Here is a 55,781-nt window from a genome sequence, read left to right as displayed (position 1 = left end):
CGCCGCACCGACCTGCACGGCGTGCTGCACCAGGCCGTCGCCGACGCGGGAGTGCCCGTACTGCCCCTGCGGGTACGAGAAGTCGAGCAGGAGGCCACGGGCGTGACCGTGCCGGGTACGGGTCTGCGCGCCCGCTGGCTGGTCGCCGCGGACGGCCTGCACTCACCGCTGCGCCGTTCACTCGGCCTGGAGGTGAGAACCCGCTGGGCCCCCCGCTACGGGCTGCGCCGGCACTACGCGGTGCCTCCCTGGTCGTCCTGCGTCGAGGTGCACTGGGGGCCGCAGGCGGAGGCGTACGTCACGCCGCTCGGCCCCGCGCTCGTCGGCGTCGCCCTGCTCACGGCCGTACGGGCCCCCTTCGACACGCAGCTGGCGAGCTTTCCCCGGCTGGCTGCCCGTCTCCCCCTGGAAGCGGCCGCCACCGCCGTACGCGGCGCGGGACCACTGCGCCAGCGGGCTCGCACCCGCCGCCACGGGCGGGTGCTGCTCGTCGGCGACGCCGCCGGATACATCGACGCACTGACCGGCGAGGGGCTCACCCTCGCGCTCAGCGGCGCTGCGGCCCTGGTCGACAACGTGCGCCGCGGGACACCGGGCCGCTACGAGGCCGACTGGAACCGCGCGACGCGTCGCCACCGGCTCCTGACGGAACTGCTGGTCAGAGCCCGTCAGTGGCCCACGCTCGCCCCCCGCATCGTGCCCACGGCCGAGCGCTTGCCCCGCCTCTTCGCAGCAGGGGTGAACGCGCTGGCATGAGGCCCCCGTTTCCATGTCCCCGGTACCTGGCCCGAGTGGTGGGCACATCCGGCACCGGCCTCGGTCGGCGGCCCGGGGTCGTGGGTGATCCGGCTGATGGACGCGGTCCGGCCGGGAGGCGGGCCGCGTCCGAGGGGCCTCGGCCGACCGGTCAGACGAAGTTCACGTCACTGCACAGGAAGTAGGTCTGGTCCATGTGCGACGCCTGCCAGATCGTGTAGACCACGTGGCGGCCGCTGTAACCGGACGTGGTCACCGGGATCGAGTAGTCCTGGCTGGGCGCGTACGTGCCGGTGCGGGTGACCAGCTGCAGATCGTTCCAGGTCAGCGGCTGGGTGGTGGGGTCGAAACCCTGCCGGGTGACGTAGACGAGGAAGTAGTCCGCTCCGTGGCTGGCCTGGTCGTGCAGCTGGACGGTGAAGTTGGCCGCGATGTTCGTCGCCTTCCACGCGCCGACAGCGTCGAGCGCGTTGTAGCGGCCGCTTTCGGTGTGGCCGCCGCTGCACAGTTGCCCGTTGGGGATCACGGCCGGGAAATCGCCGGCCGAGCCGTTGCGGTACAGGCCGTTCCAGTTCCACATGGCGTTGGGGTTGGCCTGCCACGCCTGCCAGCACATGGGATCCTGCTGGGCCATCGCCGGGTTCTGGAAGTCGCTGCCCCAGCGGAGCCAGCAGCCGTAGTTGCGCGAGGCGGGGTCGACGACCGAGCCGTGGGCGGAGTTGCCGGTTGCGGCACGGCACACCCCCGGGCCCGAATCCGGCCTGCGGTGGGCCGTCGGAGGCGTCGGCCTCGACGCCGACGTCCATCGCTGTTCGAGAAGGATTACCTTGGCGTCGAACGCCCAAAAATCTGTACTCGCCGGAGTAGACATTGTGCCGGGAGACAGCTAACGTTTCTTTCGTAGTCGAGATCGAGAGGGGCCCGGCAGACACGAACTGCCGGGCAGCAGTCCCGCAGTTGCAGTGAGCAGGACGGTGCGGTGGTGGAGCTTCGAAGCCAGGAGTGTTTGCAGGACGGCGACGAGGCTGGCGGCCGCACCGGGTGGCCCGAGGTGATCAGGGGCCGCCAATCGCAGGACCGCGGTCGACGCGGTGGCAGTACCAGCAAGTGAGGTCGCAGTACCCAGCAGCGAAGTCAGTGAGAAGTACCCCTGGTAAAGGCGTCGGCTGCGGACGCGCGTACCGGGAAGTTCGGCAGCGGGGTTCCAGCCGGAGCAATCGCAGGACGGGCGACGAGGCCGGCTGCCGAGGAGTGGCGCTGCCACAGGCCACTGAGCGGTTCGCATCACCAGCAGTTCGCAGTACCCGCTTGTCAGTAAGTGATCACCGAGGAAGAACGGAGGAGCCGAACGCCATCAGGATCGCCCGGGCGGACGACGTGAGCCCGGGTACCGCAGGACATCGATAGTGAGGTGGTCTCCGGTCAAGCAACCGCGATCCCCGCGCCCCCGACAGCATCCCGGTCGGGTCCGCGGAAACAGGAAGCCGACGCATTGCCAGGGTCGGCAGATGGTGTAGCAGTTCCTTCGGGGCCCTGGTGCCGTACTGGCACCAGGGCCCCTCGACATGATTGACAGAGAGGTGCAAGTGACCGCAGACGACTCGTACAGCCGTCTTGAAGACGATGACTATCCCGCATACACCATGGGCCGGGCCGCCGAAATGATCGGCACCACACAAGGCTTCCTCCGCGCCATCGGAGACGCCCGCCTCATCACCCCGCTCCGGTCCGAGGGCGGCCACCGCCGCTACTCCCGCTACCAGTTGCGCATCGCCGCCCGCGCCCGGGAACTCGTCGACCAAGGCACCCCCATCGAGGCCGCCTGCCGCATCATCATCCTCGAAGACCAACTCGAAGAAGCCCAGCGCATCAACGCCCAGTACCGCCACGCCGCCGCCCAGCACACGACCGGCACCACACCCGCCGTCCACGGCGAAGCGGCGATACCTCTCTCCCCCGCCCACGGCACGAAATGACACGCTGATCACCATCGCGGGCACGTCTCTCCAGGCAACTCCCTTGCGCAGGACGTACCGAATGCCCCCAGTGCTACTCGATCGGGAACGCGCACTCGTCCGGGGAGTCAGACGCCGGGAGGCGTGAGGTGCGGGCCTGCCGCGCGGCGGTGCGCAGCGCTGTGACGACAGCCGTGGTCGTCGGGTTCGCGGTCTCGGTGAGACGCGTCGCGGCGAACAGCAGGCGCAGGATCGGCCGGTCCTCGATGGGCGCCGTGCGGATTCCGGGTGTGGCCGGGTCGATGGCCGTTCGGGGGACGAGTGCGGTGGCGAGGCCGGCCCGTGCGAGGGAGAGCTGGGCGGCGATGTCGGCGGTGATGTAGCGCGCCGTGGGTGTGAAGCCGGCCTGGTGGCAGGCGTGCGGGATGGCCTGTCCGCAGTCCGTGGTCGGCGGTGGCACGGCGAGGCTGCGCGTGGCCAGTTCCCGCAGGGCGACGGGCCGCACCTCGCCTTGGCCGGCCGCGGTGACGACGAGGAGCGGATCGTCGAGCAGCGGCGAGATCTCGATGCCCCGGGGCGCGGCGTCGGGCAGGTCGTGATACCGCTGTCCCAGCACCACATCGACGGTGCCGAGCGTGAGTTCCCGCAGTTGCGCCCGGTCGGTGACGAGACAGGTCACGGTGAGGTGCGGGTGGTGTGAGCCCAGTGCGGTCAGCGCGGGGGCCACTATCTCGGCGACGGTCGAGGGCAACGCGGCGAGAGTGGCGGTGGCGCCGACCACGCCCTTGACCGCCGCGACGGCGCTCTCGGCCTCCTGCACGGCGGCGAGGATCCGGTCGGCGTGTTCGAGGAGTACCCGGCCCGCCTCCGTCAGTGTCACGGTTCGCCCGTCGGGGCGCAGCAGATCGACCCCCACGTCGCGGCGCAGCGCGGACAGTTGCTGGGAGACGGCACCGGCGGACAGTGCCAGTGACTGGGCGGCCGCCGTGATGGAGCCACGGGCGGCGACGGTCCTGAGCATGTGCAGACGGCGGATATCCAGCATGACTCGACAGATTATCTAAAGGGTCGCATCAGAAAGCCTCCCCTTGACCTATGGAGAGTGGTGAGCGAGCTTCAGCGCATGGAAATCCTCGACTGCATCTCCGCAGTTGCCCGGCCCATCCACGATTTCGGTGACGAGTTCATGTCCGACAAGGCGACCGCCGCCGTCGGCCTGCGTGCCGGGTTTCTTCCAGGGCGCGGCTTCTACTGCCGCGGACGGTTCGGGGTGCTCGGCGAGGCACCGGCCTCGGTGATCCAAGCGGTGCAGGGCTTCCTCGGGCCTCGTCTGGTCACCACGGGCTGGCTCGCGGGACGGGACGTGATGCCGGCCGAGGAAGCCGCTGCCTGCTATGCGCAGGCCGTCCGGACGTGGGGGCGCGCCCACATCCCCGCCGGCGTCGACGTGGAGCACTTCAACCGCCTGGCACAGCAGCTGATCGACGCCGCCGACGCCGACGCGCTGCCTCTGTTCGCCGGCTGGCGTGAACAGCCCTGCCCCGACGACGACTCGGTCGGCGCTGCCATGCAGCGCATCCACGTACTGCGGGAACACCGTGGCGCCTGCCACTTGGCGGCGGTGCGCCTGTGCGGACTGAGCGCCCGAGAGGCCATGGTCATCAACCTGGGCGCCACCCGGGCAACCCACTACGGCTGGCAAGAGCCACAGCCCGTTCCCGCACCCCTGATTCCCCGATGGCAGCGTGCCGAGCGACTCACCGATGAGCTGCAGGCGCCGCTCTACGCCGCACTCACCGATCGGCGACGTTCCGAATTCGCCCAGCTCGTCGACGCGTTGACCGCCTCCGTGACCCCGTGATCGACGTCGAGAACGCCCGGCGCGTGTCTTGCCTGGTGGAATGGTGTGCGCCGGCGCGCCGGGGCGCGGCACGATCGCGACCATGCTGATCGCTCATGAGGGTTGTTCGCCTACGGTCCACCCCACGGCCTATGTCGCTCCGACCGCCACGCTGTGCGGGGACGTGCACGTGGGGGCCGGGTGCCGGGTGCTGTTCGGTGCGGTGCTCACCGCCGAGGGCGGGCCGGTGGAGCTGGGCGAGGGCAGCATCGTGATGGAGAACGCGGTCCTGCGTGGCACCCGCCGGGATCCGCTGATCTTGGGACGGCAGGTCCTGGTCGGCCCCACCTCCTACCTGACCGGCTGCCGGGTCGAGGACGAGGTCTTCCTTGCCACCGGCAGCCGCGTCTTCAACGGAGCACGGATCGGAACCCGCTCCGAGGTGCGGATCAACGGCATCGTGCATGTGCGCACCGTGCTCCCCGCCGACTCGACGGTGCCGATCGGCTGGGTCGCCGTCGGCGACCCGGTGCGCATCCTCCCGCCGGAGGACCATGACGGGATCTGGGCGGTGCAGAAGAACCTGGACTTCCCCGGCTATGTCTTCGGCCTGGACCGCCCAGCCGACGGCGAGAGCCTGATGCCGGCCATCTCCGAGCGCTTCGGCCGCAGCCTCGGCCGCCACGACGACGACCGACAGATCTGAGCCCCACCGGCCTGTGACACCCCGGGCGGCTGCGGAAACATCATCGGGGAATTGGAGGGGCAGTGAGGGCAGGGCTCGCGGCAAGCCCCCGGGCGGGGCACGTCGAGGACCGGGCCGGGATCAGCGTCATCAGGGTGAGGGGCATTCCTGTCGAGGTCGGTCCGCGGGTGGGGGCTGCCGTCCGAAGAGGGCCAGCAGCCGGTCGGTGGGACGGTCGGGGCGGGGTGGCGGAAGGGGAGCGGCGAACAGGCCGGTGCGGTCGACGCCGTCGACGACCAGCGGGGCGAAGGCGAGGAGCGCCTCCACCAGCGTCGGCGGCAGGGAGCCGCGGCACCCGGTGGACTGGTTCACGTCCCAGGCGTGCAGGGTCAGTTCGTAGCTTCCCAGGAGAGCTCCCCAGCGCACCCGGGCCGTCTCGCGGGGCAGACCCGCGACAGCGGTCCGCAGTCGGCTCAGCTCGTGCCGTGCCCGCGCGCAGCCGGGCTCCGGCGGCCGGCCAGGGGGCAAGCCGGTCAGTATTTCGCGGGTCGAGGCTGTGGAGTCGGTGATGTGACGCACCAGCGTGGAGAGGTTCCAGCGGGTGCAGGGGGTGGGCGCCTGAGGGTCGGTGAGCGCGGCGCGGTGAAGGCTCATCCATGCCGCCTTGGAGGCCTGGTCCAGCAGGTTCAGCGGGTCCAGCCGGTGCGGCAGGCGAGGAGGGCTCATGCCGCCGCTCCCGACAGCGTGCGCGGGACGCCGAAGTGGGGAAACAGCTCGGGGTGCAGGAAGACCACGACTCGGGATATCAGACCACCCCGGGTCTCCAGCACCTCGATCGCGTGCGCGCGGAACGCTCCGTCGGGACCCTGCGTATAGGTGGCCGCGGCCGGGGCGCCGTTGGCCCACAGGGGCAGAGCACGCACGGGCTGTCGGAAGACGCGGCGCGTCCAGTGGTCGCGGACCGCGTCGCGGCCTCGGAACCAGGTGGCGATGGGCGGCATCTCGTAGGTCACGCCGTCGCGGAGCAGTTCGGCCAGGCGCTGGGTGTCGGCGGACTCGAAGGCGGCCAGATAGCGGCGCAGTAGCTCCTCGTCCGGTGCGGGATCCGCGGAGATCTCGTCCTCGTCGGGCGGGTCGTCGGCCAGCGCGGCCCGGGCACGCTGCAGCAGGCTGCGGCACGCGTTGACGGAGATGCCGAGGAACTCCGCGCTCTCGGCGATCCGGAAGCCGACCACGTCGACGAGAAGCAGCACGGCCCGCTGTCTGGCCGGCAGCCGCTGGAAGGCGGCCACCAGGGCCAGCCGGGTACCGGAGCGCAGAACCGCGATCGCCGCGGGGTCCTGCGCCTGGCGCACCGGCCCGGGGGTCGGCAGCGGGGTGAGCCAGGAGACCTCGTCCGCATGTACGAGATCCGTGTGCCCGTCGTCAGTCGCCGTGCCGAGGCCGGAGGGGAGGACCCTGCGGTGGGTGCTGGTGAGTGCGGACAGGCAGGCGTTGGTGGCGATCCGGTACAGCCAGGTACGCAGGGAGGAGCGCCCGTCGAAGCGGTCGTATCCGCGCCAGCCGCGGAGCAGCGTCTCCTGGACCAGATCCTCGGCGTCGTGCACCGAGCCGAGCATCCGGTAGCAGTGCGCGAGCAGTTCCTGCCGGTAGGAGGAGGCGAGGGCGGTGAAGTCGTCAGCGGGCACCGGCTTCCTCCCCCACGGGTCCCTCGGCCGCGCTGCCCGGCGAGGCGACCGACGTCGCGGTCCGGTGCCGCCCCGGGGCGAGCAGCCCGCACGCCGAGCCGGCGAAGGCCAGGGCTGCGGCGACGATGACGGCCGCGGAGAAACCGTCGGCGAAGGCGCCCGGAGACTGTTCACCACCGGCCGCGCCGAAGACCGCTGCCATGACCGCGATACCGAGAGCCCCGCCGAGTTGGCGCACGGTGTTGAAGGTGCCCGCCGCCTTGCCCATCAGGGCTGGGGATACCGCGGTCATGACGGCCGTCTGCTGGGCCGGCATGGCCATCGACGTGCCGACACCGGACAGGACGAGAGCGGCCACGGAGTCGGTGTAGCCCTGATGCTGGTGGGCGTTGACGCCGACCCACAGCAGTCCCGCCCCCTGGAGGAACAGCCCGGCGCAGATCAGAGCGCGCGGTCCGATCCGGTCCTGCATGCGGCCGGCTACCGGGGCGACGAAGAACAGGGTCGCCGTCCACGGCAGGAACCTCAGCCCGGCGTCCAACGGCGAGTATCCGAGGGCGATCTGAAGGTACTGGGCCAGGAAGAAGACGGTGCCGAAGAGCGAGGCTGTCAGCAGCAGCGTCGACAGGTTGCCCCCGGCGAAGGCCGGCTGCCGCAGCAGGCGGGTCGGCAGCATGGGGTGAGCGGCGGTTGCCTGCCGTGCGGCGAAGGCTGCCAGCGTCACGGCTCCGGCGGCCAGGGCGCCCAGCACCTCCGCGCTTCCCCAGCCCGCGGTGCCGGACCGCACCAGGGCCCACACCAGGGCGAACATCGAGGCCGCGGCGAGCACGATGCCGGCGAGGTCGGGAGCGGCCGACCGTCCCGTGTGCTCGGTGAGTACGAAGTGAGCGACGGGCACGACGACGGCGATGACCGGCACGTTGATCCAGAAGATCCACTGCCAGGCGAGTCCCTGGGCCACCGCCCCGCCGACCAGCGGGCCGCCGACGACGGCGAGCCCTGTGACGGCCGCGTAGATGCCCATGACGGCGCCCCGCTTGCGAACGGGGGTGGCTTCGGTGAGCAGGGCAAGCGCGGCCGGCGACAGCAGAGCGGCCGCGGCGCCCTGCACCGCGCGAGCGGCGACGAGGACACCCGTCGACGGGGCAAGGGCGCAGGCCGCCGAGGCCAGGGCGAACAGCACCAGGCCCGACAGGTATGCGCGCTTGCGTCCGATTCGGTCGCCGAATTCGGCTGCCGGGATGAGCAGTGCGGCGAAGCCGAGACCGAACGCGTAGACGGTCCACTCCAGGTCGGCCATGGAGGCGCCCAGGTCACGCCGGATGGTGTTCAGGGCGGTGGCGACGACGAGTTGGTCGAGGGCGACGATCAGTCCGGCTACCGCGGTCAGCGCCAGTACCCAGCGCAGCGCGGGCGGCCTGCCGGTGGCGGCGGATTCAGTCATGAGGGTGTCCTTACGGTCGTGTTGTCACCGGTACTGACTCGACGGCCGCGCCGAATGCATCGCTCGGGAGCGGCGCACGTTCGGACTGCCGGCACCGATGCATCGCGGGCCGGGCTGAAGTCCAACAGGTATGGACTCGATCGATGACAGCCCCAGGCGGCTTCTGCTGACCGCCCTCGTGTCCCTCAACGGAGTCGTCGGGGAGCCGCTGACCTGGGCCGGACCGTACTTCGGGCCCCGCAGCGCGGCGCATTCCCTGAAGGTTCTGCAGCGATGCGGTGCGATGCTGATGGGTCGCCGGACCTACGAGGTCTTCTCCCGCCAGTGGCCGGCCGCGTCCGGCCCCTATGCCGAGCACATCAACGCGATGAGCAAGTACGTGTTCTCCTCCACTCTCGAGGAGGCGGAATGGACGAACACGACCGTGATCTCGAAGCCTCCCGCCGAAGCCGTGGCCGAACTCAAGCGGGCCGAGGGCCGGGACCTGATCGTCTACGGGCACGGGCAGTTCGGGCAGACCCTCTGCGACGCCGGCCTCGTCGACGAGCTGAGCCTGACCGTCGTCCCCGTCTTCACGGAGGGCACCCCCTTCTACCGGCCCGGCTCCCATGCCCGGGCATGGGAGCTGGTCAGCGCCGGTCCAGGAAGGGATCCCGGGCTCGTATCGCTGACGTACCGCCCGGTGCGCCCGGAGTGATGCCGGGGAACCGGGCGCGACCGCCACGAGTGCGACGCGCTGCCGAAGGCGCGGTGGTGTCGGGGTGCAACGCCCCTCTGGCGGTACGCGGGCCGCGATCGGCCGGATGCCGGGCTCAGCTCTCCCCGGGCAGCGGGTTCTCCTTGACGAAGCGGCGGAGTTCCGCGGTGAGGCCGACCGGGTTGTCGAACTGGACGAGGGTGCGGGCGTCGGGTATCTCCACGTAGCGGGCGTTCGGCAGCAGTTCCGCGAGACGGCGCCCCGTGGCGGGCGGCATCATGCGGTCCTCGGCACCCCAGGCGACCAGCGCGGGCCGGCTGAAGGAAGGCAGGTTCGCGGCGGCCTTCAGATAGCAGTCCGGGTCCGCGCTGCGGCAGAACTTGGCGAAGTCGCGCCGGATGTCGCGGTTGCTCAGCAGCGGGCCGTACCAGCGGGCGATCAGCTCATTCGGGAGCCGCTTCTTCGCCATCCCGCCGAGTGACGTCCGCATCCGAGCCAGGGCCGGGAAGCGGAAGGACTGGAGGAGGAGGAAGAGGCCGCCGGGAATCCTGCCGGCCCGGTGGAGGGTTCTTCCCTGGATGCCCGGCGGGTAGTTGTCCAGGGCCTCGCAGGAGGTGAGGACGAGTCGGGCGATGCGATGGTCTCGTACGCCGACGAGGAGTTGAGCCGTTCCGGTGTCGTTCTGGACGAGGGTGACGTCGTGGAGGTCCAGGCGGTCCATGAACTCGGCCAGAATCGCGGCGATGCCGTGCGCGGACAGGTCGGCGTCCGGTCGCATCGGCCGCCGGTGGCTGCCGATCGGCAGGACGGGCACCAGCACACGGAAGTCGGGCCGGAGACCGGAGACGACCTCGCTCCACACCGACTCGTCGAAGCCGAGGCCATGGGCCAGGAGCACGACGGGGCCGTCACCGCTCGTGTCCTCGTAGTCGATCGTCCCCGCGCTCAGCTCGATCTCGGGCATGGCATTGCCTCCGGCTCGGTCGCACACTTCTGGATAGATCGTTCTAGTGAGAGAATAGCGTGCCCTCTGACACTGACAACGGCTGCCACCCAGGGATTCACTGTGAGCGACAACAAGGACACCGGCGCACGAGACACCAAGCAGCGCATCGTCACCGCCGGCACCGAGCTTTTCCGGCGCAGGGGCTACGCCGGGACGGGCATGAAGCAGATCGCCGAGGCCGCCGGCGCGCCGTTCGGGTCGATCTATCACTTCTTCCCCGGGGGCAAGGCGCAACTGGGCGAGGAGGTGATCCGCACCTCGGGAGCCGTCTATCTCGGCCTTGTGGCCGAACTCCTGGATCCGCACGAGGACAGGGCCGCCGCCACCGGCGACTTCTTCACCGCGGCGGCGGGCACCCTGAGCGACCTCGACTTCGCCGACCCCTGCCCGATCGCCACCGTCGCACTGGAGGTGGCCAGCACCAACGAGCAGCTGCGGCTGGCCACTTCGGAGATCTTCGACAGCTGGATCGACGGCCTCGCTGCCTACTACGCGGCAGGCGGCATCCCAGAGCCGGCCGCGCGTGAGACGGCGAGCTCAGTGATCGCACTGCTCGAGGGTGCTTTCATGCTCGGCCGTGCCGCGCGCAGCACCGCTCCGGTCCTCGCGGCGGGCAGAGCGGCCGCGGCGATCGTACGCGCGGTGCTGGCCGACGAGTGACTGCCGCTCCCGCCTGACGAGGTCACTACGGTGCTCGAGAAGCCGCGGGCGGATGGGCTTGAGTCTCCCATAGGGGGAGACGCCAAGGTGGGGGCATGGAAGGCGAAACGCTCTACTCGATCGGCGAACTGTCACGGCGGACCGGTCTGACGGTCAAGACCATCCGGTTCTACTCCGATCGCGGGATCGTGGCGCCCACGGACCGCAGCCCAGCCGGCTACCGCCTCTACACCATCGACGCCGTCGCGCGCCTGGACCTTGTACGAACCCTGCGGAGCCTGGGGCTGGACCTGCCCACGATCCACAAGGTCGTGGACCGGGAGCTCTCGCTTCCCGGGGTCGCTGCCACGCACGCCGAGGCCCTGGCCGTCCAGATCCGCGTCCTGCGGCTGCGTCATGCGGTGCTGACTGCGGTAGCCGAGCGCGGGCTCACCGCTGAGGAGACGGATCTCATGCACAGGCTGGCGCAGCTTTCCGAGGACGAACGCCGACACCTGATCGGGGGCTTTCTCGACGCGGCCTTCAGCGGTCTCGGCGCCGCCTCCGCGTTCGCGGGCATCAGGCGCTCGATGACGCCCGAAGCACCTGACAACGCCGACGCCGAGCAGATCCGGGCCTGGGTCGAGTGGGCCGAGCTGGCGCTGGACCCGGATTTCCGCGCCGGTCTGCGGCGGATGGCCGAGGACCTCGCGGCCGAACAGGCGCAGGCCGGCACCGGCCTGCGCCGCGACCTCGGTGCAGTCGTCCACGACCAGGCCGGCCCCGCCGTGAGGGCGGGCATCGACCCGGCCTCGGACCAGGCCGATCCGATCGTTGCGGCACTCACGGCTCACCACGCCCAAGCCCTCGGCCGCCCCGCCGACGCCGAGCTGCGCCGACTGCTGCTGGCCCGGCTGGAGAGGGTGAGCGACCCACGCCGGGACCGGCACCTGCAGCTGCTCGCGGTGATCAACGGCTGGCCCGCCCCGCAGAGTCTGGCACCGGCACTCAACTGGTCCGTCCAGGCCGTCCGCGTGCGAACGGGGCGGTAGTGGACCGGGATCGTCGGCGTGAGGGCGGGACCTGGCGCCTCTGAACATCCGGTGCACACACCATCGCGACGCATGCGTGTGCGACGCCATCCGCTCCTGCCGCGTTCTGCTCCCCCGGCCATGCAGTCGATCGCCGCACACATCAAAGTTCCGTTGACGTGAGGTCAGGCGGAGGCGGCACCGGTGACCTCGGCCACCTCGAACAGAACGTGGCCGCCGGCTCCCTTCGCCTGTCGGAGGAAGAACTCGCCGTCCTGGACTCCCTCCCTTCCGGAACAGCGTGAACAGGCCCCAGGTGTCGTGGCCACGCTCCAGCCTTGCAGGCGGTGGACCGAGGTGGCCCCCACCATCCACGGGGCGACGGCACGGTGGATGGTGGGAGCCCTGTCAGCGGACGACGTCGAAGACGTTCTTCTGCAGACCGTTGGCGTAGACCTCGTGCTCGACGAGCTTCAGCTTCTGGGCGTCTTTGTCCGTGGTGCTGAAGAGACGCTTGCCCGCGCCGAGCAGGAGCGGAAAGACGAGCAGGTGATAACGGTCGATCAGGCCGGCGTCGGAGAGGGACTGGTTCAGGGCAGCGCTGCCGTGGACGATGATCGGGCCGCCCTCGGTCTCCTTCAGCGCGGCGACGTCGTCGAGCGAGCGCAGGATCGTCGTCCTGCCCCAGTTCGGCACCAGCTCGTCCTCGGTGAGGGTGGTGGAGACGACGTACTTCGGCATCACCCTGTAGTCGGCGAAGTCCTCCATGTCCGGCCACACCGGGCTGAACGCCTCGTAGCTGGCCCGGCCCATCAGCATCGCGGTGGCTTCCTTCTGCTCCCGGCCTTTGATCTCGAACGCCTCTGGGAGGAATTCGATGTCCCTGAAGGTCCACCCCGAGTTCCGGTAGCCGGGCTCACCGCCCGGGGCCTCCACGACACCGTCGAGCGAGATGAAAGCGGTGCTGATCAAGGTACGCATCTGAGTTCCTCGGTGTCTCGTGTCCGGTTCTCATCGGATTCGGCCCGTGCTCGCTTCGACCACGCTCGCGGGAGCAGCGGCACCAACCATGATCTCTGACTGTGGATCACTGCGAAACTCATCGGTCGTCGCCGGGCCCACTCGGCCCATCTGTACATCGGGACCGACCCGGGGAGCCGTGCAGGTGCCCGTCGCGGTGGTCAGCGCCCTTCACGTCGGCCGCGGACGCCCAGAGCGATGGCGGAGACGAGGAACCAGAAGGCGCCGAAGGCCGAGTATCCGGCCACGGTGGACAGGCAGCTCGTCGCCGACGCGGACGTGGCGGCGATGGTGGCACCGGCGAGGACGGACTGTCCGCCGCTGATCGCCATGGGCCACTGGGCGCCCACGGTCCGCCGGCGCCGGATCGCCACGACGAGCTGGACGGCTCCGGAGAGGAGGGCCCAGACGCCGAACACGAGGAGGGCTGCCCCGATGGTGGAGAAGACGGCGCCGATCATTCCGGCGGTGGCGGCGAGGCCGAGACCCATGTTGATGGTGCTGACGCTGTTCGTGGAGCCGGTGCCAGTGCCGGCCGTACGGCGCTCGACGAGCGTGGCGAAGGCGTCCCACAGGGGGTAGACGACGAGCAGCACGGCCGCGGTCACCGTGGGTTCGTCCGCGGAGACGAGGGAGGCGGAGGTCGTGAAGACGAGCGCGACCCAGACAACGGAGAAGGCGACTCGCATCAGATGGAGTGATCGGAGCCCGGAGGACGTCGTCGTGGCCGGGGCCGACATGATCGAAGCGGTGGACGGGGTCGAGGTCGCGGTGGTCTGAGTCATCGGGTGTCCCCTTGTGATCGTGACGGTGCGAGATGGTCGCCTCGATGACGAGTCTCAGCCGCCTCGGGTGGGGCCGCGTACTTCGAACGAAGTACTTCTGCCGTCCGCCTGCGACGCAATGGGTTCCGCCGTCTCCGTCGACCGAGGCGGCTCGGCCGTCCCCATTGGTCATGCTCATCGGTCGTGCTCATCGGTCGTCTACATCGTTCGAAGTACACGGTCGCCGCGTGCGTGGACGAGAATCGGCTCATGGTCACGGCTCAGAACGGTCAGGACGGGCCCGCGGCGCCACTGTGGGTGCGCCGCCCCGAGGTGCTGCACCGGGTCGCCTATTCGGTGGCGGCGCTGGTGTTCACCGGGCAGATCGTGGCGGCGGCGGTGAGGGGGGCGGACTGGCCGACGGCCCTCTCCGTGCTCCTCGCCGGAGGCGGCGTCGCCCTGTCGTGGTGGAGACCGTGGGCAGGACTGGTCGTGACGGGTGCGGCGTCCTTCGCCGTCACGGCGGTGGGTGACGACCCCCTGTCGGTGTGGATGATGGCGGTGCTCGTACTGTTCTCGGTCACCCTCAGGGGAAAGCAGCCGCTGGTCGGGACCGGCATCGTGGCGGCGTTCTTCCTGGGGGCGTTCATGACGGTGGGAGGATTCCGTGGCGGCGCGGTCGTGGGAGCCGCCGCCCTCTTCTCGGCCATGGCGGGAGGTGCGACGGGGGCCGCGCTCCGTATCCATCGGGAGCACTGGTGGACCCTGGACGAACGGGCCGAGACCGCCATCGCCACCCGCGAGATCGAAGCCACCCGGCGAGTGACCGAGGAGCGTCTCCGTATCGCCCGGGACCTCCACGACGTCATCGGACATCAGGTCGCGATGCTGAGCCTGCACCTCGGGGCGGCGGAGATCGGGCTGCCCGAGGACGCCGACTCCTCCCGGCAGGCCCTCGTCTCGGCCAGGTCCAGTGCCCGTACCGTCGTCGTCGAGACGCAACGCATCCTCGCGCTTCTCCGCCTCGGGGACGACGTCTCGGGCGACGAGGCGCTCCGGCCGACCCCGGCGCTCAGCGGCCTGGAAGGGCTCGTCGCCTCCTTCGAGAGCATCGGTCTCGACGTCCGGTCCTCGATCGAGATCCCGGCCGGCTTCGTGGAGCCGAGCGTCGGCGTGACGGTCTACCGGGTCGTTCAGGAGGCGCTCACGAATGCCTACCGGCACGGAGAGGGGGCGGCGACGGTGGAGGTGCGGGAGCATAACGGCAGAATCAGCGTCACCGTGGAGAACCGCGTCGGTCACGCTGCCGGCGGGTCCGACGCGGGCGGCGGACTCGGCCTGGTCGGGATGCGCGAACGCGTCGAGTCCTCCAGCGGGCGGCTGACGATCGACGGGCACGACGGGCGATTCCGGGTCCACGCGGAGTTCAGCCCGCTGGGAGCGGCAGTCCGATGACACGCATTCTGATCGTCGACGACCAGGCCGAGATCAGGGCCGGAATCCGGACGATGCTGCGGCTCGACCCGGGTCTCGTCGTCACAGGGGATCTCTCCGACGGACTCCAGGTCGCCCCGTACCTCCGGGACCACCCCGTCGACCTGGTACTGATGGACATCCGGATGCCCGGCATCGACGGTGTCGAGGCCACCCGCCGGATCCGCGCCGAACATCCGCCGGAGAAGACGCGGGTGATCGTGCTGACCACGTTCGACCAGGACGACATCGTCCTCGCCGCCCTGCGCGCGGGCGCCAACGGCTTCCTGAGCAAGACCGTGAGCCCTGCCGAACTCGTCGCCGGAATCACCGAGGTCGTGAACGGTGGCGGTGCGCTGTCGGCCGCCGCGACGGCCGCGCTCATCGGTCACATGACCGACAGTCCGCCCCCGCTGATCGACAAGGAACTGCTACGACGCTTCGGTGCGCTGACGCCCAGGGAGCGGGATGTGGTCCTTCTGGTCGCGAGCGGTCTCGGCAACGACGAGATCGCGGCCCAGATGTCCGTGTCACCGTTCACCGTGAAGACGCACGCCGTACGAGCCATGACAAAGGTCGGCGCCCGCGACCGGGCCCAGCTGGTCTCCTTCGCCTTCCGGGCCGGCCTCTACCCCTGACCCTGCCGAGCGGAACCCCGGAACAGATTCCCGCCGTGGCGCCGAGCAGTCCGGCCGGTGGGACGGCTCAGTCGGCGGCTGCGGGCGCAGGCAGGTCGGCCGGGGTGTCGCGGACCCCCAGGCGCAGGTGCTCCACGTGGTAGAGGGCCTGGTCGAGGAGTTCGGCGACGTGGCTGTCGTAGAGGGTGTAGATGATCGAACGCCCCTGCCGTTCGCCGGTCACCAGTCCCAGGTTGCGCAGCAGGCGCAGTTGGTGGGAGCAGGCGGAGGCCTCCATGCCGACGGCCTCGGCGAGGTCACCCACGGAGCACGGCCCCTCCTGGAGCCGGGCCAGGATGTACAGGCGCGACGGGGTGGCGAGCGCCTGAAGGGTGGCGGCGACATCCGCGGTGCCCACCGCGTCCAGGCGCTCACGGGGGGTGGTGCTGCTGTCCGTGGTGACGCGTCCGTGGCCCATGGCCCCATCGTACCGACGACATGTGAAGAGCTGTTCAGATGTTCCTGTACGGTGAGGAGGTAGCCCTCGTCCAACCCATGAAGGGTTGATCTGTCATGTCTTCCGTCCTGGACCAGCGGCCCGCGCCGCCCGTCGGCGGCCCGCGCCCGGCCCCGCTCCGGCGCCGCACCCGCGTCCTGGCGCTGCCCGAGGCCCAGTGGGCACTCGCCGCGCTGGTGCTGTTCCTGCTCGGTCTGCCCGTCCATCTGCTGGGCGGTCCGGGCTGGCTGTGGGGAACACTGTTCGCCGCGACCTACGTCACCGGCGGGTGGGAGCCGGGCTGGGAGGGGCTGAAGGCCCTCAGAGGCAACACGCTGGATGTGGACCTGCTGATGGTCGTCGCCGCTCTCGGAGCCGCCGCGATCGGCCAGGTTCTCGACGGCGCCCTGCTGATCGTCATCTTCGCCACCTCCGGCGCTCTGGAGGCCCTCGCCACCGCCCGTACCGCGGACTCCGTACGTGGCCTGCTCGACCTTGCCCCGGCCACCGCCCTCCGGCTGCTGCCGGACGGCACCGAGGAGACCGTGGACACCGATCGGCTCGCGGCCGGTGACACGGTCCTGGTCCGGCCCGGAGAGCGGATCGGCGCCGACGGCCGGGTGGTCGAGGGGGCCAGTGACGTGGACCAGGCCACCATCACCGGCGAGCCGCTGCCGGTGGCCAGACGGGCCGGGGACGAGGTGTTCGCCGGCACCCTCAACGGCACCGGCGCCCTGCGCGTGCGCGTCGAACGGGACCCGTCGGACTCGGTGATCGCCCGGATCGTGAGGATGGTCGAGGAAGCCTCCGAGACCAAGGCCCCCACGCAACTGTTCGTCGAGAGGATCGAGCAGCGCTACTCGATCGGCATGGTCATCGCGACCCTCGCCGTCTTCGGTGTCCCGCTCGCCTTCGGCGACACGCTCGATGCGGCGCTGTTGCGGGCGATGACGTTCATGATCGTGGCCTCACCGTGTGCGGTGGTGCTGTCCACCATGCCACCGCTGCTGTCCGCCATCGCCAACGCCGGCCGCCATGGTGTCCTGGTCAAGTCCGCCGTGGTCATGGAGCGTCTCGGGCAGGTCGATGCGGTCGCCCTGGACAAGACCGGCACGCTGACCGAGGGCACCCCGCGCGTGACCGACATTCGCCCGGCGACCGCGTCCGGACTGAGCGATGACGAGCTGTTGCGGCTGGCCGCGGCCGCCGAGCACCCCAGCGAGCACCCGGTGGCCCGCGCGATCGTGGACGCCGCCCGCGCCCGGGGCCTGGACCTCCCGTCGGCGGAGGACTTCCTCTCCACTCCCGGCACCGGGGTGAGCGCGAAGGTGAAGGGCCGCACCGTGGCGGTCGGCAGCCCCGCCCGTCTCCTCGACGATCCTGCCGGGCACCCCTGCTCCAACGCGGCAGCGCTCCTGGAAGAAGAGGGCCGCACCGCCGTACTGGTCTGCGTCCACGGCATCCCCGTCGGAGTGCTCGGCATCGCCGACCGGCTGCGTGAGGATGCCGGTGCGGCGGTCTCCGCGCTGGGCGCGCTGACGTCGACCGCTCCCATCCTGGTCACCGGCGACAACCCCCGCGCGGCCGCCCGGCTCGCCGCCGAGGTCGGCATCACCGACGTCCGCGCCGGGCTGCTCCCCCAGGGCAAGGTGAGCGCGGTACGCGAGACGGAGAAGGCCGGACGGAAGGTGCTGGTGGTCGGTGACGGCGTCAACGACGCCCCCGCTCTGGCCGCCGCGCACGCTGGGATCGCCATGGGACGAGCCGGCTCCGACCTCGCGCTGGACACCGCCGACGCCGTCGTGGTCCGCGACGAGCTCGCCGCCATCCCTGCCGTGGTGCGGTTGTCGCGCACCGCCCGACGGCTCGTCGTCCAGAATCTGTCCATCGCCGGGGGGTTCATCACCGTCCTGGCCGCCTGGGACCTGATCGGTACGCTCCCCCTACCGCTCGGTGTCGCGGGCCACGAGGGTTCCACCGTCATCGTCGGTCTCAACGGCCTGCGCCTGCTGCGCGAGGCCGCCTGGCCCCGAACCACCAAGGACGCCACATGAGCAAACGCGCCCGGAAGTCCGTCCCCGCGACGGGGGCGGCACGGCCCACCGTCACCGTGTGCCGCGGTTGCTGCTGCGGCACCCCCAAGGCCCCCGGGCTCGACCACACCGCCCAACTCCGCGGGCTGCGCCAAGCCCTCGACGGCACGGCGAGCGTACGCGTCACCGACTGCCTCGATGCCTGCGCACACGCCAACGTCATCGTCGTCCAGCCCTCCGCCGACGGCCGCGCGAACGGCGGGCGCCCGGTGTGGCTCGGACTGGTCAACGACCTCGACGCCACCGCCGACATCACCGCCTGGGTCAAGGACGGAGGGCCGGGCCTGGCCGATCCGCCCGGCATCCTCGACCTCTACACCTTCCGCCCCTCACGACGCGTCCAGGCCGAACTCCACGACGAGTAGCGGCTGCTCGTCTGCCACGCACTCCCCCGCCTCAGGTCCAGCGGAAGTCAACGACACGCGGGGCACCGCTTGTTCGCGGCCAGAAGTACGAAAGCCCGCGCTCCTGCGACCTGGGCACGGTCTGAGGTCCGCGACTCCCAAGGCGGCCGCGGCCATGCGCAGTCTGCGGCACCCCTCAACCGGCCGGCCTGGCCGGGGGCCGCATGCCGAGCCACTGCTCGGCCCCCCATGCCTCGAACCGCTCCACCTCGGTGAACCCCAGCCTCGCCGCGAGGCGCATGGAGCCGACGTTGGCGGTCTGGGTGGCGAGCACCACCGGCTCGCCGGGCAGGACGCCGTCGAACCAGCCGAGTGCCGCCGTGCACGCCTCGGTGGCGTACCCGGCTCCCCACACGTGCGGCAGGAACAGGTAGCCGAGATCGGCCTTCCCCTCGGCAGCCGGGCGACGGTGCCCGGCGGCTCTCCTGAGCAGAATGTGGCCGATCATTGTCCCGGCGAGATCAACGACGAGACTCCCGGGCCACCGTTCGGGCACCTCAGGCGTCTCACGCTCCAGCTCGTCACGCGGGCGAGGGCCACCGAGGTACGTATGCACCTCGGACGAGGCGAGCAGTTCGATGAACGCCGGCCGGTCCCGCATCTCGGGTTCACGAAGCACGAGCCGCTCGGTGCGGAGCGGCTCAGGCGGCCAGGGCACGTGTCCCAGATCATCCATCCCCGCACGCTAGCAGCCGGTCAAACCCACTGCTCCGAAAAGGCTGAGGCCCTCTGACGTGGTCCGATCTCTCTGCTCAGCGCAGTTCCTCGGCCAGTCCGACGATGATGCCCTCCGGGCCGCGGATATAGCAGAGCAGATAGATGTCCTCGAACCGGGCGATCTCGCCGATGACTTCGGCGCCGTGAGGACGCAGGCGGGCAACGGTGTCCTCGATGTCGTCGACGGCGAACATGACGCGGTGCGTGCCCACGATGTTGTGCGGCCGGTTGCGCGGCCCGGAGCTGATCACCGCGGGGCTGCGGTACTTCGCCAGCTCCAGCCGGCTGTGACCGTCCGGGGTCCGGATCATCGCGATGTCGCAGTGGACGCCGTCGAGTCCGGTGCACTGGTCGGCGAAGGCGCCCTCGACCTCGCCCCTGCCCTCCAGCTCCAGACCGAGTTCCACGAAGAACGCGATGGCGGCATCCAAGTCCTCGACGACGATGCCGACATTGTCCATCCGCTTGATCGCCATGCTGGCTTCTCCTTGTTCCTCGTGCGGCCGGTAGGAGCCGCTGCCACTCCTGGGACGGATCCGGTGGCACGTTCTCGACATCCGCGGACCGCTGCATACGAAAGGCGGGGTCACCCGCCCGCAGACCTTCGAGTGGTGAGTGCCGACGGCCACGCCGGAGTGCGTGCCGGACGGCCCGCCGCTCGTACCCGCGGCGGGCATCCTGCCTTCGACATCGTCCTTCCTCGTTCAGTAGCTGTCGTAGCTGGGCTTACCGTTCGGCCGGTAGACGCCGACGACGGTGCCGCCCTTCGTCGTCGAGACGCTGACCGGCTCGAGTGCGGAGGGGATCGCTCCGTCGGCGAACAACCGCTTGCCGGTGCCGATGATCACCGGATGGACGGTCAGCCGGTACTCGTCGACGAGGCCGTGCCGCATGAGGGTCTGGGCGAGGTCTCCGCTGCCGACCACGTTGATGTTGCCGCCGTCCGACGACGCCTTGAGCTCGCGTACGGCATCGACGACGTCGCCCTCCAGCAGCGTGGAGTTCTGCCACTCGACGGACGTCAGGGTCCGAGACGCCACGTACTTCTGCATGCTGTTCATCCGTTCGGTGAACGGGTTGCCGGGATCGGCGGTCGGCCAGTACGACGCGAAGATCTCGTACGTCTTGCGGCCGAGCAGCATCGCGTCGGAGCGCTCGTACCAAGCAGCGATGGCGGTGCCGACCTCGTCGTCGTCCACCGGCTTCTGCCAGCCGCCGTGCTCGAAGCCGCTCTCAGCGTCCTCGTCCGGACCGCCCGGAGCCTGCATGACACCGTCCAGTGTCAGGAACGTGCAAACAATGATCTCGCGCATGGTGCGCTCCCTTCGTTCGAGAGGTAGACCGCACAGCCGCGGGAAACTCATCGGCGGCACCTCCGCGGCGCGGCAGTGGGCACTGTCCGGCGGATCATGCTCGGAGCCGTATGCGGATCGCTGGTCCGATGGCCGTGCCGTGGGAAACTCAGCCCGTTTGTCGTAGCGGGTGGCGACAGCGGCCGACCGGGCAGCGGCTCTCTGGAAGCGGCCGACGTGGTTGACGCGGACGATCAGGACGGATGGCTTGCCCGCCATGGTGATAAGGCCAGGGGCCGCCCCGCGGCGATGGATGCGGCAGCCCGCGAGCGATCACCCACTCCTGCCCTTCCTCCTCGGCCGCGACCAAGTCCGGCCCGCCCCGGTCTACTTGCTCACGCAGCCCGGCAGCCCGCCGGCGAGCGCCGAGCCCCTGCTGTTCCACGAGCACAACGACAGAAGGCGTCCGCGACTGCCCGGTGGTGACGACCTGGCATGCCACTACTCCCACGCGTCCCATGTGCCTACCCTTGACCCGCAGAGGCCGCGCATGAGGTTCGGCGGGGGACGTACGCCAAGGAGGCCATGCCCTCGCAAGGCAGGTCCGGCCGGCCCGAGGGCGACCGGATACAGTGCGCGGGACGGCAGCCTGGTTTGTGAGGGGAAGCGTGACCGACACCAGCGACACCCGGCCCGACGACACGGAAGCGCTCGCCCCGCGGCGGAGCAGACTGCACCGCCTGATGCGTTACATCCCCCTGATCGCTCCCGTTCTGCTGTGGGCCGTGCCCTGCTGGGTGCTCCTGTTCAGTGGCCAGCACTGGCCGCTGCCCGTCACGCTCGCCGGCACGGCCCTGTTCGCCCTCGGCCTCGTCGGTATGCCGCTCGCGATGACGCGCGGCCACGGCCGGCGCCAGCAGGATGGGGCGGCGATCATCGGTGACACCCTGCTGGGCGCCGGCTGGGTCCTGTTCACCTGGTCCGTCCTGCTCGGCGTCCTCCTGCGGCTCGCCCTGACCCTGACCGGCGTCGGCGAGGGCCAGGACCGGGCTCGCGTCGTCACGTGGGCCGTCCTCGGCACGACCGCCGTACTGCTCGCCTGGGGGTACGCCGAGGCCCGCCGCGTGCCACGCGTGCGCCGGCTCGACGTGCAACTCCCCCGGCTGGGTGCCGGGTTGGACGGCACTCGCGTCGTCCTCATCACCGACACCCACTACGGCCCCCTCGATCGCGCCCGCTGGTCGGCACGGGTGTGCGAGACCGTGAACACCCTGGAAGCCGACCTGGTCTGCCACACCGGCGACATCGCGGACGGCACGGCCGAACGCCGCCGCGCCCAGGCCGTCCCCCTCGGTACCGTGCGCGCCGGCCGGGCCCGTGTGTACGTCACCGGCAACCACGAGTACTACAGCGAGGCCCAGGGCTGGGTCGACCTGATGGACGAGCTGGGCTGGGAGCCGTTGCGCAACCGCCATCTACTGCTCGAACGCGGAGGCGACACCCTCGTGGTCGCCGGCGTGGACGACGTCACCGCCGAGTCCTCCGGCCTGGCGGGCCACGGCGCCCACCTCGCCGGAGCCCTGAACGGCGCCGATCCCGGCCTCCCCGTCCTCCTCCTGGCACACCAGCCCAAGTTCATCGACCGGGCGGTGGCCGGCGGCGTCGATCTCCAGCTCTCCGGCCACACCCACGGCGGCCAGATCTGGCCCTTCCACCACCTGGTCCGCATCGACCAGCCCGCCCTCGCCGGCCTCAGCCACCACGGCCCCCGTACCCTCCTCTACACCAGCCGCGGCACCGGCTTCTGGGGCCCGCCGTTCCGCGTCTTCGCCCCCAGCGAGATCACCCTGCTCGTCCTCCGCTCCCCGCACCCGCCCACCACGACGTAGCACTCGAGGGGCCGGCGCACGCGCTCGGAGCAGTCCACGAGTCCGAGCCCCGGATGCGGCATCGACGCATGACGGGGCCCGGGTACGCGCCTTGGATCTCGCACCGCTCGCCGTCCGAGCCGGGGGGTTCCGGATCGGTGTGAGGGGGTCAGGACGCCGGCGGGGCCAGGTAATCGCCGTGCTCCAGGTCCTCGAGAAGTGTCGGGTGGGCGGGAGACCACCCGAGCAGCTCCTGGGTGTGAGTGCTGGAGACGGGCCCGTCGAAGGCGTAGGCGGTCGCCATGAACGGACTCACGAAGTGCGTGGCGGCCTCGGCCTGAGTCAGCGAGACGGTGGGCAGCCCCAGGCCCCGGGCGATCGTCTCCGCGATGCTCATCATGGTGACGCCGCTCTCGGCCGCTCCGTGCAGCACACTGCCCGCGGGTGCCTTCTCCAGTGTGAGCCGGAACAGGACCGCCGCGTCGAGCCGATGTACGGCAGGCCATCGGTTGCTGCCGTCGCCGACGTAGGCAGAGACGCCGGTCTTCCGCGCGGTGGCGATGAGCATGGGGATGAAGCCGCGGTCTTCGGGGCCGTGCACGGTGGGAGACAGGCGGACCACGCTCGCGCGCACTCCTCTGGCGGCGAAGCCCAGGCATGCTCGCTCACCGGCGATGCGGAAGGCGGCGATCCCGGCCGTGTCGGGCTCGTCCTTCTCGGTGGTCTCCCGGCCGGCGGGCATGACCAGGGTGCCCGAGGTGATGACGAGCGGCCTGCCCGAGTGCTCCAGCGGCCGGCCGAGCGTCTCGATCGCGGTCCGGTCGCGCCGCATCATGTCGTCTAGGTCGGAGAAGTCGCCCCCGTAGGCCATGTGCAGGACACCGTCGGCGGCTGCCGCACCGCTGTGCAGACTGTCGAGGTCGTCCAGGGAGCCGCGGTGCGGTGCGGCCCCCAGCGACTCCAGCCGGGCAGCGGCGGCATCCGACCGCGCCAGACCGGTGACCGAGTGGCCGGCCGCGATGAGCTCAGTGACGACCGCCGGGCCGGTCTGGCCGGAACCACCGGTAACAAAGACGTGCATGACACTCTCCTGTTTAACGCCAGTGACTGACACTACGTGATGCCCTTGACTGTAGGTAGCGCCAGTGACTGACGTCAAGTAGCGCCAGTTACTGACACATCCGGTAGTGTGGAGGGATGCCACGGAGCGGAGCGGAGGCGCGCCGCCGCCTTCAGCGGGCGGCCTTGGAGCTGTACCAGGAACGAGGGTTCGACCAGACCACCACGGCTGAGATCGCAGCCCGGGCCGGCGTCAACGAGCGCACGTTCTTCCGGCACTTCCCGGACAAGCGCGAGGTGCTCTTCGACGGCGAAGCCGACCTCCGCGCCGCGCTGACGCGGGAAGTCGCCGACGCCCCCGACGGCCTGCGCCCGCTCGACGTACTGCTCCGTGCCTTCCGGAAAGCCGGACGGATCCTCGAGGACAACCGCCCGTTCGCCGAACCACGACTGAAGATCATCGCGGTGACCCCGGCACTCCGCGAACGCGAGGTGGCCAAGGCGGCGGCGCTCACCGACGCCGTAGCGGAGGCGCTGCGGCAGCGGGGAGTCCCCGGCCGGCTGGCAGGCCTGGCAGCCCACACCGGGTGGGCCGCCTTCCACCAAGCGGCTCAAGCCTGGATCGACGACCCCTCGCAGAGCCTGAACGCGCATCTCATCCGAGCCTTCGACGATCTGCGCGCCCTCTCCGCGGCCGCCCCGCCGGCACAGACACAGCCGGGAAGCCGATAGGGCCGCGCACGACCGCTGCATCACTGCGGACGAACGAACTGGGACACGCCCCCTCTGCCTTGGCATCGGGCGCCTCTTCGAACTGAACCAGGCAGGGAACCAGTGCTCACGGGGACGGCGTCCCTGATCTACAAGATCGCCGCCGAGTCCCGAGGAGCTTGAGATGGCCGGCACAGCCACCAGATACCTCTACCTCGTCCGGCACGGCGAGGCACTACCGGACGAGAGCGGGCTGACGGACGCCGGCCGACGCCAAGCCACCCTGCTCGGTCAACGCCTCCGGGACATCCCGCTCACGGCTGTCCACCACGGTCCCCTGCCGAGGGCAGAGCAGACCGCGCACCTGATCGGCGAACAACTCGACAGCGTCCCCCTGCACGCCTCGGAGGTCGCCGGTGACTACGTGCCTCACATTCCGGGAAGGGACGAGCTTCCGCCCGAAGCAGCGGACTTCTATCTCCGCTTCCTCGCTGACGCCACCGACGAGGAGCGGACACAGGGGCCCGCACTGGCCCGCCAGGCCCTGGATCTCTTCACCGGGGCGGTGGACGGCGAAGAGGACCGACATGAACTGGTCGTCACCCACAACTTCTTGGTCGCCTGGCTGGTCCGGGACGCCATGCACGCGCCGAGGTGGCGTTGGCTCGGCCTCAACCATTGCAACGCGGCACTCACCGTCCTCCGGTACGTACCCGGGCGAGCCGCCTCCGTCCTCCTCTGCAACGACATGCGCCACCTGCCCACCGAACTGCGCTGGACGGGCTTTCCCCCCGGGCTGGACATCTGAAGAACGGCCGCCCTCACGCCACCCTCACGGCGTCGGCTCCACCGCGGACCACGGCCCACCGCCGCTAGTAGCCGCACGCTCCAAGCCACTATGCCTCGGTGTGCTTCTCCGCCGCTTTGCCGTGCACGCAGTTGTCCTCAAACGCGCGTACGTCTTCCACGGAACGGTCACCGTGGCGGCTGTCCGCCTATGGCTCCGTTCGGAGTGACGGGCCCCGGCTCAGAGTTCCTTCGCACCCGGGTTGTGGTGACGGAGTTCGTTGAGTACGCGCTCGTCGGCAGCCCTGATGTCCCACGAGGAGCTGTCGAATTCAGTCAGGACGAGCACCAGCTCATTCCCGGCGAACCCACGCGCTTCGGCATCGATCAACTGGAGGAAGGGGGTCGTCAGCGACAACAACGTCAACGTGTCCATGCCGGCGTCGGCGGACCGTCTCTCCATCTCGGCACAGCGAGGATCGACGATCTCGTCGAATTCAACGCGCCACGTCAGGTCCAGGCCGAAGCTGCCGAGGCGAACCAGCAGCTCAGCCAGGGTCACGTAGTGCTCTCCCCGCCAGGCCGGAAACGTGATCCCCTTCATCCCCACCCGTTCTTCGGCTGTACCGCGAGCCATGCGCCCCTCCATCCAGCGAACACCAGCTCACAGCCCTGATCAGCCCACATGACCCATCGGACACGACCTGGCGCGAACCCGATTCGAGTCCTGCGGTCGTCACTCACACCGGGACCCTACAAGGCCCGCAAGACTCGATCCGGCGGCCCGCGCAGACGTCTCCAGTGAGCTGTGGCCGCCGTCACCGATCACCGTCCCCGCCGACCTGACAGCCAGGGGGCACGAAGCGTCAGGCCGCCGATCGCAGCCGGTCCAGTTCGCTGGCGATCGCATCTCGCAGCACGTCGTGCCGGGGACCGAGCCGGAACTCCTCGTCAGTCCACCGTTCACGCGGATGGAGCCACACAGGCCTGCCCACCACATCGGCCGGCTCCCACTCGTACCGCGGCCAGACATGGGCATGCAAGAACGGGTCCGTGTTCCCCAGAATCTCCAGGTTGACCCGCCGGAAGGCCGGATCCAGCCGCCGACAGGCCCGCTCGACCGCTTCGCCGAGCCGGTCCATGTCGGACAGGAACGACAGCCGCTTCGACCTCGGCAGGTCCGACAACCGCTGCACATGCGGTTCATCCACGAGCAGGACCGAGTAGCCGGGCAGGAACTGAACATCCCCGATCGCCGCGAACCCCGCCCTCAACCGCCGCAAGACGGTCGGGTTCTCGCCTGTGAGCGCAGTCCCGACCCGATCCATCCGCCAGTCACCGGTCATGGCCGAAACGTACATCGCGGCGATCAGGGATCACTCTTCGATCCCCACTCCCCTCACGCAGTTCAGAGGCGAGGCACGTGGGACGAGCGGGGCGAGGAGAGCGGCAGAGTGGGATACGCACGATCCAGTACGACGAACCCCCAGTCGGCGCATGCGCTCACCGGGGTCGCTCGACAACATGCAAACGCTCAACCGTCCGACGGCTGCGGGATGACCGGGGTTGCCGCGGACCAGCCGGGTCGTCCGGGCCGGTGGCGCAGTCCTCGCCTCGACGATAGGCAGGTGAATGCCTGCATAATGGAGTCGTGAGCCTCGAAGCAACAGCGATGGACTCGGCGTTCAAGGCGCTGGCCGACCCCACCCGGCGACTCCTGCTCGACCGGCTGCGCGAGCACAACGGGCAGACCCTGCGCGAGCTGTGCCAGCGCCTTGACATGACCCGCCAGTCCGCGACGCAGCACCTGGACGTCCTCGTGAAGGCCAACCTGGTCACCGTCGTACGGCGCGGCCGGGAGCGCCTGCACTACCTCAACCCTGCCCCGATCCACGAGATCGAGGAACGCTGGATCTCCGGCTTCGACAAGCCCCGCCTGCGAACGATCAGCGCCATCAAGCACCAGGCAGAGGAGTACGCCATGACCACAGCACCCACACCAGTACCGGACTACGTGTACGTCACGTACATCCGCGCCGACGCACAGCAGGTGTGGCAGGCCCTGACCGACGCCGACCTCACGGCCCGCTATTGGGGACACGCCAACGTTTCCGACTGGCAGCCGGGCTCGGCCTGGGAACACCGGCGGGTCGACGGCTCAGGCAAGACCGACGTGGTGGGCCGCGTCCTGGAGGCCGAGCCGCCGACGCGCCTGGTCATCACCTTCGACGACGCCCCCGAGGCCGAATCGCCGAGGGAGCCGTCGGTCGTCACCTTCCTCGTCGAACCGCACCAGGACATCGTCCGCCTCACCGTGACCCACGAGAAACTCCCCAACCAGGAGATGCTGGGCGGCATTTCGGCCGGCTGGCCGGCCGTGCTGGCCAACCTCAAGTCGATGCTGGAGACCGGCGAGGTCCTGCCGCAGGCTCCCTGGGAGATGACCCGCGCCCACTCCTGAGGCCACGCCCCGCCACACCGTGCCCCTTCCGCCTACGCCCGCACAGACAGGTGCAGCACATGCCGGACACGACCCCGCTCCAGGACGCCTACCGCGTACTTCTCGACGCCGCCGCCACCGTCGCCGAGGCCGGCGACCCGAGCCCCGCCCCACCGGACGGCGAGTGGGACGCGGACCAGATCCTCGCGCACGTCTCCCTCGTCGGCGCCGCCACCATCGCCGCCCTCGCGGACATCACAGCGGGCGCCGACACCACCTACGACAACCGGACCGCTCTCGACACCTGGACCATCCGGCAGGCCATCACGCATGCCGGCGGCCACGCCGGACTCCGGGACCGCATCCGCGCCCAGGCAGCCGCCCTGTGCGCACTCACCGCGGACACGGCGCTCAGCGACACCGAACTGGGCACCGTGGTGCCGGCCCGCCTCCTGTCCAACGGCACCCTGCTGACCGATCAGCCCATGCCGCTGCGTGACATCATCACCGGGCTGGCCGAAGCGGAGCTGCCCGGTCACACGAAGCAGCTTCTCGCCCTTCTCCCCGGCCGGCCCGCGGCCGAGGCGACGACGTGATCACGCCACAGCGAGCCAGGGCGCAGGGGGAACCCCGCGACGCCGCGGCGACACACACCCTCCTCACCGTCGCGAACCACTGATCACCGGGCGCGTGGGCGGGGCCCCGTTCGCGGAGCTCCCGCCCACCCGGTCAGCTCCAGACCATGTTGATCTCGCGTTCGAAGTTGGCGTATCCCGCGCGCCTGAACGCCTTCGCCATCGGGACGTTGCCCAGGTCGGTGGACGCACGGACGCGGGGAACGTCCTGCTCGGCGAGGACGCGGGTGCCCTCGGCGAGAAGGTCGTCGATGTACCCGTTGCCGCGGTGCCCGGGAAGGACCGCGATGTAGGCGATGATCGGGTTGTAGCCGTTGTGGGCCGGGATGACGAACCCGACCGGTTCGCCCTGCGGCAGCGTCGCGATCCGCCACCAGTCTTGCGGGCTGGCGTAGCACGCGAGTTCGTCCTCGTAGTGCTTGACGGCCGCTTCCCGCGCAGACATCCGGGTCAGGTCGTCACGGCCATGTGCGTCCAGCGTCCCTTCCAGGGCCGAGGCCATCAGCACCAGGAGTTCCCGGGCATCGCGGATGGGCCGGAACGCAAGGCGCCCGGTGGGCTCACCGACCGGCGCTTCGGGACGCCACTCCAGGCGCAGCCGTTCGACGAACAGCCGGCCGCCGGTCCGCTCCACGACCGCCGTGCGATCCTCGATGGCTTGCCTGGTCACCGCGTTCTCACGCCAGTCCGGCGGGACGAAACGGCTGTACTCAGGTGGACGTGATCCGTTCGGGAGGGTGGCGGTCATGGCGGTGCGCAGAAGTCGCGCCCCGATATCCACGCGATCGGGAGCCGAGGTGCTGTCCTCGATGTCGAGGACGTCCAGGATGAGCGGTGTATCGCTGCCCGGTCGGCACCACCAGGCCACCCTGGCCAGCGGGCGGTCATCGCGCAGGGCGACCCACATCCATTCCGGACGTCGGCGGGCGGCGGCAAGGTCGTCGGCCAGTTCCCCGTTGAGGCCGTAGGGCAGTCGGGAGAAGAGGTCGAGTTCTTCGCGTCCGGTGATCGGACGCATGGTCAGGTCGTTCGCTTTCACGGTCAAGGCACGCTCCGGTGAAGGCGCCCGTCCCGCACCGGGGTCAGACGTCGTCCGCACCCCGGGAGGGCACAAGCGCGGTGATCATGGGGATCATGGGCCTATCCCTCCTCTCGCTGTCGTGGTCCCTCGCCCTGGTGGTGGGACCTTCGCCGTAACGTCTATCCAAGCGCGGGCCCGTCCGCAAATCCTTTTCGGCAGGGAAGGACGAGGCGAAGGCGTGCCCGTTGCCGTTGCCTGCCGCCCGTTCGATCGTCAGGACTTCCCGACCCGCACCGCACCGCACCGCACAGCAGGCGACGGCGCGCCCCCGCGGCTCGGTCACCCGTTCACGCGCTCGTGCGGCGGTACGGGCACGGACAGTCGTACGGGTACGGAATCGCCGTCGGTCCGCGCCTCCAGCGCCCGCAGGACCGCCACCATGTCCTGATCGCCATGCCCCTGCGCCACGGTCTCCTGGAAGAGACTGTGGCAGACGTCGAGGAGCGGTGAGGCCAGACCGGCCTTGCGGGCGGCCTCGGCGATCAGCCGGTTGTTCTCCAGCACGTTGGTGGCGGCCGCCTGGACGCCGAAGTCGCGGGCCAGCAGTTTGGGTCCTTTGACGCGGGAGACGGCGCTCGCCATCGGGCCCGCGTCCAGCACGTCGCGGAGCAGGCCCTGGTCGAGTCCGTTCCGGTCGGCGAAGTGGAACGCCTCGGCCAGCCCGGTCACCAGAGTGATCAGGAACAGGTTGACGGAGAACTTCATCAACAGCGCTCCCGGTACCGGACCGCAGCCGAACGTCTCCCGGCACATGGGCGCGAGCAGGGGCCGTACGGCTGCCACGGCGTCCTCGTCGCCCGCGAGCATGCCCACCAGTTCGCCCTGCTCGGCCGGGACGCGGGAGCCGGAGACCGGGGCCTCCACGTACCTCCCGCCCGCCGCCCGGACGTCGTCCTGCAGGCTGCCCGAGTACTCGGCCGAGGTTGTGCCCATGTGGACGACGGTGCGGCCGGTGACGCGGGCGGCGAAGTCCGGGGTGCCTCGCCCCAGCACCGTGTCGGTCGCGGCTTCGTCGGCCAGCATGAGGAACACGGTGGCGGCCCGGCCGAAGACCTCAGCGGGGCTCGACGCGACCTCGGCTCCGGCGGCGCGCAGAGGCGCGCACCGACCGGGGGTGCGGTTCCACACGACGAGGGGCGTCCCGGCGCGTGCCAGGTTGAGCGCCATGGGCTGTCCCATGACTCCCAGGCCGACGAAACCCACGTTCATGAGGTATCACCACCGCTTCCGAGTCCGCGCCGTCACCGGCTATGACAGTGGGCATAGTAGCCGTCACTATGACAGCGGTCATAGGGTGGATTCCGCAAGACGCACGGCAGGGTGAGGTCGAGGGGATCGGAGAGGGCAGTGTCCGAACGCGGGCCGCGTGAGCGGATGGTCTTCAGCGCGGCCCAGCTCATCCGGCGTGACGGGGTCGCCTCCACCGGTATGCGCGAGGTCGCCGCCCACGCCGGCGCCCCACGCGGTTCACTCCAGCACTACTTCCCCGGCGGCAAGGAACAGCTGGTCAACGAGGCCGTGGGCTGGGCGGGGCGCTACGCGGGCAACCGTGTCGCACGTTTCCTCGCCGCGCTGTCCGAACCGACGCCCAGCGGCCTGTTCGCCGAGATGGTGTGCCAGTGGACCGACGAGTACGAGGCCACCGGGTTCTCGGGTGGCTGCCCCGTGGCCGCCGCCACGGTGGACTGGGGGCAGTCCACCGCGTCCACGCGGGAGGCCGCGGCGGCGGCGTTCGCCGCCTGGACCGGTCCGGTGGCGCGCGCTCTGGCCGACATGGGGGTGCCCGAGGAACGGGCAGGTGCGCTGGCCACGCTCATGATCAGCACCTTGGAGGGGGCCATCCTGATCGCCCGAGCCGAGCGGAACGTCCGTGCCCTGACGACCGCGGCCCGGGAACTCGGGCCGCTTCTCGACGCCGCGGTGGCGAAGGCCGGATGAGCCGGGCCCGATGAGCCGGACGGCCGGTCCGGCCGTCGCGTCGCCGCTGTCGCCATCGGCATCGCCATCGGCGTTGGCGTTGGCGTTGGCGTTGGCGTTGGCGTTGTCATCGATGGGCAGACGGCGTGGTGATGCGGCCGAGAGCGTGAGTATCGCTCCAGCTGTAGCCGGTACCGGGGCTCACGCCTGGGAGACGTCCGGTTCCAGGGAAACCGCGACGAGCCGGTCGCTGAAGGAACGGGCACCGCTTTCGCCGGTCGTCTCGGCCCGGTACGCACGGATCGCCGGGTCGGCGAGGGTGAGAGTCACCACCGGGCAGTCCGTTGCGTCGTTGGTGCCCTCGGGCGAGCACTTGCCGGTGTCGAGCAGACTGTGGCCGGGACACACGGCTCCGGCGGGCAGATTCACGTCCAGGAGCAGTTCCTTTCCTGGATCCACGCGGAATTCTCCGGAGGCCGGGATTTCGACAGGCTTCCCCTCGTAACCGCTGTTCACGACAGTCGCGGTGAGCCCGCGGGCGGACGCTCGGACGCCCTCACCGTGCGGGCCGTGAAAATCGAGCGTGACCCCGCCCTTGGCCAGTGGTGCGTCGAGCAGCAGAGGGCGGTCGCCCGTACGGATGGCCGCGTGGACGGTGAAGCGCGGTTGGCCCGGCACCTTCGGCCCCGGGTCGTAGACGTCCCAGCCGGTGAGCACCAGCTTCGGGTCGTTGCCCCGCTCGCCCTTCCCCCGTGGTTCCGGCCGCGGCCACTCCTTCACCCCGCACTTTGAGAGCCGGGCCGTGCCCCCGGCGGGGATCGGGCGGTCGGGCAACGGCTCGGCGGGGGCCTGAACCTGCCACTGCGCGGATACGCGAGCCTCGGGCCCCGTAGCGAAATACGTCAGTACCAACAGACCCAGGACGGGCACGGCGAGGCCCAGCCATGAACGAGGAGAAACACGGAACACTCAGCCGCGCCCCTGCGCACGGCCGACGGTTCGGGCACCGCCTCCGGATCGTCCGCGGGTGACAACGAGCGGCGACGGACAACAGCCCCCATCAGATGGACGGCTGGAGACCAGACCGCGCTGACCGGCCCGGTGAGTCAGTTCCATGGCGCTCATGATTCTTACTGCGCGCTGGACGGCGAGAGTGTCACTGCCCCGTACGTCGATCCCGTCCCGGGCGCGGAAACCACAGCTGACGCTGCCGAAGCCGGCGTCGTCTCCGCCGCTACCGGCGAGTGGGAGGCCGACCACCGAGCCCGGAGACGTGGGCTGCCGGTGCGCACCGCGATGGACGATGTGCACGATGCCTTGCGCGAAATCGACGCTGCGTACGGACGCCCACGCGCTGTGCGGACGCTGCGTCAGGGAATGCCCCGCTCTCGCCTGCGGGAAGCCATCGATAGCCTTCGTCCTCATGACACGCGCTTGGATCCTGCCCCTCACTCTGTTCCTCTGCGGCTCACTCCTCGCGGTCGGCCCTGTCGCCAGAGGGGACCTCGGCACGGCAGCGGCCCTCCTGCTGGGTTTCACGCTGCTCGCGGGCGTGAGCTCGCCTTTGATCTTCCCGAAGTCGATCAGCACCCCGGAGGCACACCGCCGCAGCGCCGCCGACGGTCGGCCTGTCGTCTTCTGGCGCCCCGGCTGCACGTACTGCATGCGACTGCGCATCCGACTGGGACGCAGCGCCCGCCGGGCGCACTGGGTCAACATCTGGCGTGACCCGGCTGGGGCTGCTGAGGTGAGGGCGGCCAACGACGGCAACGAGACCGTACCGACCGTCGTCGTGGCAGGCCGGCCGCACACCAACCCCGACCCCGCGTGGGTGCGTGAGCAGTTGTCCCGTTCCGCGTGACCGGGCTGAAGGCCGCGGTGGCAGGACCTGAGCGCAGTCCCGCTCGACTCGCCGACGCGGCTCGGGTTCCGTCGCAGTACCCGTTCAGGAGCCGGGACAACTGCTGACCGGCACCATGACCGCTTTCACACCGACACAGACAGGCAGAGCTGAAGTGAGCCTGCCCAGGCCGCTTTGGCTCTGCCCGCGTTGACTCTGACCGCTCTGACTCTGACCGCTCAGACTTTGCCCCTTGCTCTGACCTCGGGACGTGGCCGGTGTGGCCGTCCGGGACTCGTCGCCCTGCGAGGCTGACGGTTCCGGTGTCCGGTCGGCCGCCTGGGACGCCTGCCGCACCGACTGGGGCGCCGTGCTCAACGCGCTCCGGTCCGGGTCGTCGTCGGCGTGCGCGGTGACGGCGGGAAGGGACAGGGAAGCAAGTGCGGCGGCGACAACCGTAGCCCGCATCATGATCATCATGGGCAGCGTTATAGCCGCTCACGCGCCACGACAGCGCGCTTCACACGCGCGATTCACCCTCCTGGAACAGCCGGATTCACCATTGGGCAACGGTGCCCAGAGCTTCGTCGAGCACCGTTCGGATCACGTGCCGGGCATTGAGCGCCATCGCCGGGTTCGTCTCCCGGTAGTACGGCAGCGCGATCAGCGCCTGCGAGAGAGTCCGTCCCCGGCCACGGGTCCAGGTCGCGTCGTCCACGCCCAGCGCCTCGCGGAAGGCTTCCCTCGCATCGGCAGGCAGCAGGTTCCAGGCCGGGAACAGATCGCACGCCGGATCGCCCACTCCCAGGCATCCGAAGTCGATGACCGAGGTCAGCCTGCCGCCGTCCACCAGCAGGTTGCCCGGCATGAGGTCGGCGTGCAGCCACACCGGCGGCCCTCCCCAGCCGGGGGCCCGCAGCGCCTCGTCCCACACGGCCGCGGCGGCATCACAGTCGACGCCCTCCTGCGGGATCCCGCGCAGTTCCTCGATAGCTGCCCGGGTCTCCGCGTCGAGCCGGGCGACTGGCCCGCCCCGGTGCGCTCGAGGCGCCCCGGGCAGGGTGACGCTCCGCATAGCCGCCACGAACGCCGCAAGGTCCTCACCAAGCGGTACAGGTGCGCTCAAGGCCCCCTCCTGTGGGTTCTCTCCCGTGAGCCACAGGTACACCGACCAGGGCCACGGATACCCCTCGGCGGGCCGCCCGGCGCCGAGCACCTCGGGGATGGGGGTCGGCAGGCAGCGCGCGAGGCGTGGCAGCCACGTGCGCTCCCTGGATACGTCGTCGGCTCCGCCCTTCACCAGCGGGAGCCGTACGACCATGTCGTCGCCCAGCTTGTACATGGCGTTGACCGTGCCGCCGGACGGGATCCGTTCCACTGGCATCCCTGCCCACTGAGGGAACTGTCCGGCGATCAGCCGCAGTACAAGGTCCTCGTCGATGGGATGCATGCCGGGATGCATTCGCCCTGTGCTCATGGCACGCCATCCGACCGCCGGACGCCGACGAGCGTCAACCGCTTTTCGCAGGGCGTCGTCGCGGGTGAGCGCGGCTCTCCCGTGAGGGCTTGCCACTGAGCGACTGATCCGCTCGCCACCCAGTAGCGTTGCCAGTGTGGCGAGTTGATGAGCCTCCCGAAGGTGCTTTACCGGAAGCCAAGCAGTCCGGAGCGAGGAAGGCGACGAGGCGTCAGAACACACAGGGTTCTCTTCCGTGCGCGCAGTTGATGGCCGAAGACCCGACCGGGCCGAGCGCCTTGAGTGCCCGGCGCGCGGTTCCCTCGACGGCTCGCGTGTCCGCGGGTCCAGCGCGGCGGGGAACATGGGCCCGGTCTCGCGGCGAGCGTGCGGTAGCCGCCGAAGCGGTGGCGACGGTCGCTTGAGCGGTGGCGACGGTGACCCGAGCGGTAGCGGTCCGTCGCCCGAGCGGTGGCGACCGTGGCGGCAGCGGGCGCACGCCCACACGGCGCGGGGTCACTCGCCCGGGCCCGCCCCGCACGGCTGGGCGGCACCGGTGCCACAGGCGGCGCACCTCTAGGATCCAGCCATGCTGCCCTACCCAGCCATGCTGCCCTACTCGAACAGGCCATCCACCGAGGCGATACATGCCGCTGTGCCCGGCCTCGCGCCCTATGGCAGGCCGGCGGTCGTCCTCCATCCCACGCCCGGGGCGCCCGGGCACCACGACAGTTCCATCGCCGGTCCGATGCTCTGGCCGGCGGACGAGCCCTGGCCCCACTGCTCCGTGCCGGACGAGTCGGAGCCGTCCGGGCTGCCGCCTGTGGCGATGCTGCCAGTGGTACAGGTCTTCCGACGGGACGCCCCGGGTGACTGGTGGCCGGAGGACGCCGACGTGTTTCAGCTGCTGTGGTGCCCGAACACGCACTGGGACCCACCCGCGCCCCAGGCGGACGTCAGCCCGGTCGTGGAGATCCGCTGGCGCCGGGCGGCAGACCTGCCGCAGGAGCCGCACCCGCATCCGGCGCCTGTGCGGCAGGAAGACGAGGACTACGGCTTCTCACCGGTGCCGTGCACTCTGACGCCGGTGCCGCACGGCTACGAGTTCGACGTGCACTGACGGCCGCCGTGGCAGGCTGCGTCCCGCGCCGCGCCCGGGCGGGAGCCTGGCCACTCCGGGGCCGGGAGGCTTTCGGCATGCGGCCACCGGGGGAGCCTCAAGGGGCTCCCCCGCGGAAGAGGCGCTCTTCTCTGAGCTCTTCGTCCACATCCACCAGGAGAGCCCCGTCAGGCTTGAGTTGGCCACGTCGGCTCAGACGGGTGTGGCCTCCATGTGCGGTGGGCTTGAGGACGTTCTTTACGGCTTCAGCACTGGCGCAGGCCCGGGGCGGGGTCCACGCCGGTGTGCACGGAGACAGCGGGGACGTTGCCCCACTGTCCGTTGTCGAGCTGCGTCCAGTACCAGATGTCGTTCTGTCCCTGGTGAGGGTCGCCGTGGCCCCAGCAGGCGAACCAGCTGAACCCGGAGTTGAGCGTGCCGCGGGTCGCTGAACGATACGAGCGGTCCGCATACCCCTTCGCCCCGACATCGTTGCCGCAGTACAGCCGGCCGTCGGAGCGGACCCCGCACTCGGCGGCGTGGGCGGTAGTGGCGGGCATGGAGAGGGCGAGCAGGGCGGTAGCAGCGAAGGCGCCCAGCGCAGCGGTCATGCGTCGAGTATTCATGATCTGCTCAACGGTCGAGCCAGGTCGAAGTAACGCCCAACCCCTGGCCCAACCCCCTGGCCCTGGACGAGACTCACAACTCCCGCACGAAGAAGTCGGCCTGTCCTCCTGGGTTCTCACCGGGCGATATCGACCTGAAGAGCCTCCTGCACGTTGAAAATGGGCATGGCGAGACCACCGCTGCCCAAGCCCGCGCCGAGGTCCTCTCGCGGTATCGCGAAGAGGAGCCCTATGGCCTGGTTGTTTGCGTTGAGCACCACCGATCCCGAGTCGCCCGCACCCGCGAACAGGGTCACGAAGGGCACCGCGCCACTGATCTCGATCTGATCGATGGCCGGCACGAAGCCCGATGAGCTGAGCCGAACCACGAAACCGAACGTCAGCAAGGTGCGCTTGCCGCGCTTCTTGACCACTTCTCCGAGTGGCGGAAGATCCACCAGGGCACCCTGCACCGCGCCGATCCCCTCGACCAGCGGCTTCGCGCCGCGGGAACCGTTGAGAGCGATGGTCGCGCAGTCCAGGAACATCGGGTTGAACTCGCGGCGCACAGTGTCAACGGTGCCGACAACGTCGCCGAACGGTGATATGGACACCAGTCCGGGCTGATAGACGTTGATGCCACTCTGTTGCACCACATGGGCACAGGTGAGCAATCGGGCCTCACCGCCGTGGACGCGGCTGGTGGCAACGGCTCCCAGAGTCCCTGTGGGCGGGGCGAAGATGCCATCCTGGATGAGTCGTTCTCTCGAGATCTCGATGCCCCCGCACAGAGGGTCGTACCTCGCGGTGTCGTCGATGTGAACCGGCTGAACCTCGACGACGTCCGTGGGGTAGCCGTTGAACTCGGCTGGTATCAGCTCGCCCTCCAGCACCTCCTCGGAAGGCCGCTTCTGGGGGACGTAGACGAACAAGGCGATCTGCGGGGTGAACTCCCCGCCTGTCTGCTTCAGCCCCACACCGGTCGTGTACTTCCCCGCCTCTCGGGCATTCAGCAGGTCACGAAGCGCTGCTGATGCCTCAACGGCGTCGGAGGGCACCGAGATCGGCTGGTCAGGAAGCATGCGACTCACCCTTTGCAGGCTGGGGAGATTCCGCCCTGCGGGACAGTGACGAGATGAAAGGGACGTGGCGCCGGTCTGCGAGCTGCCGGCTGTCGTGCAACCCGGGGGCGCCCGAAATGGCTGTGCAGAGCGCTACGTCGGCCTCATTACCAGGGTCTCGCTGCGGTTTTCCTTCCGCAAGCGGCGGCCTCCTCGCGCTCCGGTTCGGCGGCCAGCGGTGCCCACATACTCGACGGGTTGCCGCCTGCGTCCGCCAGTACTGGCTCTGGCCGGGGACCGGAGCCGCCCCATGACGTCGGGCAGGCCTCGCCCCGCGCCCCCTCTCACCGAGCGATCAACCGTGGCGGAATCCACCGCCATGATCGCCGGGTCCGCCGTGACTGCCGGGTCCGCCATGCTCGCCATGCCCTTGGTGCTCGCCGTGCCCGTCATGGATATCGCGCCCGTCACGCCCGTCGCCTCCGTCACGCCCGTCGCGCCCGTCGTGCCCGTCGCGCCCGTCGCGCCCGTCGTGCCCGTCGTGCCCGTCCGAGTCTCCTTGCCCCGGTGAGAGGTCGACGGTGTCGCAGTAGACGACCGGCCCCGGGGTCGTGGGCGGTGCGGGGCCGTCGGCTCGAATGCCCTCGGTCTCCATGACCACCAGGCGCAGCGGCCCTCCGCGTCGCCCTGGCGGCGTCGGGACCTGGCCTGTGTAGAAGGGCGTCCGGGAGGACTCCGCGTCGATCGAGGTGAGTACCGTGGCCGTGTCCTCGAGTGTCACCCAGCCGAGGTACTCGTCGGCGATGACGCTGTTCCGGCGCTGCAATGTGGCCGTGATCTGCGGTGGCGGCGAGCCGGTGGGGTCCCAGGAGGGACCGGTGACGCTGACCGACAGCGACTCGCCGGGCGTGACCATCAGTTGCCGGTCGGGCAGGGTGCGTACCAGGTCGGCGAGGACGACCTGCGAGATCTCGGCTCCGGGGATCGAGTCCGGCTGGTAGCGGACCAGAGCGAGCCGGACGAAGGGCAGGCAGGCGTCCCCGGTGTCGATGTCAAGGTCGCAGAACCAGCGGCCGCCCTTCCCCGTCTCGTCCATCCCCTCCGGGTCGAACACCGGGGCGAAGCCGACGACCGTGACGTCGAGCGAGCCGGAGGGTGTGTGCAGAGACAGTGTCCCGGACTGCCGCACCGCATTGGTGAACATGTCCGCGGTCGGGGCGACGACGGGCGCGGAACGGTGGATGGGGTCACGGCCCATCAAGGTGACCCAGGCGTCCCGTACGGAGGCCGGGTCTCCTCCCGGAGGCTCGCCGAGGACCACTCCGAGCAGCTCTCCGTCTCCGGACGAGAACCAGGGACGGTCGAGGAACACCCGGATGCCGCCGCCTCGGCGGCGGTGGACGATGGCGCCGGGCGGTCCGTCGGCATGGTTCAGGCGCTCCAGGGCGAGGGTGGGCATGCAGTAGAGCAGTTTCGGTGCGGTGGGTGGCGCGCTGCTCGGCACCGAGTACTCCTTCGCCTCTCCCCGTACGGTCAGCGCGTTCTCGCCGGGCGCGGCGAACTGCGGAGGGAAATAGTCTCCGAAGCTGCTGCCGGCCACCGGGCGGTAGCTCACCTTCCGGTGTCTGGTGTCGCCGAACTCGTGCTTGTGGAGTTCGAGAGGGATCCTGAGCGCGTCCGCCTTCGCCTTGTCGTCGTCCGTCACGGCCGCTTCCTTGAGCGCCTTCGCCTCGTCCGCGGCCGCCTTCGCCCGGTCCTCGGCCGCCTTGGTGCTGAAGGTCAGGATGCCGTTCTGGAGGACGGCGGGTTCGGTGCCCGGGACGCCTTCCCGGCTCACCCTCGCCGTCAGCAGGTCGAACACCGGGGCGGTCATGTCGCGGGTGTCACGGCCCCTGGGCCCGGCGTCCGTCACGTCGGTCCACTCCGCGACCAGATCGATCCGGTCCGTGCTCCGCTCGTCCAGCGTGATGCTGCCGGCGAGGTGCTCGGCCGTCGCGTCGGGGGCGCGCGGCGCCGCCAGGGGCGACAGGTTGAGAACCGGTGTTTTCAGGGGCCGTTGCACGGCGTGGACGAGCGTCAGTTCCTGGGAGGGGGTGAACATCCAGTGCCGACCGGCCGCGGCCAGTTCCAGCGCGTGGTCGGCTCTCCGCAGCTCCGTCGCCTTCCTCGCCGCCGCGTCCGCCTCCGTCTCCGGCGCGAGTCCCGGTGCGGGGGCCGGCACCTCCCGGCACCAGGAGGCCATGCCCATGGTCTTCTCGTCGAAGTCGATCTTGGAGCACAGGCGGACGGTCGCCACGGCACCCTTGGGCAACGACACCGTCAGCACCCTGGACGCCTCGTCGAAGCTGGGCGGCGCGGTCCCTTCGGCCAGCCTCAGCCGGAAGGACCTGGGGTGGTGCCAATCATCGCCGTTCCAGGGCACCGTGAAGGGAGTCCCGGCGGGCATGCCCGGCAGGTCGAGCAGGACGGCTCCCGTGCTGAACGGGTCGGGGAGATAGGGCACGTCCACCCGCACGCCCGTGTGCAGGGCGGTCACCGCCGGGTTCTCGGGGTCCGCCGCCCGGGACGGGATCGGCTCCAGTCGCACGTCCGGAAGGGTCGGATCGCTGAGTGAGCCGCTCTCCCGTCCGGCCAGTTCGTAGACCGCGTCCTGGGCCCGCTGATCGGTGGAGCCGATGGCCTCGTCCAGCAGTCCGTGCCACTCGACACACCGCAGTGACGCCTTGGGGGCCACGACGTGCCGTTCGTCCGCCCCCTGGTACGAGGGGTGCTCCTCCTCGGTGACGAGTCGCGACCGGTTGAAGTCCGCGGCGTACTGCTCGGCTGTCGCGCCCGCGTCCTGGTCTTCGGCCGTCTCGTGGTGACCGGCTTCTCCGGGGCCGGTGGCGCAGTCGACGGCGAAGCCACCGTTGCGGCCGAGTTCGGTGAGGGTCTGACAGCCCGGTTTCCCGTCGGCGTCGCCTCCCTCGAACCCCTGTGCACGCTGCTCGGCTGCGTAGGCGGCCCGGGTCTCGTCGCCGAAGACACCGTCCGCTCCGCCCAGGAGGCTGTGCCCTCGGGCGATGAGGGCCTGCTGGACGATGCGGACATCGCCATTGGTCCTGCCGGGCTGGACGTCGGCCAGGACGACCGTCACCTGGTCCCCCGGGGGGCTGGGAGGGGCGGCCGGGGGCGGCTCGGACCCCGGGCTGCTCCGGATCACCATCCGGAAGGCCGAGGCGCCCTCCGCGAGCGGCAGTCTGGGGGCCACGGCGGGCGCCGGAACAGCCTCGTACCTCCGGAACACCAGCAGCCCGTGGCCGGGGAGCGCCAGGTCCGGCTGGTCCATCAGGGCATCGGCCTCCGCCAGGGTGGGGCCGTTGCCCGCCAGATCGACGGTGCGCAGCCGTACCCGGTACTCGTGGCCGAACCGGAGCCTGGGCAGCGAGCCGGGCCGCACCTTGGACGTGATCTCCAGCGGCAGTGCCGTCATCGCCTTGTTGCTGACTTCCACGGGCTGGTTGGGGGGCCGGTGCGCCTCGGCCGATCCCTCGTCGATGTCCAGCACCAGGCCCGGGCGGGGCGCTGACAGCGACCATCCGTCCCAGGTGATCAGCTGCTCGGGTACGTAGGGCTGGTCGTCGCCCATCCCGGCCGGCAGTGAGACCAGGTTCGCCTGGAAGAACCCTTCGTCGGAGACGGTGAGCAGGAGTGCTCCGCCGTCCGGCCGGCGGTACTCCACGTCACGCTCGTGCAGCGAGAACCAGCGCTGCCGTTCTTCGTCCCAGATGTCCATCCGGTGGCCGCGGACCAGGTCCTCGGCGACCAGCTTGGGGGCCGGCGGGAGAGGCGGTGCGGCTCCTGCCGCCTGCGGGGCGTCCGCCGCTGCCTTCGCGCCCGTGAGCACCTGGGTGAAGGCCTTGTCGTGGTCGGCCGCCCGGTCGCACTCCTCCTTGAGGACCTCCCGGCGCCTGTCCCTGATCAGCGAGATCCCATGGGTCCGCACCGGGGACAGTCCCGTGGCGTCCGTGGGGGCCGATGTCCCGATGTGCGCGGCGATCTTCATCGCGGCGCCGTCGATGTCGGCCTGCTCGACGGAGAAGTCCTCCTCGGGCAGCGCCACCACGCCGCGTGACGGCGACGCCAGCGGGTCGGCGGCCGTGCGGGCCGTGGCGCCGGGGACGAGGACGTGACGGTCGGGGAGGAAGACATAGAAGGTGTGAGGGGAGATGTCGTGCGAGTCCGCGTGCGGGTCGGTCCAGTGGGGAGTGACGGTCAGGAACCGCTCGCCCGAGGACACGGGCAGCCCGTCGGCCGGCAGGAGGAAGTCCAGGACCAGTCCGAGGCGCCGCAGCAGCTCGGGGTGATCGCCGAGCGAAGTGAGCATCTGATGGAAGTCGGGATGCGACAACTCCGTGGGCGGCATGGGGGGCGCCTCGCCGTCGGCGAGGGTGGCGGGCCTCCTGGGGAGCGTGTGGAAGGCGCACAGTGCGGCCAGTGCGTCGGGCATGGCACCCGAGTCCGCGGCCACGCCCTCGGCGTCCGGTGGGACCACTCGGAGCGAGCGCATCACATCCCGGGTCACGGGTGCTGCCTCGGGCGACATCTTGGCCGCCTCGGCGTAGGTGCGCCTGGTGAACCGGCTGACTTCGTTCGCCGGGTAGGTGTGGCCGTCGTTCACGTTCGTGCCGGTGAAGGTGAACAGCTCCAGCGGGGTCTCCTCGGTGAAGAGCTTTGTCCACAAGTCGCCATCAGGGGACGGACCTTGGGGGGTGAGCCGGCCGGTGAAGGACGTGGACGACGCGGAAGCGTCCTCCCCGGTGGCGAATTCGAACGTTGCCTCCTGCACCCTTTCCGGCCAGGTGACGAAGTCGGGAAAGTGCCCGAGGGTGCTGAGGATCCGCTGGTCGGGCGCCCCTGCCTGGGGCTGGTCGGTCGTCGTCAGCCGGGGGGCGACGAACACCGACACGCGGGCCTGGGTGCCGTCGTCCGAGAACCCGGCGGGAAGAACGGTCCAGTTGATGTGCTGTTCGAAGGGCATCGTCGTCTCCCACGGGGCTCACGGGGTCGGCGGGGCTCACGGGGTCGCTGGGGCTCACCGGGTCGGCAAGGCTCACGGGGCGAACGCCGGGCAGTACTCGTGCCAGTGGCGTGGCAGGACGCAGTCGGTGAAGGCGGGGTCGCCGGGCGCGCCGGAGAAGCTGCGCTCGAGCTCCAGCGAAACGGATTTGCTGAAGAAGGCGATGCGCACGCTGACCGTGAGGGTGCCTTTGCCACGGACCACCGACTCGTGACCGTGCTTCTCGTAGGTGAGCTCGAGATAGAACTCGACGGACACCGTGATGATGCCGAGCACACACAGGAAGCCGTTGCACCGCAGGTATCCGCTCAGGGAGACGCTGTCGGCGGGGCCGTCGAACTCGAAGCGGATACCCGCCATGACGGACACGCCACCACTGGCCACCCCGAGGTTCAGTGCCGCGCTGCCGCCGAACTCTATGGCGCCCTCGATCTGTTGAACTCCTGTGGCGTCGACCAGCATGGAGAAGTAGCCGCCGCCACCGAACAGGGAGACGCTGACGTTGAAGGGGTGGGTCCGTTCGGAGACGGAGAAGCGGAACGAGACCGGTGCGCCGTCGAACGGGATCACCAGCTCGGCACCGAGCGAGACGTTCGACAGACTGAAGACGCCTATGCCGATGGCCGGGAGCGCGAGTCTGTAGCCGGCGTGGATTCCGCTGGGCTGTACGTCGATGTGCGCACCGCCGCCGAAGCTGTCGGCGGGCAGGGCGCTGCGCAGGCTGTTGATGAACTCGAGCTCGTTCCGGAACGTCAGTTCCAGACCGGCGGCCGCCACATCGGGCTTCTTTCCCGGCCCGGTCCTGAACTTCAGGTCGGCGATGTCCACCCGGGCCATGTCGGCGAACTGCAGCCCGAAGTTCGTCAGCCGTCCCTCGACCGTGGCCTTGTCGACGGCGTCCTTCGAGCGGACGGTCCGGGCGTCGAGGGTCAACACGGCGTGGGACACATCGAGGATGTCCTTCGTGTCGTCCCCCGGCTTCACGTCCCGCTCCCCCAAGGCGGTCTTCCACACGTAGCGCAGTTCCTTGCCCTCTCCGCCCGCCAGGTCACGGATACGGAGCACGGGCGCCGGAAGCAGGCCGTCGGGGGCCCGCAGGACGGCCTCGATCTGGTCGTCCCCGAGCTGCCGCAGGGTGCCGAGGCTGTCCTTGGCGATGCCCTGCAGATATCGGCTGAGGTCGATGAATCCGAGCAGCTTGGCCCCGCCGAACGCTCGCTTGATGTCGTCCAGGGGAAGCGCGTCGACGACTTCCCCGCCGGCCCCCGTACGGAACACGTCCGGGACGACGCCCGCCTGGCTGGTGATCAGCTTGACGGAGGCGTTGGGGCTGGCGACTCCGCCTGCCTTCTCCGCCCCGAAGGTGAGACTGACAGCCTGGTCCAGACTCAGGTACGCGCCCGCCGGATGCTTCTCCATGCTCTGCTGGAGAAAGGTGTCGTTGAACGTGACCGCGAGATATCCGGTTCTCGGGGCGAACTGCTCGACGGCGGGGACGCGGACCTCCGCGGCCGATACATGGGGCACGCCGACCACGGGGCGGCCTGCCGGACCGGTGGTCCCCAGCCCGAAGGTCAGTGTGCCGACCGCGTGGCTCGTGCTGCCCGGAGCACCGGCGGGCGGCTGCGCCATGGCCATCACCTGACCGCCCATCGACCGCTTGACGCGGCCCATCAGCTTCTCGTCGCTCGCGTACAGCTGGCGCAGCCGCGTCTCCTGTTCGGCCTCTTCCATGCCGTCGGGCACGAACACCAGCGGCATGGTGAAACTGACGGTCCGGTTCTCGTGGTCCGTGCCGATCAGCGTGAACTCGTGGTCGGCGGCGGAGCTTTGAAGGACGACCCAGAAAGGATCATTGTCAGGCACCGGCTGGAGCAGCGGTGGGGTGACACGGTCGGTGATGCGCAGGGCGCGGAAGGGCATTTCGCGTCCTCCGTGCGTGAAACGCGTTTCCGGTCCGTACCGGACTTCCGGCTCCTTGACGACGATGCGGTCTTCTCGTTGGAGGTAGGCGACGATTCCGTCGTTGGGACGGGCGACGAACTGCCGCCTGACTTCGGCCACGTGCAGGGCTGCATGCCCGGTGGACAGTCGGCCGCGGCTGACGGCGCGTACGTACTGGTCTCGCCCCAGGCCTGTGATGTGGTCGTACACGGCTAGGTTCGGGACACGCTTCCCGAGATCCTTGAACCGGTCCTCGGCGGTCTGCGACAGCTTTTCCCAGGCGCCGTGCAGGTGGGCTGACGTGCCCAGAGGCGTGATGATGAACTGCTCGGCCCGCAACGGCGCGCTGGGGACTTCGATGGGCGGGCCGCCCGGGCCGGACAGCTCGGCCCGGCTGGTGAGGGTGACGATGTCCTCCAGCTTCTCGGCTGTCAGCGGGTTGTTCGCGGTCGGGCCACTGCCGTCCGTGACCGTCGCGAAGGCCCGTAGCAGCACCTCGTCGTCCCGTGGACCCTGCAGCCGCGTGTGCCACAACGCGGTGCGGCCGTCGACCAGTTGCGGTTCGAGCCGGCCCACCCAGTCCACGGGTTCGTCGTAGGTGATCAGCAGTCGGGTCGGGTATTCGATGACACTTCTGGGGATGCCCTGGAAGACCGTCGATCCTGCCGTGTCCGGACTCCTCAGGCCCGTCGGCACCGTCATCGGCACCAGCCGCGCCCAGTTGAGCATCGAGGTCAGTGACAGCTCCAGGCCGTCGATGTCGGCGGGCACCGAGAAGGCCAGTTGGGTGGAGCCCGCGGTCGCGGCCTGCATGGGGCCGAGCGCGGTGGCGACGGTGCCCAGCGGTGGGGGGATCTCTTCCAGCACATGCTGCGGCGGCAGCCCGACGAGCACGAGCGTCGGCGCTCCCGGGTCACGCCGTACGAGGCGGCGTCCGTCGAAGCGCAGGTTGACCAGCCCGATGTCGGCGACGAGCATGTCCGCCGGCCGCACCACCCGGAACGGCCCCTCCGCGACGTCACCGTCGTGCGGACCGGTGTCAGGGGGCCTGCCGGGGCGGGGATCCTGCCCGGGCTGATGGGGCCGCCTCCCGCCGCTTCCCCCGCCTCGGCCGCCACCGAACCCCCCGCCGGGGTGACCGCCGTGGTCTCCGCCGGGATGGTTCCGCACCTCTTGCCACAGCCGCAGGGAGAAGGACCGAGAGGGGTTGCAAGACATGACGAGCGCCTCAAGGGAGGTCGTGGGAGGCAGATAACGCGGCGACGCCGCTCGCCTCTCCTCCATGCTCACTCCGATGGCGGTTCCCCGCGACCGGGCGGCCGCGTGACGACCGTTGCGGCGTCGAATCGCTGTGAAACCGGCGGGACGGACGCGTCTTAGGCGCACACCCGGTCCCGGAAGACGAAGCCGACCCCGGCTCAGTGGCCGGGTGCCCCTGCCTCGCCGACAGCCGGCCGGCAGTCCACCCATGCCACGGAAGCAAGAGGGTTTCGCGGCCAAGCACATGCCAGACGGCGGTGTGGCCGCACTGCCGGACATCGACGGCGCGTGGGACGAGCCGGCGGCGCACGAATTGGGCGACGGACCGGCCGTATTCCTAGCCAATGCCGACGGAGAGCGAGTTGGTGACGGGTCGTCCGAAGCGATGGACGTCCTGCGGATGCCGGTCATCGCGGCGTGAGACAAGGTGGAAAGATGCCACTGACGTCGAAACTCTTCCGTGATGACCCGGCGCTGCAGCAGTGCCTGGTCGCGGACGCCGGTCATGTCACGCCCGGCACACAAGGCGATCACGTCACCAAGATCCAGGCACTCTACGGTCCGACAACGGTGCGGGCCGTACTGGCCTTCAAGAGACCGCCACGGGCTCGGCTACCAGATCATGGTCGTCGTACTCCCGGTCAAGTTCTGAGGCGGCGCTACCAGACGTTCAGGACACGTCGGAGTCGGCGGGCGGACGAACCGTGGGTCGTTCACCACAGCGCTCCGCTCGGCCTAGGTGCACGAGGCCTCGGACGGCATCTGGCCGGCCGAGCGGCGTGGACATTCCCGTTGCGGGATACGCCGGAAAGGTGAAGAGTAGATTCATGTCGGCTCTGCGGTATTCCAGCTCCGCATTTCTGCAGCCGCGGACCATGGGCAGCATTCACGACGACTGAGCAGTACGGCGCACATCGTATCTGGAGCCCTCATGGCCAAAATCTCTCGGCGACACATCCTTCATGCGGCCGGCGCATCCGTTCTGGCCGCGGCGCTCGCGTTGCCCACAGGTATCACGATTGCCGCGGCGGATTCCCGGAGCCTGAATGTGGGCCATGCCGGGACATCGGCTCGGAGTACAGAGCCTCCGTCGCCTCCTCCTTCTACGCCGAGTGGACCGACGGACCCCACAGTGCCGCCGGATTCCACGCCTTCTGCTGATACAGAACCCACGACGCCTTCACCCGCTACACCCTCCACCCCGGACGGGACACCCGACGCCACTGAACCGTCGGGCCCGGGCGACACGGGCGATCAGACGCCCGAACCACCGCCGGAACAAAATGAAGAAATCGACCAGGCGATGACGACCCTGGACAAGGAGAAGGACCGAGTCCCCGCGGAACTCACGGCGAGTGTGGAAGTGCTGATCACCATTATCAGCATGGTCGAGAATCCAAGAGCGTTGCCGCAGGACAGGCAGGGGGTCACCAAGAGTGCGAAGAATCTGTCCACCGCACTCGCAGCCATCAGTGACCCGAATACGCCTCCCGGACTGCGGAAGGAGCTGACCACGGTCGTGAAGCAGGTGACGACGACGCTCAAGGTGGTCAGTGGACCTCGGGTACCGAGCGAACAACGGTCCCTGCTCATTCTCGTCGTCGCACGGACCACCTCCACCCTCGAAATGATCTGCGACGACAAGACACCACGGAATGTGCGGGACTGGATGATCGCCATCACGAAAGATACTGCTTACGCCGCAGAGAGGAGTCAGAGCGGAGCACATGGCGGTGCGGCAGACGACAGTCGAACCGCGGCTGGGAGTGAGAGTGCGAAGCAGATCACTTTGAACACGTTGCTCCCGGTGAGCTCCTCTTCCGACATCATGCACGACCGGAGGACACCGTCGAAAAACCGAGAACAACTGGCGGAAGTCACGCAAGAGGTCAGCGCGCTACTGAAAAAGATAAGCGATCCCCAGACGTCGGAGAAGGAGCGATCCGAAGCCACAGAGGAACTGGAGAAGAAGGTCTCTCGCATGAAGGGCCAGCAGGAGCAGGCCGCAGCTGCCCAGGAGCGCCCGGAGGAGTCGCTCGGCAGGGCTGCCGCGCTCTGCACCAGCGCCGTCTTCGAGTCCACTCCCGAGTCTGCACTCAGGAAAGGACTGAAGAAACTGGTTCCCGCGCAGTGGCAGGACGAAGGGATCAAGGACTTCTGGAAAGCGAAGGAGAAGAGCAACGAGACGCTCGACGTCCTTGCCCAACTGAGGAACAACGAACGGACTCAGGGTCCGTTCGAAGTCGTACCGCTCATCACCGAACTCGCCGATCTCGTGCCGCACGACAAACTGTTCGGGAGTCTGGGAGCATCGGCTCTGTACTGCGAGCAGACCGCGACGTATCTTGACGAGGAGTTCGGGGTCACAGCGGGCACCTGGCTCACGGAGAGCGGCTAGTGATGGATCAAACGCCGGCAGATCTCAACAGTTCGGCCACCGAGATCTCTGAATCCGCTCGGGCCCTCGCAGCTCCATACCTCTCCAGCTCCCTCCTTTCTTCGCCGTAGTCACCCACTCCGGAGAAGTTGTAGGGCAGGGAAGAGATCGAGGAGATGAACCGGCCCCCCGGGGACCAGACAGCGGTGACAGAGCGCGGTTTGCGGGTCACGTTGATGAGATTGTTGTTGTGCTTCACCCTTCCGCGGTATACGAGCTGCCCTCCGCAAATCGCTGGTTCGCAGTAGTAGTTCCGATCGTTTTCGTTCCACGATGCATGGGGGGACCTGAAGTGCTCCACGTCGAGCCTCCCCCGGTCCTTCCTCATGTATGAAATCTGCAGTTCAACACTCACCGTGTCGTACTCGACGTCCTTGGGAAGCTGGAATACACGCTTCAGAGCATATTCCTGTCCGACCTCGAGCGAATTACCTACGTCATAGAATCTTCCACTGCTGATTGTGGTGTATTTGAGCTGGTCGACGTAGAGCTCCGCCTCTCCCTCACGCGCCCCCTGCTTGCCGATACTATTTCTCCACTGCGTCACCAGGCCCCCCTCCCCCAGCGAATATGAAGCGACCCTGCCACGAACCGTGTAGATGTCATTGATGATGTACACCGGGATCCCTCCGGTGTTTTTCATGTAAAGCGTCAGCGGCACGTGCACGAAGGGAAGATGATGATTGTCCTCCCACGCCTTCCCAAATTTCGCCTTCAAAGAGAAGTACATGGGGGCCGCAGCAGGTTGGTACATGGTTGAGTACGCAAGGCTCACAGCGGTCAGGAGTGCCGTGGCGACCACCCCGGCCGCGAATCTTTTGGGTTGCGGTACACCCTTCCACGATTTCTGTCCCACAAGAAGCGACAGCGCCCATACGGACCAGCACAATGTCGGCACATAAATGAACAGATAACGCGTATATTCCATTTCTTCGAACCAGAGGAGAAAAAGGAGGGCGTCCGTGGCCAGCACGATGATCGCCCCCACCAGTACAAGCGCTCCGGAGGCCTTGTACTGGCGCCTCCCCCAGTAGTCGAGTGCCGCGATCGCCGACACACCCAGCAGCGCACCCGAGAGGACGAACAACACTCCGGTGATTCGTTGCGCGAAAGTCAGGGCCCCCGAGGCATCCGGCCATCCGATGACCGCGTTGAACAGCATGGACACGAGCAGGCCGGCCATCATGAGTGCCATGATCGCGCGTCTTTTCCAGGGTCGGTCGGGCCACGTCCTGCTGTCGCCCCCGCGCCAGCATACGGATGCCGGATCATTCAGATCCATGTGCTCGGGGTAACCGCGACGGCCGAGCATCTTCCGCAGCTGAGCCGGTGACCAGGCCATGCCGACCGTCTCGCCGCCGATGATGACACGGCGAAGGCCACGGCTGTCCGGCGGCTCAACGATGACCCAGGGTCGGATACTCATGACCACAGACTCGAACCAGGGCCGGCATCGTGCACACGGAGCTGACCCGTTTGCCGTGAAGCGGGACACCCCGAGGCGTCAGGCGTTGAGCGAACGGCAGTAGGCGTGCGACGGGCCCTTCACGACGCAGACGCCTCCACGAGGCCGTCCGGGCCCGGTCGCAGGAAGTCGATGAGTGCGGATGCCAGTGCTTCGGGAGCCTGTTCGGCGACGTGATGCCCGGAGTCGATGCCACGGCCCCGGACAGCGTCCTCGAACACCCCCTCCTCCCTCACGCTCGGTTCACGCAGTGCGCCTTCCCCCGATCGGTACGGGCATCCCCGTCAGGCGGTCACGCGCGGAGGCGCGGGACGCGCCCACCAGTGGGCCGCGGGTCCATGTGGACGGACGAGGCGAGCGCCCGCGGGGACGGAGCTCTCGCCTACTTGCCGGTAGCCTGACGGCGCACCATTTCGGTGATCCACACGGGCGCGAACGGGGACGTACAGCCCGGAGGCGTCGGGTAGTCCTTGAGCACCTCCAGGCGCTCACCGATGGCGATGGCGCGGGCACGGTGTTCGGCGTGCGTGATGCCGATCTGGGCCAGGCAGTGATTCATCGCCCACTGGAGGCGGTCCGGGGCGCCCTTCATCTCCCGCTCGACGACATCGAGCAGCTCGGAGAGGTCGAGTCCCCCGGGACTCCTCGCCACGCGTTCGGTGGTCAGCGCCCAGCCTGCACTCGCGACGACCGGATCGGGATCGGCGAGCCAGGCCAGACGCAGCTCTTCGGAGTGCGGGTTCTTCTTCGCCACGTAGTTCACAAGCCAGTCATGCACCTTGGGGGTGGACGCCTGCCGCATCATGCCGTCCAGTTCGTCACGCCCGAAAGCCTTCGGACGGCAGATCAGGGTCGCCAGCAGCCTGGCCGCCGTGTCGCCCGACTCCCAGAGCCGGCAGGCGAGATCGTGCTGCGTCTTCAGCCGTTTCGCGAGAGCGCGCAGCTTGCCGAGGTTCACCCCGTGGTCGTCGCCGTGCCGCTCGTTCACCGCGCGCAGCTTCGGGTCCTCGAGCGCGGCCAGCTCGGCCCTCACCTCGCTGACTGTCACGTCTGCCACCCGAGCCTCCGCAGGTCCTGCCACTCCGACATCCGTGCGTCGAACCTACCGGCCACCGTCACGACGGGCGCGTCGATCGTCCCGGCAGGCGGAAACCGGGGCGGGCGACGCTGGAGGCGCAAGGTTCCCTGCGTGGGCGTCGTCCGCCCCGGCCACTGATACGTATGCCCCGGAAGCACCGCCCCATTGGTCCACTTCTATCAACCTTGATTCCTCTTGTCCGCAGGCTGGAGGCCGGGGCATGGAAACGGAGGGCCGGACATGGCCGTGGGGCCCGCTCGGAGGAATTCCGAGCGGGCCCCACAGCCGTGCTGAATTGATCTGCGCTGAATTGATCTACCAGCGATACCAGCGGCCCTTGCGGCCACCGCTTCCGGCGGGCCGGACCAGGAAACCGAGCAGCCAGACCACCAGAACGATGACGGCGATCCACCACAGAGCCTTGAGGGCGAAACCGGCACCGAAAAGGATCAGCGCGAGAAGAAGAACGAGAAGCAGGGGAACCATGATTATCAACCTCCGAACAATCGATTGCCCGGGCCCCCTCGACTCACGCCTCGAACCTGCGCGTTTATTTGGATCTTATGCGGGAATTCGCATGCGCCGCGCCTCGTCTCCTCACCGCTCGTCCACCGCCGCAGAGCAGAGCCAGGCAGGAAGGGCCGGGCCTCGGCGACCGGCCGCGTGCTGCCAGCCGAGCCCGCACGAGCGGGCACGGCAGCCACGGCTCGACGGCCGCGGACAGTCGCGTCGCCGCGGTGTCACGTGGCGTGGTCGGCCCCGTCAGGCGCGTCCGCCGTGGCTCCACGGCCGGACCCCACGGCGGGTATGGGCGGCAGACCTTCAGCGAGCCCTGGCAGCAGGACGGGCTCCAGTCGGACGAGATCCTTACGGGTCAGATACCGCTCCAGCTCCGGTGGCCGGTAGTCCGCGTCCCGGTCGTATCGCTCCTTGGCCGGTACCGCCAGGAATTCGTTGCCGTCCAGTTCTCCTCTGTCGTTCGTCGCCTTTCCGAGTGGCCGGTGCAACGGCTTGGCCAGTCGGTACATTCCCGTGCGTGAAGTGTGGAGTTCGCCCGAGGCGTCCGGCCCGACACGAAACTGAATGCTCTCGTCGGGAATCATCACCTCGGGCCCGGCATGGCTGAGTACGTCGGCGTCGAACCGCAGGCCGAACCTGCGGGCCTGGTCGACCATCCACAGCAGCGGAACGTCGGACAGCCCCGTCTGCTGGTATCCGCCACCGACATCGCAGTGCACCCCCGCGAACCAGACCTGCTTCAGTTCCTGGCCCTGCCCGCCGGCGCCGGGCTGTTGATGCCAGAGTGCCGGCTGGAACGCGGAACGCTGCTCGTCGATGGCCAGAGCGTGGAAAGCCCCCCTCACCCAGCTGCTCAACTCCGTGTTGTGGAACGCCCAGCGGTGGTTGAACCGGTTCGCCGGCGGCTGGAGCAAGGCGGCGTCCGGCACCGGGATGCCCAGGGAGCCGACCGTGTCCCACACCCCGATGAAACGGATCTCCGTCTCGCGCGCGTACGAGCGGCGGAAAAGGGTGGCGGCGGCACCGTTCGGCTGCTCGATCCGGTCGCGGTACAGCGCCCATGCCTCCGGGATCCGGTCGACGTGGTCCTGCCGCAGGATGCCGCAGTTGCGCACCAGTCCGGCCAGGCTGCGTGCGGTGAACGCTCCTCGGCTGAAGCCGAAGAGGAACAGCTCGTCGTCGGGCTCGTACGTCTCGGCGAGGAAGCGGTAGGCGTCCACGACGTTGCGCGAAAGGCCCACTCCGAACGCGCCGCCACGCAGACGTTCGCGACGGAGGGTGCCTACGCCACTGTGGTAGTACGCGCGTTGCTCCTTGCCGGCGACGGAACCGGCCAGCACGGACAAGGCGACTTTGGCCACGTTGGTCTTGCTCGGTTGATCGGCGAAGTTCCATGTGCCGTCGCAACAGACGACCAGACGCTTGGCCATGACCATCCCCTCCTCGCGAGAGCGCGGAGTAGCAGACAGCCCTCCGACCATGGTCGCACCGTCCGCGGGACCGCGCCACGCGACAGGAGGGGTGGCGTCAGCCGGTGTGCGGGGAGCGGGCGATGCGGAATCCCACGTCATCGACCCGGAACGTGGGGTGGCTGCGGCGCCTCACCGAGGCCCGGCAGCTCCAGTGCTCGTCGAACCAGCCCCCGCCGCGCAGTACTCGGTAGCTGCCGTAGACCTCGGCGTCGTACAGGTCCCAGCACCACTCCCACACGTTGCCGAGCATGTCGTGGAGTCCCCACGGGTTGGCCCGCATGCCGCCCACTTCGTGGACGCTCTCCTGCGAGTTGCCCCGGTACCAGGCGATCTCGTCGAGGTCGCCGTAACGCGGTCCGGTCGTACCGGCCCGGCAGGCGTGCTCCCACTCGGCTTCGGCCGGCAGCCGGTACCCGTCGGCGGTCGCGTCCCAGGCGATGTCTTCACCGTCGGCGTCCAGGTGGTAGGCGGGTGTGAGTCCCTCGCGTCGGGAGAGGGCGTTGCAGAACCGGGCCGCGTCCCGCCAGGAGACTCCCTCGACGGGCAGCCGGTCCCCACGGGCGGTGCTGGGACATTCGCCGGTCACGTCCTCGTACCACGCTTGCGTGACGGGGTACGTAGCGAGCTGGTAGGGGGCCAGCTCAACCGCCCAACTGCGCTGCGTCCGCCGGTCCGACAGGGTGACCTGCCCAGCCGGGATCGCGATCATCGTCTGTTCCACACCCGTATCCATGAGCAGACGATCTTACCGGCGTCCGTCAAGGGACGTCGGCGGGCGGGCCGCCTTCTGGGCTGGACGTTCCGGCCGGCCCCGTGGCCGGCCGGAGCGCCCGGCAGGCAATGCGGTCAGTGGGCGGCGAGGAGCTCGAGCGTGTCGATCACACGGTTCGAGAAACCCCACTCGTTGTCGTACCACGCGACCACCTTGACGTGGCGGCCGTCGACGCGGGTGAGGGCCGAGTCGAAGATCGACGACGCCGGATTGCCGACGATGTCGGACGACACGAGCGGGTCGTCCGAGTACTCCAGGACACCGGCGAGCGGCCCGTCCGCCGCGGCGCGGTACGCCGCGAGCACCTCGTCGCGCGTGACGTCGCGGGCGACGGTCGTGTTGAGTTCGACGATCGAGCCCACCGGCACCGGTACGCGGATCGAGTCACCGGACAGCTTGCCGTCGAGGCTCGGCAGTACCAGTCCGATCGCCTTGGCGGCGCCGGTCGTGGTCGGCACGATGTTGACTCCGGCGGCCCGGGCACGGCGGGCGTCGCGGTGCGGTCCGTCCTGCAGGTTCTGTTCCTGTGTGTAGGCGTGCACCGTGGTCATGAACCCGTGCTCGATGCCGGCGAGGCCGTCGAGGACCGCGGCCAGCGGCGCGAGCGCGTTGGTGGTGCAGGAGGCGTTGGAGACGATCGTGTGCAGGGCCGGGTCGTACGCGTCGGTGTTGACGCCGAACGCGAGGGTGACGTCGGCGCCGTCCGACGGCGCGCTGACGAGCACCTTCTTCGCGCCCGCGTCGAGGTGGGCGCGGGCGGCCTTGGCCGAGGTGAAGCGGCCGGTGGCTTCCAGGACGATGTCGACGCCGAGTCCGGCCCACGGCAGCTGAGCCGGTTCGCGCTCGGCCGGCACCGTGATCCGACGGCCGTCGACGACGAGGGCGTCCCCGTCGACGGTCACCGGGCGTCCGAGCCGGCCGGCCGTGCTGTCGTAGGCGAGCAGCCGCGCGAGCGTGGCGGGCTCCGTCAGATCGTTGACGGCGACGATCTCAAGGTCGCTGTCGCGTTCGAGCAGTGCGCGCAGCACGTTGCGTCCGATGCGGCCGAATCCGTTGATGGCGATGCGAGTCATGAGTGAGGTCCCTTCCGTTCCCCACCAGGTTCGCCCGCGGCCGGCGACGCCGAAAGTGGCGCGATCGCCATGGTTCAAAAGGATCCCGCCACCCGTGCCGGACGGCTACTCGCCCAGGGTGAACGTCCGCCGGTATTCGCTCGGGGTGGTGCCGAGGATGCGCTGGAAGTGCAGCCGCAGGTTCGCACCCGTGCCCAGGCCGACGTCCGCGGCGATCTGCTCGACGCCGCGCTGCGAGCGCTCCAGCAGTTCGCGGGCCACGTCGATGCGGGCGCGCATCACCCACTGCATCGGTGTGTAGCCGGTCTCCTCGACGAAGCGCCGGGAGAACGTGCGCGGCGAGACCCCCGCCTGTCCGGCCAGCACGTCGAGGGTGAGGGGCTCGCCGAGCCGGTGCAGCGCCCACTCCCGGGTCGCGGCGAACCGCTCGCCGAGCGGCTCGGGGACGCTGCGTGGCACGTACTGGGCCTGGCCGCCGCTGCGGTAGGGGGCGGCGACCAGGCGCCGGGCCGCGTGGTTCGAGGCGGCCACTCCCAGGTCGCCGCGCAGGATGTGCAGGCACAGGTCGATGCCGGAGGCGGCGCCGGCGGAGGTGAGCACGCTGCCCTCGTCGACGAACAGCACGTTCTCGTCGACCCGGACGAGCGGATGTCCGGCCGCGAGTGCCCGCGTGTAGTGCCAGTGCGTCGTGGCGCGCCTGCCGTCGAGCAGGCCCGTCGCGGCGAGCGCGAAGGCGCCCGTCGAGATGGCGGCGAGCCGCGCGCCGCGCGCGTGGGCGCCGATCAGCGCGTCGACGACGGCCGGGGGCGGGTCGTCGCGGTCGGGGAAGCGGTAGCCCGGGACGAAGACGAGGTCGGCCCACGCGAGGGCTTCGAGGCCGTGGGCGACGTCGTACGCGAGGCCGTCGCCGCCGGTCACCAGGCCGGGTGCCGCCCCGCACACCCGCACCTCGTACGGCATGCTCGCGCGGGTCGTGAAGACCTGTGCCGGGATGCCGACATCGAGCGGTTTCGCGCCTTCGAGCACGAGGACGGCGACACGGTACAGGCGGGAGGCTGGCACAGTCAGAGGTTACGCGGGGCGTGACGTCCACCCTCCTCACCGTGCGGAACCCGTCCCCGCGCCGGGCCGGGCCGGCCGCGCAGGTCCGGGGCTCCGGTCACGCATGCCGTGACCGGAGCCCCGGGTTCGACTGCCCGGGCAGGCGCCGACCGCCGCTAGTTCCGGTACCTGAAGACGATCCGGCCGCGCGTCAGGTCGTAGGGCGGGAGCTCGACCAGCACCCGGTCCTCCAGCATGATCTTGATGTAGTTCTTGCGGATCTTGCCGCTGATGTGCGCGAGGATCTGGTGGCCGTTCTCGAGCTCCACGGTGAACATGGCGCTGCGCAGGCACTCGACGACCCTGCCCCCGACTTCGATGACGTTCTTGTTCCTCGTCATCGCACCAGCTCCAGGTTGCTGCCGATCGGCCGGGCGCCGGCGCCCTCGAACAGGGCTGAGGCCGCTCGGTTGGACTCGTGGACCT

Annotated in this window: 54 protein-coding genes (2 of these 54 cut by a window edge); 21 read left to right on the top strand and 33 right to left on the bottom strand. The window is 69.6% G+C overall.

Annotated features, from left to right (window positions below):
• Nucleotides 1-756 carry the 3' portion of an FAD-dependent monooxygenase gene (locus tag ACFY93_RS10990; protein ID WP_391356073.1) on the top strand. 276 nt of this gene lie to the left of the window's left edge, so only the last 756 of its 1,032 coding nucleotides appear in the window; its start codon lies beyond the left edge, outside the window; its stop codon occupies nt 754-756.
• A 151-nt stretch (nt 757-907) separates the two neighbouring features.
• On the opposite strand, the gene ACFY93_RS10985 is transcribed toward ACFY93_RS10990, so the two are convergent.
• On the bottom strand, nt 908-1,498 hold the full coding sequence (locus tag ACFY93_RS10985) for a lytic polysaccharide monooxygenase (protein ID WP_391356070.1): 591 nt from the start codon (nt 1,496-1,498) through the stop codon (nt 908-910).
• 844 nt (nt 1,499-2,342) lie between these two features.
• On the opposite strand from ACFY93_RS10985, the gene ACFY93_RS10980 reads away from it, so the two are divergent.
• Entirely contained in the window at nt 2,343-2,732 is a 390-nt protein-coding gene (locus ACFY93_RS10980) for a MerR family transcriptional regulator (protein ID WP_391356068.1), read from the top strand.
• 73 nt (nt 2,733-2,805) lie between these two features.
• Here ACFY93_RS10980 and ACFY93_RS10975 read toward each other — a convergent pair whose 3' ends face one another.
• A complete protein-coding gene (locus ACFY93_RS10975; RefSeq protein ID WP_391356065.1) occupies nt 2,806-3,756 on the bottom strand; it encodes a LysR substrate-binding domain-containing protein in 951 nt (316 codons plus the stop codon).
• Between the two features lie 60 nt (nt 3,757-3,816).
• Between ACFY93_RS10975 and ACFY93_RS10970 the strand changes: the two genes are divergently transcribed.
• Both ACFY93_RS10970 and ACFY93_RS10965 read left to right on the top strand, forming a co-directional pair.
• Nucleotides 3,817-4,572, top strand: coding sequence for a hypothetical protein (locus tag ACFY93_RS10970; protein WP_391356062.1), 756 nt, complete (start codon nt 3,817-3,819; stop codon nt 4,570-4,572).
• An 82-nt stretch (nt 4,573-4,654) separates the two neighbouring features.
• On the top strand, nt 4,655-5,257 hold the full coding sequence (locus tag ACFY93_RS10965; RefSeq protein WP_391356060.1) for a gamma carbonic anhydrase family protein: 603 nt from the start codon (nt 4,655-4,657) through the stop codon (nt 5,255-5,257).
• A 129-nt stretch (nt 5,258-5,386) separates the two neighbouring features.
• Here the strand turns inward: ACFY93_RS10965 and ACFY93_RS10960 are convergent, their stop codons facing one another.
• The 3 genes from ACFY93_RS10960 to ACFY93_RS10950 are packed head-to-tail and all read right to left on the bottom strand — an operon-like array spanning nt 5,387 to nt 8,368.
• The gene (locus ACFY93_RS10960) at nt 5,387-5,962 is read right to left on the bottom strand and encodes a hypothetical protein (protein WP_391356057.1); all 576 of its coding nucleotides are present in this window, start codon (nt 5,960-5,962) and stop codon (nt 5,387-5,389) included.
• Complete coding sequence (locus ACFY93_RS10955; RefSeq protein WP_391356054.1) at nt 5,959-6,924, bottom strand: RNA polymerase subunit sigma-70; 966 nt, start codon at nt 6,922-6,924, stop codon at nt 5,959-5,961. Before ACFY93_RS10955 ends, ACFY93_RS10960 begins: the two co-directional genes overlap by 4 nt.
• Nucleotides 6,914-8,368, bottom strand: coding sequence for a DHA2 family efflux MFS transporter permease subunit (locus ACFY93_RS10950; protein ID WP_391356051.1), 1,455 nt, complete (start codon nt 8,366-8,368; stop codon nt 6,914-6,916). The genes ACFY93_RS10955 and ACFY93_RS10950 overlap by 11 nt, the downstream gene beginning before the upstream one ends.
• 130 nt (nt 8,369-8,498) lie before the next feature.
• Between ACFY93_RS10950 and ACFY93_RS10945 the strand changes: the two genes are divergently transcribed.
• Nucleotides 8,499-9,065, top strand: coding sequence for a dihydrofolate reductase family protein (locus tag ACFY93_RS10945; RefSeq protein WP_391356048.1), 567 nt, complete (start codon nt 8,499-8,501; stop codon nt 9,063-9,065).
• A gap of 115 nt (nt 9,066-9,180) precedes the next feature.
• On the opposite strand, the gene ACFY93_RS10940 is transcribed toward ACFY93_RS10945, so the two are convergent.
• Complete coding sequence (locus ACFY93_RS10940; RefSeq protein ID WP_391356045.1) at nt 9,181-10,029, bottom strand: alpha/beta fold hydrolase; 849 nt, start codon at nt 10,027-10,029, stop codon at nt 9,181-9,183.
• 102 nt (nt 10,030-10,131) lie between these two features.
• On the opposite strand from ACFY93_RS10940, the gene ACFY93_RS10935 reads away from it, so the two are divergent.
• Together ACFY93_RS10935 and ACFY93_RS10930 are read left to right on the top strand one after the other, a co-directional pair.
• A complete protein-coding gene (locus ACFY93_RS10935) occupies nt 10,132-10,731 on the top strand; it encodes a TetR family transcriptional regulator (protein WP_391356042.1) in 600 nt (199 codons plus the stop codon).
• Between the two features lie 95 nt (nt 10,732-10,826).
• Nucleotides 10,827-11,762 (top strand): MerR family transcriptional regulator, encoded by a 936-nt coding sequence (locus ACFY93_RS10930; protein WP_391356039.1) that lies wholly within the window; start codon nt 10,827-10,829, stop codon nt 11,760-11,762.
• Between the two features lie 387 nt (nt 11,763-12,149).
• Here ACFY93_RS10930 and ACFY93_RS10925 read toward each other — a convergent pair whose 3' ends face one another.
• The gene (locus tag ACFY93_RS10925) at nt 12,150-12,722 is read right to left on the bottom strand and encodes a dihydrofolate reductase family protein (RefSeq protein WP_391356036.1); all 573 of its coding nucleotides are present in this window, start codon (nt 12,720-12,722) and stop codon (nt 12,150-12,152) included.
• A 200-nt stretch (nt 12,723-12,922) separates the two neighbouring features.
• Nucleotides 12,923-13,546 (bottom strand): hypothetical protein, encoded by a 624-nt coding sequence (locus tag ACFY93_RS10920; RefSeq protein ID WP_391356033.1) that lies wholly within the window; start codon nt 13,544-13,546, stop codon nt 12,923-12,925.
• A gap of 249 nt (nt 13,547-13,795) precedes the next feature.
• On the opposite strand from ACFY93_RS10920, the gene ACFY93_RS10915 reads away from it, so the two are divergent.
• Nucleotides 13,796-14,980, top strand: coding sequence for a histidine kinase (locus tag ACFY93_RS10915; protein WP_391356031.1), 1,185 nt, complete (start codon nt 13,796-13,798; stop codon nt 14,978-14,980).
• On the top strand, nt 14,977-15,636 hold the full coding sequence (locus ACFY93_RS10910) for a response regulator (RefSeq protein WP_391356028.1): 660 nt from the start codon (nt 14,977-14,979) through the stop codon (nt 15,634-15,636). Before ACFY93_RS10915 ends, ACFY93_RS10910 begins: the two co-directional genes overlap by 4 nt.
• A 67-nt stretch (nt 15,637-15,703) precedes the next feature.
• Here ACFY93_RS10910 and ACFY93_RS10905 read toward each other — a convergent pair whose 3' ends face one another.
• Nucleotides 15,704-16,093 carry a metalloregulator ArsR/SmtB family transcription factor gene (locus tag ACFY93_RS10905; protein ID WP_391356026.1) on the bottom strand — a complete coding sequence of 130 codons (390 nt, stop codon included), beginning with the start codon at nt 16,091-16,093 and terminating at the stop codon, nt 15,704-15,706.
• Nucleotides 16,094-16,188: 95 nt separating this feature from the next.
• Here ACFY93_RS10905 and ACFY93_RS10900 point away from each other — a divergent pair, with 95 nt between their 5' ends.
• Nucleotides 16,189-18,165 carry a heavy metal translocating P-type ATPase gene (locus ACFY93_RS10900; RefSeq protein ID WP_391356024.1) on the top strand — a complete coding sequence of 659 codons (1,977 nt, stop codon included), beginning with the start codon at nt 16,189-16,191 and terminating at the stop codon, nt 18,163-18,165.
• Nucleotides 18,162-18,569 (top strand): (2Fe-2S) ferredoxin domain-containing protein, encoded by a 408-nt coding sequence (locus ACFY93_RS10895; RefSeq protein ID WP_391356021.1) that lies wholly within the window; start codon nt 18,162-18,164, stop codon nt 18,567-18,569. The genes ACFY93_RS10900 and ACFY93_RS10895 overlap by 4 nt, the downstream gene beginning before the upstream one ends.
• Nucleotides 18,570-18,744: 175 nt before the next feature.
• On the opposite strand, the gene ACFY93_RS10890 is transcribed toward ACFY93_RS10895, so the two are convergent.
• From ACFY93_RS10890 to ACFY93_RS10880, 3 genes are all read right to left on the bottom strand, one after another.
• Nucleotides 18,745-19,284, bottom strand: coding sequence for a GNAT family N-acetyltransferase (locus tag ACFY93_RS10890; protein ID WP_391356018.1), 540 nt, complete (start codon nt 19,282-19,284; stop codon nt 18,745-18,747).
• A gap of 76 nt (nt 19,285-19,360) precedes the next feature.
• Entirely contained in the window at nt 19,361-19,801 is a 441-nt protein-coding gene (locus ACFY93_RS10885; RefSeq protein ID WP_391356015.1) for a VOC family protein, read from the bottom strand.
• Nucleotides 19,802-20,029: 228 nt separating this feature from the next.
• Nucleotides 20,030-20,638: a dihydrofolate reductase family protein gene (locus ACFY93_RS10880; RefSeq protein WP_391356013.1), complete on the bottom strand. Its 609-nt coding sequence runs from the start codon at nt 20,636-20,638 to the stop codon at nt 20,030-20,032.
• Nucleotides 20,639-21,285: 647 nt separating this feature from the next.
• Here ACFY93_RS10880 and ACFY93_RS10875 point away from each other — a divergent pair.
• A complete protein-coding gene (locus ACFY93_RS10875; protein ID WP_391356010.1) occupies nt 21,286-22,506 on the top strand; it encodes a metallophosphoesterase in 1,221 nt (406 codons plus the stop codon).
• Nucleotides 22,507-22,654: 148 nt separating this feature from the next.
• Here ACFY93_RS10875 and ACFY93_RS10870 read toward each other — a convergent pair whose 3' ends face one another.
• Nucleotides 22,655-23,566: an NAD-dependent epimerase/dehydratase family protein gene (locus ACFY93_RS10870; protein WP_391356007.1), complete on the bottom strand. Its 912-nt coding sequence runs from the start codon at nt 23,564-23,566 to the stop codon at nt 22,655-22,657.
• A 116-nt stretch (nt 23,567-23,682) separates the two neighbouring features.
• On the opposite strand from ACFY93_RS10870, the gene ACFY93_RS10865 reads away from it, so the two are divergent.
• The gene (locus ACFY93_RS10865) at nt 23,683-24,276 is read left to right on the top strand and encodes a TetR family transcriptional regulator (protein WP_391356005.1); all 594 of its coding nucleotides are present in this window, start codon (nt 23,683-23,685) and stop codon (nt 24,274-24,276) included.
• Between the two features lie 163 nt (nt 24,277-24,439).
• Nucleotides 24,440-25,063 carry a histidine phosphatase family protein gene (locus tag ACFY93_RS10860; RefSeq protein ID WP_391356002.1) on the top strand — a complete coding sequence of 208 codons (624 nt, stop codon included), beginning with the start codon at nt 24,440-24,442 and terminating at the stop codon, nt 25,061-25,063.
• 219 nt (nt 25,064-25,282) lie between these two features.
• Here ACFY93_RS10860 and ACFY93_RS10855 read toward each other — a convergent pair whose 3' ends face one another.
• Together ACFY93_RS10855 and ACFY93_RS10850 are read right to left on the bottom strand one after the other, a co-directional pair.
• On the bottom strand, nt 25,283-25,678 hold the full coding sequence (locus ACFY93_RS10855) for a hypothetical protein (protein ID WP_391356001.1): 396 nt from the start codon (nt 25,676-25,678) through the stop codon (nt 25,283-25,285).
• A gap of 229 nt (nt 25,679-25,907) precedes the next feature.
• A complete protein-coding gene (locus ACFY93_RS10850) occupies nt 25,908-26,387 on the bottom strand; it encodes an HIT family protein (RefSeq protein ID WP_391355998.1) in 480 nt (159 codons plus the stop codon).
• 326 nt (nt 26,388-26,713) lie between these two features.
• Here ACFY93_RS10850 and ACFY93_RS10845 point away from each other — a divergent pair, with 326 nt between their 5' ends.
• Nucleotides 26,714-27,502 (top strand): metalloregulator ArsR/SmtB family transcription factor, encoded by a 789-nt coding sequence (locus tag ACFY93_RS10845; protein ID WP_391356244.1) that lies wholly within the window; start codon nt 26,714-26,716, stop codon nt 27,500-27,502.
• Between the two features lie 59 nt (nt 27,503-27,561).
• Nucleotides 27,562-28,077 carry a hypothetical protein gene (locus ACFY93_RS10840; RefSeq protein ID WP_391355995.1) on the top strand — a complete coding sequence of 172 codons (516 nt, stop codon included), beginning with the start codon at nt 27,562-27,564 and terminating at the stop codon, nt 28,075-28,077.
• A 133-nt stretch (nt 28,078-28,210) separates the two neighbouring features.
• Here the strand turns inward: ACFY93_RS10840 and ACFY93_RS10835 are convergent, their stop codons facing one another.
• Together ACFY93_RS10835 and ACFY93_RS10830 are read right to left on the bottom strand one after the other, a co-directional pair.
• Nucleotides 28,211-29,134 carry a GNAT family N-acetyltransferase gene (locus ACFY93_RS10835; protein ID WP_391356242.1) on the bottom strand — a complete coding sequence of 308 codons (924 nt, stop codon included), beginning with the start codon at nt 29,132-29,134 and terminating at the stop codon, nt 28,211-28,213.
• A gap of 342 nt (nt 29,135-29,476) precedes the next feature.
• Nucleotides 29,477-30,406 carry an NAD(P)-binding domain-containing protein gene (locus ACFY93_RS10830; protein WP_391355992.1) on the bottom strand — a complete coding sequence of 310 codons (930 nt, stop codon included), beginning with the start codon at nt 30,404-30,406 and terminating at the stop codon, nt 29,477-29,479.
• 165 nt (nt 30,407-30,571) lie between these two features.
• Here ACFY93_RS10830 and ACFY93_RS10825 point away from each other — a divergent pair, with 165 nt between their 5' ends.
• Nucleotides 30,572-31,135 carry a TetR family transcriptional regulator C-terminal domain-containing protein gene (locus ACFY93_RS10825; RefSeq protein ID WP_391356240.1) on the top strand — a complete coding sequence of 188 codons (564 nt, stop codon included), beginning with the start codon at nt 30,572-30,574 and terminating at the stop codon, nt 31,133-31,135.
• Nucleotides 31,136-31,315: 180 nt separating this feature from the next.
• Here the strand turns inward: ACFY93_RS10825 and ACFY93_RS10820 are convergent, their stop codons facing one another.
• Complete coding sequence (locus ACFY93_RS10820) at nt 31,316-31,894, bottom strand: hypothetical protein (protein WP_391355990.1); 579 nt, start codon at nt 31,892-31,894, stop codon at nt 31,316-31,318.
• Between the two features lie 643 nt (nt 31,895-32,537).
• On the opposite strand from ACFY93_RS10820, the gene ACFY93_RS10815 reads away from it, so the two are divergent.
• Entirely contained in the window at nt 32,538-32,975 is a 438-nt protein-coding gene (locus ACFY93_RS10815) for a glutaredoxin domain-containing protein (protein ID WP_391355987.1), read from the top strand.
• Nucleotides 32,976-33,510: 535 nt separating this feature from the next.
• Here ACFY93_RS10815 and ACFY93_RS10810 read toward each other — a convergent pair.
• A complete protein-coding gene (locus ACFY93_RS10810; protein WP_391355984.1) occupies nt 33,511-34,431 on the bottom strand; it encodes a phosphotransferase in 921 nt (306 codons plus the stop codon).
• A gap of 568 nt (nt 34,432-34,999) precedes the next feature.
• Here ACFY93_RS10810 and ACFY93_RS10805 point away from each other — a divergent pair.
• A complete protein-coding gene (locus ACFY93_RS10805; protein WP_391355982.1) occupies nt 35,000-35,530 on the top strand; it encodes a hypothetical protein in 531 nt (176 codons plus the stop codon).
• 245 nt (nt 35,531-35,775) lie between these two features.
• Here the strand turns inward: ACFY93_RS10805 and ACFY93_RS10800 are convergent, their stop codons facing one another.
• The 4 genes from ACFY93_RS10800 to ACFY93_RS10785 all read right to left on the bottom strand — a co-directional run bounded on the left by ACFY93_RS10800 (nt 35,776) and on the right by ACFY93_RS10785 (nt 45,174).
• Entirely contained in the window at nt 35,776-36,120 is a 345-nt protein-coding gene (locus ACFY93_RS10800; RefSeq protein ID WP_391355980.1) for a hypothetical protein, read from the bottom strand.
• A gap of 131 nt (nt 36,121-36,251) precedes the next feature.
• Nucleotides 36,252-37,196 carry a hypothetical protein gene (locus ACFY93_RS10795; protein ID WP_391355978.1) on the bottom strand — a complete coding sequence of 315 codons (945 nt, stop codon included), beginning with the start codon at nt 37,194-37,196 and terminating at the stop codon, nt 36,252-36,254.
• A gap of 334 nt (nt 37,197-37,530) precedes the next feature.
• Entirely contained in the window at nt 37,531-42,195 is a 4,665-nt protein-coding gene (locus ACFY93_RS10790; RefSeq protein ID WP_391355975.1) for a peptidoglycan-binding protein, read from the bottom strand.
• 72 nt (nt 42,196-42,267) lie between these two features.
• Entirely contained in the window at nt 42,268-45,174 is a 2,907-nt protein-coding gene (locus ACFY93_RS10785) for a hypothetical protein (protein ID WP_391355973.1), read from the bottom strand.
• A 472-nt stretch (nt 45,175-45,646) separates the two neighbouring features.
• Between ACFY93_RS10785 and ACFY93_RS10780 the strand changes: the two genes are divergently transcribed.
• Together ACFY93_RS10780 and ACFY93_RS10775 are read left to right on the top strand one after the other, a co-directional pair.
• Nucleotides 45,647-45,859: a hypothetical protein gene (locus ACFY93_RS10780; protein ID WP_391355970.1), complete on the top strand. Its 213-nt coding sequence runs from the start codon at nt 45,647-45,649 to the stop codon at nt 45,857-45,859.
• 711 nt (nt 45,860-46,570) lie between these two features.
• Nucleotides 46,571-47,836, top strand: a complete 1,266-nt coding sequence (locus ACFY93_RS10775; RefSeq protein WP_391355968.1) for a hypothetical protein — start codon at nt 46,571-46,573, stop codon at nt 47,834-47,836.
• 7 nt (nt 47,837-47,843) lie between these two features.
• Here the strand turns inward: ACFY93_RS10775 and ACFY93_RS10770 are convergent, their stop codons facing one another.
• The 10 genes from ACFY93_RS10770 to ACFY93_RS10725 form a co-directional block, all read right to left on the bottom strand.
• Entirely contained in the window at nt 47,844-49,301 is a 1,458-nt protein-coding gene (locus ACFY93_RS10770; RefSeq protein WP_391355965.1) for a hypothetical protein, read from the bottom strand.
• A 119-nt stretch (nt 49,302-49,420) separates the two neighbouring features.
• Nucleotides 49,421-49,561, bottom strand: a complete 141-nt coding sequence (locus ACFY93_RS10765; protein WP_391355963.1) for a hypothetical protein — start codon at nt 49,559-49,561, stop codon at nt 49,421-49,423.
• A gap of 161 nt (nt 49,562-49,722) precedes the next feature.
• Nucleotides 49,723-50,397: a DNA alkylation repair protein gene (locus ACFY93_RS10760; protein ID WP_391355960.1), complete on the bottom strand. Its 675-nt coding sequence runs from the start codon at nt 50,395-50,397 to the stop codon at nt 49,723-49,725.
• 336 nt (nt 50,398-50,733) lie between these two features.
• A complete protein-coding gene (locus ACFY93_RS10755) occupies nt 50,734-50,904 on the bottom strand; it encodes a hydrophobic protein (RefSeq protein WP_388778178.1) in 171 nt (56 codons plus the stop codon).
• A 254-nt stretch (nt 50,905-51,158) separates the two neighbouring features.
• Complete coding sequence (locus tag ACFY93_RS10750; protein ID WP_391355957.1) at nt 51,159-52,367, bottom strand: phospholipase effector Tle1 domain-containing protein; 1,209 nt, start codon at nt 52,365-52,367, stop codon at nt 51,159-51,161.
• A 97-nt stretch (nt 52,368-52,464) separates the two neighbouring features.
• Nucleotides 52,465-53,142 carry an SUMF1/EgtB/PvdO family nonheme iron enzyme gene (locus ACFY93_RS10745; protein WP_391355955.1) on the bottom strand — a complete coding sequence of 226 codons (678 nt, stop codon included), beginning with the start codon at nt 53,140-53,142 and terminating at the stop codon, nt 52,465-52,467.
• Nucleotides 53,143-53,255: 113 nt separating this feature from the next.
• A complete protein-coding gene (gene gap / locus ACFY93_RS10740) occupies nt 53,256-54,254 on the bottom strand; it encodes a type I glyceraldehyde-3-phosphate dehydrogenase (RefSeq protein WP_391355952.1) in 999 nt (332 codons plus the stop codon).
• 105 nt (nt 54,255-54,359) lie between these two features.
• On the bottom strand, nt 54,360-55,316 hold the full coding sequence (locus tag ACFY93_RS10735; RefSeq protein ID WP_391355949.1) for a helix-turn-helix domain-containing protein: 957 nt from the start codon (nt 55,314-55,316) through the stop codon (nt 54,360-54,362).
• A 155-nt stretch (nt 55,317-55,471) separates the two neighbouring features.
• Complete coding sequence (gene infA, locus ACFY93_RS10730) at nt 55,472-55,696, bottom strand: translation initiation factor IF-1 (protein ID WP_391355946.1); 225 nt, start codon at nt 55,694-55,696, stop codon at nt 55,472-55,474.
• Nucleotides 55,693-55,781: the 3' end of a GNAT family N-acetyltransferase gene (locus tag ACFY93_RS10725; protein ID WP_391355943.1), read on the bottom strand. It continues 703 nt past the right edge of the window; only the last 89 of its 792 coding nucleotides appear in the window; its start codon lies off the right edge, out of view; its stop codon occupies nt 55,693-55,695. Before ACFY93_RS10725 ends, infA begins: the two co-directional genes overlap by 4 nt.

The sequence above is a fragment of the Streptomyces sp. NPDC008313 genome (assembly GCF_042956125.1).
Taxonomy (GTDB): Bacteria; Actinomycetota; Actinomycetes; order Streptomycetales; family Streptomycetaceae; genus Streptomyces.
This window is presented reverse-complemented; position numbering and strand designations above follow the sequence as displayed.

Bases quoted from the DNA above. Each gene is read 5' to 3' on its own strand.
- ACFY93_RS10975 (WP_391356065.1), bottom strand. From the start codon at position 3,756: ATGCTGGATATCCGCCGTCTGCACATGCTCAGGACCGTCGCCGCCCGT.
- ACFY93_RS10965 (WP_391356060.1), top strand. From the start codon at position 4,655: ATGCTGATCGCTCATGAGGGTTGTTCGCCTACGGTCCACCCCACGGCC.
- ACFY93_RS10960 (WP_391356057.1), bottom strand. From the start codon at position 5,962: ATGAGCCCTCCTCGCCTGCCGCACCGGCTGGACCCGCTGAACCTGCTG.
- ACFY93_RS10950 (WP_391356051.1), bottom strand. From the start codon at position 8,368: ATGACTGAATCCGCCGCCACCGGCAGGCCGCCCGCGCTGCGCTGGGTA.
- ACFY93_RS10945 (WP_391356048.1), top strand. From the start codon at position 8,499: ATGGACTCGATCGATGACAGCCCCAGGCGGCTTCTGCTGACCGCCCTC.
- ACFY93_RS10940 (WP_391356045.1), bottom strand. From the start codon at position 10,029: ATGCCCGAGATCGAGCTGAGCGCGGGGACGATCGACTACGAGGACACG.
- ACFY93_RS10930 (WP_391356039.1), top strand. From the start codon at position 10,827: ATGGAAGGCGAAACGCTCTACTCGATCGGCGAACTGTCACGGCGGACC.
- ACFY93_RS10925 (WP_391356036.1), bottom strand. From the start codon at position 12,722: ATGCGTACCTTGATCAGCACCGCTTTCATCTCGCTCGACGGTGTCGTG.
- ACFY93_RS10920 (WP_391356033.1), bottom strand. From the start codon at position 13,546: ATGACTCAGACCACCGCGACCTCGACCCCGTCCACCGCTTCGATCATG.
- ACFY93_RS10915 (WP_391356031.1), top strand. From the start codon at position 13,796: ATGGTCACGGCTCAGAACGGTCAGGACGGGCCCGCGGCGCCACTGTGG.
- ACFY93_RS10910 (WP_391356028.1), top strand. From the start codon at position 14,977: ATGACACGCATTCTGATCGTCGACGACCAGGCCGAGATCAGGGCCGGA.
- ACFY93_RS10905 (WP_391356026.1), bottom strand. From the start codon at position 16,093: ATGGGCCACGGACGCGTCACCACGGACAGCAGCACCACCCCCCGTGAG.
- ACFY93_RS10900 (WP_391356024.1), top strand. From the start codon at position 16,189: ATGTCTTCCGTCCTGGACCAGCGGCCCGCGCCGCCCGTCGGCGGCCCG.
- ACFY93_RS10895 (WP_391356021.1), top strand. From the start codon at position 18,162: ATGAGCAAACGCGCCCGGAAGTCCGTCCCCGCGACGGGGGCGGCACGG.
- ACFY93_RS10890 (WP_391356018.1), bottom strand. From the start codon at position 19,284: ATGGATGATCTGGGACACGTGCCCTGGCCGCCTGAGCCGCTCCGCACC.
- ACFY93_RS10885 (WP_391356015.1), bottom strand. From the start codon at position 19,801: ATGGCGATCAAGCGGATGGACAATGTCGGCATCGTCGTCGAGGACTTG.
- ACFY93_RS10880 (WP_391356013.1), bottom strand. From the start codon at position 20,638: ATGCGCGAGATCATTGTTTGCACGTTCCTGACACTGGACGGTGTCATG.
- ACFY93_RS10870 (WP_391356007.1), bottom strand. From the start codon at position 23,566: ATGCACGTCTTTGTTACCGGTGGTTCCGGCCAGACCGGCCCGGCGGTC.
- ACFY93_RS10865 (WP_391356005.1), top strand. From the start codon at position 23,683: ATGCCACGGAGCGGAGCGGAGGCGCGCCGCCGCCTTCAGCGGGCGGCC.
- ACFY93_RS10860 (WP_391356002.1), top strand. From the start codon at position 24,440: ATGGCCGGCACAGCCACCAGATACCTCTACCTCGTCCGGCACGGCGAG.
- ACFY93_RS10855 (WP_391356001.1), bottom strand. From the start codon at position 25,678: ATGGCTCGCGGTACAGCCGAAGAACGGGTGGGGATGAAGGGGATCACG.
- ACFY93_RS10850 (WP_391355998.1), bottom strand. From the start codon at position 26,387: ATGACCGGTGACTGGCGGATGGATCGGGTCGGGACTGCGCTCACAGGC.
- ACFY93_RS10845 (WP_391356244.1), top strand. From the start codon at position 26,714: ATGGACTCGGCGTTCAAGGCGCTGGCCGACCCCACCCGGCGACTCCTG.
- ACFY93_RS10840 (WP_391355995.1), top strand. From the start codon at position 27,562: ATGCCGGACACGACCCCGCTCCAGGACGCCTACCGCGTACTTCTCGAC.
- ACFY93_RS10835 (WP_391356242.1), bottom strand. From the start codon at position 29,134: ATGCGTCCGATCACCGGACGCGAAGAACTCGACCTCTTCTCCCGACTG.
- ACFY93_RS10830 (WP_391355992.1), bottom strand. From the start codon at position 30,406: ATGAACGTGGGTTTCGTCGGCCTGGGAGTCATGGGACAGCCCATGGCG.
- ACFY93_RS10825 (WP_391356240.1), top strand. From the start codon at position 30,572: ATGGTCTTCAGCGCGGCCCAGCTCATCCGGCGTGACGGGGTCGCCTCC.
- ACFY93_RS10815 (WP_391355987.1), top strand. From the start codon at position 32,538: ATGACACGCGCTTGGATCCTGCCCCTCACTCTGTTCCTCTGCGGCTCA.
- ACFY93_RS10810 (WP_391355984.1), bottom strand. From the start codon at position 34,431: ATGAGCACAGGGCGAATGCATCCCGGCATGCATCCCATCGACGAGGAC.
- ACFY93_RS10805 (WP_391355982.1), top strand. From the start codon at position 35,000: ATGCTGCCCTACCCAGCCATGCTGCCCTACTCGAACAGGCCATCCACC.
- ACFY93_RS10800 (WP_391355980.1), bottom strand. From the start codon at position 36,120: ATGACCGCTGCGCTGGGCGCCTTCGCTGCTACCGCCCTGCTCGCCCTC.
- ACFY93_RS10795 (WP_391355978.1), bottom strand. From the start codon at position 37,196: ATGCTTCCTGACCAGCCGATCTCGGTGCCCTCCGACGCCGTTGAGGCA.
- ACFY93_RS10790 (WP_391355975.1), bottom strand. From the start codon at position 42,195: ATGCCCTTCGAACAGCACATCAACTGGACCGTTCTTCCCGCCGGGTTC.
- ACFY93_RS10780 (WP_391355970.1), top strand. From the start codon at position 45,647: ATGCCACGGAAGCAAGAGGGTTTCGCGGCCAAGCACATGCCAGACGGC.
- ACFY93_RS10770 (WP_391355965.1), bottom strand. From the start codon at position 49,301: ATGAGTATCCGACCCTGGGTCATCGTTGAGCCGCCGGACAGCCGTGGC.
- ACFY93_RS10755 (WP_388778178.1), bottom strand. From the start codon at position 50,904: ATGGTTCCCCTGCTTCTCGTTCTTCTTCTCGCGCTGATCCTTTTCGGT.
- ACFY93_RS10750 (WP_391355957.1), bottom strand. From the start codon at position 52,367: ATGGCCAAGCGTCTGGTCGTCTGTTGCGACGGCACATGGAACTTCGCC.
- ACFY93_RS10745 (WP_391355955.1), bottom strand. From the start codon at position 53,142: ATGGATACGGGTGTGGAACAGACGATGATCGCGATCCCGGCTGGGCAG.
- gap (WP_391355952.1), bottom strand. From the start codon at position 54,254: ATGACTCGCATCGCCATCAACGGATTCGGCCGCATCGGACGCAACGTG.
- infA (WP_391355946.1), bottom strand. From the start codon at position 55,696: ATGACGAGGAACAAGAACGTCATCGAAGTCGGGGGCAGGGTCGTCGAG.